Raw genomic sequence first — 56,923 nt, forward strand, 5'->3', positions numbered from 1 at the left:
ACCAACGTCGCGATACCTGGAAGCGAACTTCTTGGCCGCCAGCAGCGTCGCCGCCGTCGTTGGTGAGGCGTATATAGTCGCCACCCCGACAAACTGTCAACACCGCCGCCCAAGTTTTTTGAAGTTTTTGCGACACCCAAACCCCGCCCCTTAAAACCCCTGCGTCACCCCGCGAAAACCCGCTGCACCCGCTCCCAAAACAGGGGACAAGTGGCCCTTGGGGAAGCCTCAAATCCGCCTTGAGGCGGGAGAATCGGCGAGTGCGCATGCCAGTTGGACCATGTCGCAGAGAGGATAACGGGACCTGCTGGCCCGGCCCTCGTCAGGCCCGCCTCAGGGCTGCCCGGGCGGTCTCATGGGGCGACTAGGCCGCGAGCGGAATTGAGTTTTCCGAGGCGCTTGCTTCCGACGTCGGAACTCCTCCCTCCCACTCGTCCCAGAGTTGCATGACGAGAGCGAGATCGCTCAAGAGGCTGCTCAATTCGACGCGGGAAGCTGCAGACTGCACCCCCGCGCGGTGCAGTTCTGAAATCCGCGACAGGATGTAGTCCTGGGCCTGCGCAAGCTCCTGCTCCACTGTGGGCTGCTCGGCCGTGCTATCGGGTTCGGACGACTTCCTCCACAGGTTGCGGCTGGCGAGCACGGCTCCCCCGACCACCAGGCAGCCTGACCACAGCAGGTTCCACTCGAGCGCCGCTCCGGCAAGGAGCGCCACCAGCAGCGCGCCGATGAAGGGCTCGACATAGGAGAAGGCACCGAGCGCCTGGATGTCTCCCTTCTTCACTCCATAGTCCCAAAGGAAGATCGCCAGGCCCATGGGAAGCATGCCGAGCAAGGCGACGGCGATCCATTCCTGCATGGAGGGCTGCACCCAGTCTTCGAGCGCGAGATGGGCAAGGCCAGCCAGGATGGCGGAAGCGGCGTAGAACATCCCCATCGCCGAGGACGGGACATCGGCGAAGCTTCTCGAGACCAGCGAATAGAGCCCCCAAAGTGCCGCCGCTATGCCGATCAGGCTCAGGTAGAAGACGGCATGTCCCCCGGACTGCCCGGCCTCGCCGCCCTGCTCCACCAAAAGGAGCACGCCGCCCAGCCCGAACACTGCGCCCACGACGTGCCACCAGCGCAATCGTTCGCCGGGCAGAAGGGCCGAGCCGAGCACGATCATCAGCGGCGTCGTCCCCTGCAGGAGCGCCGCCGGCGCCGGCGGCGCGTTCTGCGTCGCGTAGTAGATGCAACTGTGATAGCCGACCAGGGCGATGACGGTCACCACCCAGACCAGCGCGGGCTGCTTGAACGCAGCCAGTGGATGGGTGCCGGTCGCCCAGCACACGAACGGCGACAGGCAGGCGGCGAACATGAAGGCGAGCGCCACCGTCTGAAGAGGCGGCAGCGCCGTCGTAAAGGTTATCAGCGTCGTCTCGGTCGCCCACAGGCAAACGCCTATGGCTCCAAGCATCGACGCAACGAGCTTCTTCGATTCCAGGGCGCTGCGCATTCCGGGCACCTTCCCGTGGCTATTTCGGCATTCAGCCCGTGACGGCGACGATTCTGTCGGTGTGGAAGCCGTTGAAGCGCGTGCGCATGGACAGGCTGTAGGCGCCCATCATGCCCACCTCGATCCAGTCGCCTTCCCGCACGTCCTCCGGCAGGTGGAAGGGTGCGCCAAGCACGTCGTTGGAATCGCAGGTCGGCCCGTAGACCTTGAACGGGACCAGCCGGCTGGAGGGCGACCCCGACTTGCGGATCACCCGCGTCGGGCGGCGCTCCTTCGGGTGTCCGAGTTCCTGCAGGGTGCCGAACACGCCGTCGTTCAGGAACACCGAGTCATGCCGTCTCACCACGACCTGGAGGACGGCGGTGCCGGCGGTCGCGACGAGGCTGCGCCCGGGCTCGCAGAGCAGGATGCAGCCGGAAGGAAGATCCAGCTTCCTCCGCCCCAGCACGATGCGCGAGAAATAGTGCTCGATCGCTTTCGGGTTGTCGCCCGGGTACGGGGCCGGGAAGCCGCCTCCGACATTGAGGACATGCAGCGGAACGCGCGCCTTGCGCGAGACGCTTCCGACCAGGTTGATCGCGTTCTCGAAGGCCGAGGGAGACAGGCACTGCGATCCCACATGGAAAGAGATGCCCGCCCTGACGCCGGCGGCCTCCACCTTCTGCAGCATACGGACGGCATCGACGGGAGCGGCGCCGAACTTGGTCGACAGCGCGTAGCGCGCATCGGTGGGCTGGGTCGCCAGGCGCACGGCGATGATCAGGTCGCTGTCGCGCTCGGCTTCGTCGAGGATCTTGTCCACCTCCGCGTCGCAGTCGACCGTGTAGAAGCGAATCTGATGGTCCTTGCTGGCCTGGCGGATCGCTGGGCGGGTTTTTGCGGGGTTGTTGAAATATTGCCCTGCCCTGCCGCCGAACATGTTGTGGATCAGCTTTATCTCGTCCAGCGAGGCAACATCGAAGTCGGTGATGCCGTCATCGAACAGAGTCTGCAGAACGGCAGGGTGCGGATTGCACTTCACCGCATAGAGCACGCGCCCCGGAAAAGTCCGAAAGCGGCGGGCCGCTGTCCGGAGTTTGTTCGGGTGGATGCAGAAGACCGGCTCCGATGGCTCGAGGTCCCGGACGACGGCATCCACGCTGGAGAAACTCTCCAGGTCCCTACCCTTCTGCCGGGCCCGGTCGATGGCCGGAAGTGCCTCCTTCACCCGATCCAGGAGTTGCGCGGGCGTAATTGGGCCCGCAGCCGCCAAAGCGCTGTTGATCACGACAAATCTCCCCGTTTTGATTGTGTTGTTATGCTGCGTCGGTCTTCAGGGACTTCAGGACGGTGAATCCCTGCCAGTTCCCAAGGAACGCGGTCATTTCAAGCGCGGGAACCGGACGTCCGAAGAAGTAGCCCTGCACCTGCTTGCACCCTTCCCCGAGAAGCAGCATTGCCTGCTCCATCGTCTCCACGCCCTCTGCCGTAGTGGTCATGCTGAGGCTCTCGCTCAGGCCGATCACCGAGCGCACGATGGCCAGCGACTTGACCTTGTCCTCGAGCGTGGTGACGAACGACTTGTCGATCTTGATCTTGTCGAAGGGGAAGGAATTCAGATAGCCGAGTGATGAATAGCCGGTACCGAAGTCGTCCATCGCGATATGGACCCCGATGCCCTTCAGCGCGGACAGGATATCAAGTGCCGCCTCGGTGTCGTTGATCAGCACGCTTTCGGTGATCTCGAGTTCCAGGCGGCCAGGCTCCAGTCCTGTATCCTCCAGAACCTGCTTCACCGTATCCACCAGTTCGCGGTGGCGGAACTGCACCGGCGACAAGTTCACGGCGACCCGCAGCCCCGGCCAGGACAATGCCTGCTGGCATGCAGTCCGCAGCACCCACTCGCCGATCGAGATGATCATGCCCGTCTCTTCGGCAAGGGGGATGAACTCGCCCGGCGATACCAGGCCGCGGCTAGGATGACGCCAGCGCAGCAGCGCCTCCACCGCGGACACCTTCTGAGCTTCCAGGTCGATCAGAGGCTGATAATGGAGTTCCAGTTCGTCCTTCAGCAGCGCCTGCCGAAGATCGTATTCCAGCGCCTTCCGTGCCTGGAGCTCCAGGTCCATCTGCGGCTCGAAGAAGCGGACGTTCCCGCGACCGCCCTGCTTGGCGCGGTAAAGCGCGATGTCTGCATTCTTCAGCAGTTTGTCCGGGTCGTCCGCATGGTCGGGGAAAGCCACGCCGATGCTGACGCCGACGTGGAGCTCGTGCCCCTCCACCTGGAAGGGCTGCTTCACGATCTCGATGATCCGGCGGCTGAGCGCTCCCGCGTCCTGAGGCTGGTTTGCGCTCGACTGAATGATGGCGAACTCGTCGCCTCCCAGTCGGGCGACCGTGTCGCCGGACTGAAGGCAGGTTTGCAGCCGAGCTGAGAACTGCCTCAGCAGAACGTCGCCCGCGCCATGACCAAGCGTGTCGTTCACTTCCTTGAAGTGATCGAGATCCAGGCAAAGAATGGCGAGGTCCGAATGACGGCGCCGATTGTCGCTCAGCGCATAGATCAGCCGCTCGCGGAACAGAAGCCGGTTCGGCAACTCGGTCAGCGCATCGTGGAGCGCCAGATGATTTGCACGGGCATGGGCCTCGACTTCTTCGGTGATGTCGGTGGCGGTACCCCTGAACCCGGACAACTGCCCCTTGCTGCTTCCGATCGGACGCCCGGCGAGCCGGCAAATCCTCATGCGGCCCTGCGCATCCTTGTAGCTGCAGCGGACATGCCGGAAGGCGACGTGGTCGTGGGCACTCGCGTGAAGGCGTTCCCATCCCTCGGCGTCGGTGTCCTTCATGAAGAACTGGTCGAGTTGCTTGCCCAGAATGCTCGCCGCCGAGATGCCGGTGACCTCGGAAAACCGGGTCGAAAGATAGACCAGCCGCATCTCGCCGTCACATTCCCAGATCCAGTCCGAGGAAGCCTCGGCCACATCGCGGAACCGGGCCTCGCTCTCTTCGAGCGTCTGGGCATAGGTTTCCACGGTCCTGGCGGACTCTTCGAGCTCCTCCGTGGAGCGGCGGACCTTTCGGATCACCTGGTGAGCAAAGAGGCCGAGCAACACCATGGCGGCAGCCAACGGCGGCAACAGCCATTTCAGGAACTGGTAGCCCGGAGTGGCTGGAGTCCAGACGATGTAGGACAAGGCCTTCCCCGACGGGTCGACCAGCGGCAGCGTGGCGCCGTCAGCCTGCTCCTCCTGTTCAACCACCTTGAGCGAATCCAGAAGGTAGTCGCTGCTGATGCTCTCCACGAACGTCTGGTCGAGGGCCTTGGCGAAGACCAGGCTGGACCGGTTCTTAGGCGGTATCGTCGAGGCATCGACCGAAGGCGGCAGGATCGCCGTGGCAGCAACAAGCAGCAGTTGATCCTTCGAGCGCAGGAAGCCGACCGCGGGCTCGCCCGTCGAGCCCGACTCAACCAGGCTGTCGAGCCCCCGCGGAATGATCGAGAAGGCATCGGCCGTCTGGGGCACTCCATCAACGACTGCGTAGACCGTCTTGCCGTCCGGTCTCAGGACGAAGGCGAGATCGTATCCCAGCCCCTCATAGATATTGGCGCCGACATTGCCGTTGGTGGAAGCCCAGCCGAAATCCAAGGTCTCGTGCAGGTTCTTGAAAACGTCTTCCCAAACCGCGTAATCCTGAAGATTACGCGCGATCTCGCGTTTCTTCACGGAAAGGGCAGTTTCGGCGAGCGCCGTGGAGGATTCGACCTCCAGCCTGTTCTGTCCATCCGCGCTGATGACGGCGAATCCTAGAACGAGCAGAATGGCCAGGATGACCATCCCCGCCATTGGCACCACAACGCGACGTGTAAACTTCTCGCCTGAAAAAGAAGCGGCTTTGAGATCCGCAGCTTCCATGCTCGCCCCCACGATAAATGTGGCGACACGATGCGTGGATCATGATGATTTAAGTCTTACCGCCATCCAGCGGAGTTATTTTACAGTTACAATCCGGTGAATCGCTGGACGCCGTTTTGCGTAATTCGCTCATTTCTCTCAAGTCATACGTATAAGACACCCTTATGCTTTCTCCCGTCTGCCGGTCAGCGGCCGCTCACCCAGCGCCCGTGCAATCGCGTTGTGTACGGAAGTTGCCGCGATCGCTGCGTGGCCGGTAGCCACCGAGATCTGATCGAGTTCGTCCACGACGTCGCCGATAGAGTAGAGCCCAGGAACGTTAGTCTGTCGATGATCGTCCGTCTTCAGGCAGCCCGCTTTATTCGCGGCCGCTCCAAGCGTGACCGCCAGGTCGGATCGGGGCGCGGCGCCCATGGCAAGATAGATCGCGTCGAAGTCCCTGCGATCGCCGTTCTGGAAATGCAGCGACACGCCCTCCCCGTCCTCGGATATTCGCGTCACTTGATCCATCACTCTATCGAAGCCCGAACTCGCAAGGGAATGGCTGTCTTCCGAGGTTAGCGGGCGGTCCGGCACGATCGAGATCTGATTTGTAAAAGTCCGCAGGAAGACCGCTTCCCTGAGAGCGCGCGACGGCTCGCCCCAAACGGCCAATCGATTCCCGATGAAGTCATGCCCGTCGCAGATCGGACAGAGCCTGACCTTGTCGCGCATGATCAGTTGCTCCGAGAAGCCGGGCACATCAGGCAGCCTGTCCTTGAGCCCCGTGGCAAGGATGACATGCCTCGCTAAGATCATTCCCTCCGACGTGAGGGCCTCGAATCCCGATGATGTCCGATGCAGCGCCCTTACGTGCCCTTTCACGAAGACGGCGCCGTGCTTGGATGCCTGGCGCCTTATCCGGTCGCACAGGTCGGGACCCGAGATGCCCTCCGGAAAGCCTGGATAGTTCCTTATGGTGCCGATCCATCGTGTGCGGCTTTCCTGCGCATCGATGACCGTCACCGAGCGCCGGAACCGGGCGAGGTAGATCGCCGCGGTTGCACCGGCCGGCCCGCCGCCCGCGATGAGGCAGTCGAGGACACGTCCGTCAGGTGCTTTTTCCGCTCCAGTTCCGGCGTGCGGCCCCACGACTTTATGTCTCCCGTTCGGCCAAAATTCGGAACCGAACACCTTTGCGGGCGAGGCGGTTCCGGCGCGCGACAATTGGCGTGGCGCAGTTCAGCCGTTCTCATTGACCGAAATGTCAACGCAGGGCGTAGAGGTAGGCGGCGATGTCGCGTGCATCCTGCTCGGAAATGCCGGTGGACGGCATGGCGGTGTGTGGATCGAGCTGCCGCGAGAAACGGATCCACCGGACCATGTTTTGCGACGTGTTCGGCACGCTCCCGCCGAGGTAGAGCCGCTCGTTGAGCGTGGAATCGAGCTTCGGCCCGACCAGCCCCTGGGCGCCTGGCACGCCCTGGATGGTGTGGCAACCGGCGCAGCCATTCGCCAGCATGATGGGTATGGCGCGCTCCCCTACCCCGCCGATCGCAATGTCGGCCTCCTGCTGCACGTGGCGAAGATGATCGAACCACCAGACGATGGCGACGATCACGACCGCCAGGGCGAGCATGGCGGCAGCAAGGCCAAGCGGATAGCGCATCTCAGGCTGAAGCGGCGGAGCCGGAGGCGACATCAATTCGACCCGCTTGCTGGCGCGCTCCTCGAGCCCGACCGGCTTCTGGGCTGGATGGATGGAATGCCGGCGCCAAAATCCGACGCCTCCCGCGAGCCCGGCAATGCCGGCCGCCCCGAGCCCGGCCACAGTCCAGAGAAGAGGTCGGTTGATCGGTGCACGCATGTTCGGCGCTCAGCGGATGCACTCGTCGAGGATCAATGAGGCGGCGCCCTGGATGACGATGACCAGCGCGAAAAGCGCCGCCACCATCATCCCGAGCATCGCGACGAAGCGCTCGGTCGAAAGCTCGCGCTCGGGCTTGAACGATGCGCCCCCGCGTTGCCAAGCCCGCCATGACAGCAATCCTCCCGCCACCGCGACGGCGAGGAAGCAGAGCGCCAGGATTGGAATGATCGGGATGCGATTTACGCACTGCCACTGAACCAGCGAATAGTTGGCCTGGGTCGAGGCGGCCCATGCCACCGGACCGGCAAGCAGCCCTGCCCAGGAGGTGCCAACCTGTACCGCGCGCATCTCAGCTAAACCTCGGCAGCCAGTAGATGAGGAAGTAGATCGGAAGCCAGGTGATCACGACGAAATCCCAGTAGAAGACGTTGTCGTCGACGTCGCCGAAGCGCCGGCCGCTGTAGCCGTGCCGCGTGAACATGAGTGCGGTGAGCACGATCGTGTCGCCCACATCGGTGATGAGGTGGGTTGTGTGCAAACCCAGCAGCACCCACAGCATCGAGCCGTAGGCGTTTGAGTCCCACCAGATATTTAAGGCCGGGAACTCGAACCAACGAACGATGAGCGGCAGGATGCCGAAGATCGACATGACCACCAGCCCGATGCGCACCTTGGGCATGTCGCAGTCGTTGGCCCAGCGCCGCAGCATGTGGTTGGGAACGGCACTTGCGAGCAGCAGCAGCGTGACGATGGTGCCCGGCCAGTGGTTCGGAACCGGCGCGCTGAGCGGGAATGCGGGATTGATGTAGGCCAGATAGAGATAGGCGCCGGCCGCGAGCACGAAGCCGGTGCCCTCGAGCGCCATGAAGCCGAGCGTTCCCCACCAGGTCGGGCTGCGCGATCCCATCCCATAAGTGGGCAGGTCGGAGAGATCGATTGCTTGGCGCTGCCTCATTACTCGTCCTCCGGCTCGCCCTTCGGCCAGAACCAGCCGATCAGTGCGATGGCAATGGGAGGCGCTCCCCAGACGACTGCCCAAGGTGTGAAGATCGACCAAAGGAACGTAGCGCCGACCGCTATTGCGGCGAACAGAGGCCAGATCGAGGGCGCAGCCGATTTCTCGCGAATGTCCGGATGCCCCTCCGCCACCGTCGAAATCACCAGCTCGCGGGCATCGACCCTTAGGCCGGCGGCGACAGGCAGTTCCGCCCGCGCGGCCCACAACGGCTCGAGGTGTGTGACGACGGGGATGCGCGCGAAATTGTAGCTCGGCGGCGGCGAGGATGTCGCCCATTCCAACGTGCCGGCGTCCCAGGGATTGTCGCCGGCGGGCTCGCCGCGTCGCGCGCTCCACACGAGATTGATAGTGAAGAGCACGAAACTGAAGAACAGGACCAGTGCGCCGCCCGTGATGAAGAGGTTGATGTTCCCCCAGCCGAGGTCGACCGGATAGGTATAGACCCGTCGCGGCATGCCCCAGAGGCCGAGGATGTGCATGGGGAAGAACGCGGCGTTGAAGCCGATGAAGGCTAGCCAGAAGTGCCAGCGCCCCATGCGCTCGCTCATCATCCTGCCAGTCAGCTTCGGATACCAGTAGTAGGCGGCGCCCATCAGCGGGAACACCGACCCGCCGATCAGCACGTAGTGGAAATGCGCGACGACGAAGTAGGTGTCGTGAACCTGCAGGTCGAGCGGCACCGAGGCTAGCATGACCCCGGTCAGCCCGCCCGCCACGAAGATGAAAAAGAAGCCGAGCACGAACAGCAGCGGCGTGCCTATCTTTGGGCGACCGCCCCAGAGAGTTGCCACCCAGCAGAAGATCTGCAGGCCGTTGGGAATGGCGATCAACATGCTGGAGGCGGTGAAGAAGCTTGCGCCGACCTTGGCAATGCCCGTCGCGAACATGTGGTGGACCCACAGGCCGAAGGACAGGATGCCGACCGCAATCACCGACAGGACCAGCGCGAGATAGCCGAAGGCTGGCCGCCGCGCGAAAGTGACGATGATGGCCGACACCATGCCCGTGGCCGGAAGGAAGATGATGTAGACCTCGGGATGGCCGAAGAACCAGAACAGGTGCTGGAATAGAAGCGCGTCGCCGCCTTCCGCCGGATTGAAGATCTGGGTGCCGACCAGCCGGTCGAGGATCAGGAAAGTCGAGGCGATCATCACCGCCGGCATGGCGAACACCACGACGAAGGACGTCACCAGCATCGCCCAGACGTAGAGTGGCATCCGGTTGAGCGACATGCCGGGGGCGCGCTGCTTGAATATGGTGACGATGGTGGCCACCGCCACCGCAAGGGACGACACCTCCGTATAGGTGATGGTCTGGGCCCAGACATCGGCGCGCTTGCCGGGCGAGAATTCCGGTCCGGACAGTGGGACATACGCGAACCAGCCGATGTCCGGCCCCATGTCGAGCAGGAACGACACCCACAGGAACAACCCGCCGGACAGATAGATCCAGTAGCTGAACGCGTTGAGCCGCGGGAAAGCGATGTTGCGCGTGCCGACCATCAGCGGCACCAGATAGATGCCCGTCGCCTGCACGATCGGCACGGCGAACAGAAACATCATCGTCATGCCGTGCACGGCGAAGAGCTGGTTGTAGAGATCGGGCCCGATCAGGCCCCTTTCCGGCCCGGAGAGTTGCAGGCGCATGGTGACCGCATTCAGACCTCCCAGGCACAGGAAGACGAATGCCGTGATCAGGTAGCGTCGTGCGATGACCTTGTGGTCGACCGCCGACAGCGCACCAATGATGCCGCGCTTGGTCTCCCAGGTGCTGGTCAGCCAGCGGTGAAGCGAGGCGTCGTCGAGCGACGTGTCGCGAATGCCCTTGCTCTTCGCAGGAAGATCGGCTGCGCTCATTTGAGGTGCTCGAGATAGGCAACGACGGCGTTCAGTTCATCGCCGCTGAGATTCATCGTCGGCATGCGCGCGCCGGGCTTGACGCTCTGGGGATCGGCGATCCAGGCAGCGAGATTGCCGCGGCTCATATGAAGGGTGCCAGCGGCGATCGTCTGTCGGCCGGCGAGGTGGGTGAGATCGGGCCCGGTGTTCGCAGCCGCCTTCGTGCCCTGGATCTTGTGGCACATGATGCACGGCCGGTTCATGAACAGGTCGTGGCCGGCGCGCTGCTCGTCGGTCTCGGGCTGCCGGGCGTTGCTCAACTGGGCATTGTACCATCCGTCGAACGCCTCCCGCGGCTCCGCCACAACCATCAGCGCCATGTGGGCGTGCTGCGCGCCGCAGAATTCGGCGCATTGGCCGCGATAGACGCCGGGCTTGTCGGCCTTGAGGGTCAGTTCGTTGTCAAAGCCGGGGATGAGATCCTTTTTGCCGTGCAGTGCTGGCACCCAGAAGGAATGGATGACGTCCGTGCTGCTCAGCACAACCCGAACCGGTTCGCCGGCCGGGATGTGGATCTCGTTCGCCGTCGTCAGAGTGCGCCTTGGCTGGTCGCTCTCATAGCGCACCTCCCACCACCACTGATGGCCGGTGAGCTTGATGGTGACCGGGTTCTGCCCGCCGATCGCGGCGATGGTGCGGTTCGAGAAGTAGCTCAGGAGCGAGAGCACGATCATCATCAGGACTGTAGCGGCGACCGCTCCGGTTACGACGCGGGTGGCCTTCCGGTCGCCGGCTTCGTCGATGTCCAGGGGCTCGGCTCTATCACCGCGCCGTTTTGACAAGCCCCAGATCAGCACGATCATGACGGCGAGCCAGATGAGCGAGCAAAGGCCCGTGAAGAACCAGATCAGCCAGGCCAGTTCGGAGGCCGCAGGCCCTTTGGGATCGAGCGCGGACTGGATCCCGGTGCAGCCGGACAAGGGAATCATGGGCAACAAGGCCGCGGCCCTATGAAGCCCCGTCGCCTTCACGGCGTGCGCCCCTGCGTGGCCGCATTCGGCATCCGGTTCTCCGCAGGCCGCGCCATCATGTCGTCGTTACGGCCCGGAGCGGCCGCCGAAGGGACGTTGCCGCCCATCGACTTCACATAGGCCGCGAGTTCCCACAGTTGGTCGTCCGGTATCAGGCGGCCGAAGGTAGGCATCCCGTTCGGCCGGCCGTCGCGGATGCTCGCATGGATGCTTTCGATCGAGTTGCCGTAAAGCCACTTCTCATCCATCAGCGCGGGCCCCATGCCGCCCCCGCCATTGGAATGGCAGCCATTGCAATTGAAGGCACTGAACAGGGTCTTGCCCTGGCTGATGTGATAGGCATTCCCCTCGAATTGAGCTGCCTTGGGATTGGAGAACTGCGGCCGGTTGCCTCCGGGCTCGAGCGCAGTGACGGGAACGGCCTGTTGGCTCTCGCCGAGGACAGGCTCTGGTCGGGTTTCGCGTTCCTCGCGCTGGCAGCCCCCCAACACCGCGAGCGCGAGCCCGATAGCGAGGGAAGCTGGCTTGCGCATCATTGCCCCGCCGTGCTCACCGGATCGGTGCGAGGCACGTGATAGGCCGCGAGGATCGCGTCGATCTCCGGACGGTGCTTTACCAGCGCCGCTTCGATCTCATCGCGAAAGGCCTCGTCCTTGCGCCGCACGCCCATCGAGATGTCATAGGCCATCGGCAGGTTCGCGCCGCCCTCGCTCGCTGGCACCGGCGTGACCCGGAGCCTGGCGCCGTCCTCCGCTGCGAAATATCCGGCGAGCGGACCCCAGACCAGCGCCACGTCGATTTCGCCGCGCGCCACCGCTTCGACGATGCGCGCCGGCGGATTGGGCATCGCATAGTCGCCGTAGACAGGATAGCCCTTGAGGTTGCCGATGATGCCGCGCTGCGCCAGGGCTGCGACCGGAGGCGGGTTGGCGCCATCATCGCCGATCAGTTGAACGCCGATCTTCATGGTGCGCAGCCGCGGATCGTCGAAAGAGGCCACCTCGGGATCCCTAGCCCGGGTCACGAACGCATAGGTGGAGCGGTAATACGGCGCCGTGGTCAGCAGCATCTCCATGCCGGCCGGCGCTCCTGCAACGAGGTCGCACAGCCCCGCCTTCAGCGTATTGCGGAAGAAACCGCGCCGCTGCGCCCACCAGACGTAAGACACGCGGGCCTCGAGTTCGCGGGCGAGGACCTCGACGATGCGGTTCTCGAATCCCTCGCCGCGTTGGTTGGAGAACGGCAGGTTGTTCGGGTCGGCGCAAACGCGCAGCTCTCGTTCGGCTGCATTCGCTGAGGAGCCGCAACAAAGCAGGCCGCCAAGCACCGCTGCGAGCACGAACTTCCGGCCACGCAACCGCGTTGATCCGAGAGCCTTGCCGGCCATGTCAGGGCAACCGGAAGACATAGAGGCTCCCCCCAGGCGTGGTGACGTCCTTCAAGTCCTTCATGGCGTTGACGAAGCCCAGCGCCGCCGTCGCGTCGCGCGGGTCGAGATCGCCGGAAACGACCGCGCCTGCCCAGCCGCCGACCCCGGCCAAGACAGCCACATACTGATGCCCGTCAGGCCCGCGATAGGTGATCGGCTGGCCGATGATGCCGGACGAGGTCTTGAACTGCCACAGAAGGTCGCCCGTCTTGGCGCTCACCGCCTTGAACCAGCCTTCCATGGTTCCGTAGAAGACCACGTCTCCTGCCGTCACCAGCGCGCCGCTCCAGACCGGAAAGTTCTCCTTCAGCTTCCAGGCCGGCTTCTGGTTGGCGAGATCCCAGGCCGTGAACTCGCCCCTGTGGCCGCCCGGGCCGGGGATCATCCTGACGTTCATGCCGACATACGGCGTGCCGGCGATGTAGTTCACCTCGGTACCTTCCTCGTCCATGCACAGGTTGTTGTGCGGGATGTAGAGAAGGCCGGTTCGCGGGGAGAAAGCCGATGGCTGCCAGTCCTTCACGCCGGCGGCGGTCGGACAGATATCGCGCACGACCTTGCCCGTCGTCGGCCGCTTCTCGGGGTTGTCGATGAGCCGCCCGGTCTTCAGGTCGACACCCTTGCTCGAGTTCACCGCGCCGAATGGCTTCGCCGAAAGGACCTCGCCGGTCGTGCGATCGAGTATGTAGACGTAGCCGTTGCGGTCGGGGCGCACGAGCACCTTGCGGGGCTTGCCCTCCCAGTTCATGTCGAGAAGGATCTGCTCGTTGATCCCGTCGTAGTCGTGCTGGTCGTGCGGCGTCCATTGATAGTACCAGTGCGCCGCACCGGTGTCCGGATTGCGCGCGAAGATGCCGGCCGTCCACTTGTTGTCGCCGGGCCTGAGATCAGGATTCCATGGTCCGGGATTGCCCGTACCATGATAGATGAGGTCGAGTTCGGGATCGTATCCGATCCAGCCCCAGACATTGCCACCGCCGATCTTCCAGGCGTCAGGCGGCCAACTGCTCACGCCGAGATCCTTGCCCTTGTCCATGTCATAGAAGGGCTTGAACTCTGGCCCGATCAGGACCTCCGCGTCCGGCCCCGTGTTGTAGGCGGTCCAGACGACATGCCCGTCATTGGCGTCGAGCGCCTTGATCCAGCCGCGAACGCCCATCTCGCCGCCGGAATTGCCGACCAGCACCTTGTCCTTCACCACAAGCGGCGCCATCGTCACGGTCTCGCCGATGTTGATGTTGCCGACCTTGGTGTTCCAGATCGCCTGGCCGGTGTTGGCGTCGACCGCGATCGTGTGGCCATCGAGCGTGTTGAAGAAGATGCGGCCGTTGGAAAAGGCCGCGCCCCGGTTCACCACGTCGCAGCAGGCGACGCCCTGGGCGGCCGGCTCGGGATTGGGCCTGTAGAACCATTTGAGCGGCGCGCTGGGTTTGGTCAGATCGAGCGCATAGAGAATGTTGGGGTACGGGGTCACGATGTACATCGTGCCGCCGATCACGAGCGGCGCGGCCTCGTGCCCCTTGTTTATGCCGGTCGAGAAGGTGAAGGCGACCTGCAGCTTGCCGACATCGCCCTCGTTGATCTCCGAAAGCTCGCTGTAGCGCGTCGAGGCGTAGTTCTTGGCCGGCATGGTCCACTGGCCGTCGTCGGGGGGAGCGGCCGCGGCTGGCGGGGTGATCGCTGGCCCTTGCTGCGCGGCGGCCGGAGACATCATCGAGACGGCGACTAGACCTGCAACGGCGACTACCTGACCGGGCCGGCTCGTTCTGCCCTTCACATCTGCTACATGGGAAGCCATCGCGGAGCGGGTGGGCGCGAGCTTCTGAGCGTTTCGCGTGCGGTCAGCCGAGCCTCGCGCGACGGGGGCAGGCAACGCCGTCAGCCCCAATGCACCGATTACACGCAAGATCGGCACGTGACCTCCCTCACATACCGGTGAGCCGGCCATGGCCGCCCCTGGTCGCGATCCTCAAGCGTGCGTGGGACGCACCACAGTATGCGCAGCCCCTGCGGGCCGCGTTCCTAAACTACAAACCTCCAATTTGTTCCATGCAGCGCCGAGATGTCAGCGATCACGAAGGCCCGACTACGCCGCGGTCATCGCATCACGGATTTCAGGACCTCAGCCAGTCCTTCGATCGTATAGGGCTTCATCAGATGGCCTGCCCCCGCCGGCAGGTTTTTAGCCCGCGAAAGGTCGTGGCCGGAGGCGAAGATCACACGCAGATCGGGCAGGCGATGAAGGGCCTCCGCGGCCAAGTCGCCGCCAGATGTTCCCGGCAGGCTGAAATCCGTCAAGAGAACGTCGACCCGATTCTCGCCAAGAAGCCGCAACGCCTCCTCCGCATCGCCGGCCTCCAGCACCGCGTGGCCCAGTTCGTCCAACATGTCTGCCGTCGCGAACCGGATCAGCGCCTCGTCCTCCACCAGCAGGACCCGCAACGGTCGGGCGCCTTCGGTGCTCGCGGCCTCAGAGTGGATGGTTTGCGCGGGCTGCGTACTACTCTCTTCCACGTGCCGCGCCTCCGCGGGCTGGGCATCTGTCCGCTGCTGCTGGTTGCCCAGGACTTGGCGGATCTTGCGGGCGAGTTCCTCGCGCGAATAGGGCTTGCTGAGAAGCTCGACGCCCTCGTCCAGACGGCCATGGTGAATGATGGCGTTCTGGGTGTAGCCGGATGTGAACAGCACGGCGATGTTCGGAAGCCTCTCCCTCGCCTTGCGGGCAAGTTCCGGGCTGCGGAGCGTGCCGGGCATGACCACGTCGGTGAACAATACGTCGATCGGTACATCGCTCTCGAGTATGATCAGGGCGCTATCCGCGTCGTTCGCCTGGAGCACTCGGTAGCCAAGGTCGGAAAGCATATCCACTGCGGTAGCGCGTACGCCCTCGTCGTCCTCCACGACCAGCACGGTCTCGGTACCGCCGACAGCCGTGCCGCCCTTGAACTCGACCGCGACATCTTCCTGTTGCCGCGCCCTGGGCAGATACATCCGCACCGTCGTGCCTTCACCCGGCTCGCTGTAAATATTCACATGGCCGCCGGACTGCTTGACGAAGCCGTAGACCATGCTGAGGCCAAGCCCGGTACCCTGCCCTTCGGGCTTGGTGGTGAAGAACGGCTCGGTGACCCGGTCCAGGATTTCCGCCGGGATGCCGCATCCGGTATCGGTCACCGCCAGCATCACATACTGCCCCGGTCTCACATCCGCATGGCCGGCTGCGTATGCGTCGTCAAGGTAACTGTTGCCGGCTTCGATTGTCAGCTTGCCATGCCCGTCCATCGCGTCGCGCGCATTGATCGCGAGGTTGAGCAACGCGTTTTCCATCTGGACGGTATCGACGAAGGTATTCCAAAGGCCGCCCGATATAACGGTGTCGACCTCGACGGCTTCACCGATGGAACGCCGCAGCATGTCGTCCATGCCGCGGACGAGACGCCCGAGATTGACGACCTTGGGCGCGAGCGGCTGACGCCGACCGAAGGCGAGCAGTTGCGAAGCGAGCTTCGAGCCGCGCGACACGCCGAGCAGCGCGTTGCGCACGCGTTCCTCGGCCCGCCCATTTCCCGCTATCTCCTTGGACAATAGCTGGAGATTTCCGCCGATCACCTGCAGCAGGTTGTTGAAGTCGTGCGCGACACCGCCGGTGAGCTTGCCGACCGCCTCCATCTTGTGCGCCTGGCGCAGTTGCATCTCGGCCTGCTCGCGCTCGGCTATCGCTTCCGCCACCCGATTCTCGAGCAGTTCGTTCAGCCGACGCTGCGCCTCTTCCAACTGCTTCCGGACGGTGATCTCGCGGGCAATCTTCGAGGCCCCGATGACCTTTCCGGTTTTGTCCGAGAGGGGCGAAACGGTGATCGAGACATCAACCTTTCGACCATCCTTGGTAAGGCGGATAGTATCGAAATGCTCGACGCGCTCGCCCTTGCGGAGCCTTCCGATGATGTCCTCTTCCTCTCGATGGAGTTCGGGCGGGATCAGCCTCAGGATCGACTGCCCGATCATCTCCTCCGGCTCGTAACCGAATAGCTTGGCGGCGCCTGAATTCCAGGACGTGATGCGGCCCTCCAGGTTCTTGCTGATGATTGCATCTTCGGATGAGGAGACAATCGCAGCAAGACGCGCGGCCTGAAGCTCCGCTTCCTTGAGATCCGTTATGTCGACGACCGAGCCGATGTAGCCACGGAAGTTGCCATCCTCGCCAAGCCAGGGAGTGGCGGATTCAAGGGCCCAGCCATAAGAACCATCCCGTCTTCGCAGGCGGTATTCCAGCGAGAACGGCTCCCCGCGTTCGTTGGCGGCGAGGAAGATCTCTTCCAACCGGCCACGATCGTCCGGGTGGGTCGTCTCGAGCCAGCCACGGCCAAGCGCCGTCTCCGGTGAATGGCCGGTGAACTCGTACCAGGAGCGGCTGATGAACGTGCAGAGGCCACCGGGATCGGTCGTCCAGATCATCACCGGCGAGTTGTCCGCCATGTTGCGGAACCGCTCCTCGCTTTCGCGCAGGGCCTCGTTCATCTGACGACGCATCCGCGCCATGTCGAGCGCGCCATTGACCCGGGCGATGAGCTCGCGTGCGGAGAAGGGTTTGACCAGATAGTCGTCCGCACCGGCCGCGATGCCTTCTACGCTGGCTTGCTCGCCGGCTCGCGCTGACAGGGCGATGACCGGTACGTCCCTGAGCGTAAGTTCGTCGCGAATGGCGCGTATGAGCCCGAAGCCGTCGAGCCTCGGCATCATGATGTCGGTGAGGATGAGATCGGGGCGGCGGGCTCGCGCCGCATCAAGCGCGGCTTGCCCGTCCGGAACGGCTTCGACCTGATGCTGAGTCCCGAGCAGACGCTGGACATAGTCGCGCATGTCCGGATTGTCGTCCGCAACAAGGATCCGGAACCGCTTCTCGCCACTGGATACCGGGATGTCCGAAGAGGAGCCGACGATCGTCCTTTCAGTCGCATTGTCCTCGGCATTCGCATTCGGAAGCCAGTGCAAGGCCTCTTCGACATAGGCGAAGGCGCGCGCCGCCGACGGCGTCAGGCTTGTGGCCTCGCGAACGCGGACAGCCGGCAGATGCTCCTTGCCAAAGGGAATGGTGATATGGAAGGTCGTGCCATGTCCCACTTCACTTTCGACGTTGATCGAGCCGCCATGCAGCTTGACCAGTTCCTGCACCAGGGCAAGGCCGATCCCGCTCCCCTCGAAAGAACGCCCCTTCGCGCCGTCCACCCGATGGAAGCGTTCAAACAGGCGCGGGAGTTCCGACTTCGGAATGCCGGTGCCGGTATCACGGACCCTCAGGACCGCCGCGTCGGGGTCAGCCCTAAGGCTGACACTGATCCCGCCATCGAAGGTGAACTTGAACGCGTTCGATACGAGATTGAGGAGGATTTTTTCCCACATCTCGTGGTCGACATAGACCGGCTCAGGCAGCGCCGGGCAGTCCACTGTGAGCTCCAGGCCAGCCTTCTCCGTGGCGGAGCGGAAATTGCTGGCGAGTTCGGCGGTGAAGGCGGAAAGGTCGGTGGGCTCATAGCTTGCCTGGGCGCGGTCGGCCTCGAGACGCGAGAAGTCCAGGAGGGAGTTGACCAGCTTGAGCAGACGCCGGCCATTACGATGCGCCGTCCGGATCAGCTCCCGGTCGGAGTTCGGGATGGCGCCCTCCGGCTTGGAAAGGACGTCCTCCATGGGACCCATCATGAGGGTCAGAGGCGTGCGGAACTCATGGCTCACATTGGAGAAGAAGACGGTCTTGGCGCGATCGATCTCGGCCAGCGCCTCGGCGCGCCTGCGTTCCTCCTCATAGGCCTGAGCATTGGCGATCGCCGCGCCGATCTGCCCGGCCGCCAAGGCGAGGAAGCTCCGATAGTCCTCGTCGAAGATACGGAAGGGATTGAGTCCGACCACGAGAACGCCGGCGCGACCAGTCTCTCCCGCGGGCAGGATCGGAATGAGCGCCGCCTGGTTCGGAGGCTTGGACCAGGGGCCGGTTGGAAGGCTGCCTCCCGTCTTGGCGCCAAGCTCGGTGACCAAGCGAGGTTCCTGATCCGAGAGCACCTCGGCGAACGGCCAGATCGACCCGTGTTCGAAGGAAACTGTCCGGGGAAATTCGGCGTGGCCTGGTTCGATGCCGGCGGTAGCCGCAACCGACACGCTTCGACCCTCCGGGTCTGCGACGTAGATCACCGCGAAGGGAATATCGTGTCTGTTTACCGCAAGCGCTGCGGCGCTCCGCTCGCAGGCCTCCCGCCAGGCGCGCGCGTCCGATGCGGCCGTTGCCAGTTCCCGCAGCAGCGCGAGCTGGCGGTCGCCGATCACGCGATGGGTGTCGTCCGTGTTGACGCAGATGATCCCGCCAGGTGTTCCGTCATCGTTCGGGATCGGCGTATAGGAGAAGGTATAGTAGGTCTCCTCGGGATAGCCGTTGCGCTCCATGATCAGGAGCTGTTCTTCCACGTAGGTGCCCTCGTGGCCGCCAAGAGCCGTGTCCAGCATCGGGCCGATGTCGTCCCAGATCTCGCTCCAGACCTCGGAGGTGGGACGCCCGAGCGCCCAGGGGTGCTTGCCGCCGATGATCGACTTGTACGGGTCGTTGTAGAAGTAGGTCAGGTCCTTGCCCCAGCCGATCCAGATCGGCTGGCGGGACAGCAGCATGATACGCACGGCGGTCTTGAGGCTCTGTGGCCATGTCTGCGGGTCGCCCAGCGGCGTCGAGCCCCAGTCATGGGCACGGATCAGCGCGCCCATTTCGCCGCCACCGGAAAGAAATCCCAGGGCCGATAGTTCCAAGCCGGGACGAGGCTGTTCTGAAGCGTGGTTCAACAGTGATCCTTCAGGCGCGCAATTTTTGCCGCAGAAACAAATGTATAAGGAGGGCGGTAGGCGACGGCAACGCTGCGAGGACCGATGCGTTGCGCCTGGCGTAACGGGAAGTCGCACCGTGCTTTTCGGCGACGCCCGCCCTCTGATCACACAACCGACGATTATGAATGTACATTAGGGTCCTGACTGCTTGTCCCTGCTAAGATGGGACCCTTGAGAGCCAATCGCAATTACATAGGACAGGCATGAACCAACAGGAAGAACTGCCGACGCTGGTCAAACGCCGCATCCAGGCGCAGGTGATCGGCCCCATCTACCAGGAACTCGTGGCCGCGATCGGCAAGGATCAGGCCGATACGATCATCGACTCTGCCATCCGCAAGGCGGCGGTCGAGGAAGGACGGAGATTTGCCGCGAAGGCTCCAGGCGGCATCACAAGCATGGCCGATTTCATCAAGCTGTACGAGTTGTGGACGCATGACGGCGCGCTGGAGATCGAGGTCCAGCAGGCGTCGGATACCGTCTTCGACTTCGACGTCACGCGCTGCAGATATGCTGAGATGTACAGGGACATGGGCCTCGGCCACATCGGCCACCTGCTGTCCTGCAACCGCGACGGAACCTTCTGTCAGGGCTATGATCCGAACATCAAGCTGGACCGCGAGCACACCATCATGGCCGGCGCGCCGCGCTGCACTTTTCGGTACAGATATGAGCGGCAGGAGCAGCCGAGGGAAACGAGCGGCCAGTCCTCCGAGGAGCCGTCGGCGAGAACCTAACTGAGATTCCGCACAGAGGCGTCGTCGGATCTCATCATCGCCTCGATCTCGCGGCGCTGGCGCTGCAGTTCCAGGAAGATGCGGTAGTCCAGCTCATATGACGCTCCCGTCCCCGGGCGCACCACGCCGTTGCTGCTCATCCTACGCGCCGCCGCGGCGAGATCGGGATGGAGCCCGGCACTGGCGGCAGCGATCATGGCGGTGCCGAGGAGCATGGGATCGGGGCTTTGGGGCTCCACGATGATGCAGTCGAGCACGTCGGAATAGAGCTCCATCAGCAACTGGCTCCTCAGGTGCCCCCCTGCCACGTGAAGCGTGGTGATCGCCCGCCCGGACTGCCGCAGCGTTTCGATAATCTTGCGCGCGCCCAGCGCGATCCCCACGCAGCTCCGCCAATAGAGCCGCCAAAGGCTGTCGAAAGAGACGTCCAGCGAGAGCCCGCTGATCACGCCGAGCGCGTGGGGATCACTGTCCGGCGCGCGCCTTCCATGGAAATCCGGCACGACATGGAGGCGCGATGCGAAGTCCGGGCCTTCGATGCATCTCAACTCGCGAACCCGAGCCGCGATGCGGGCATGCATCTCCGCGCTCGGCTCCTTCCCATGCAGGCGGATGACATGGTCGAGCAAAGCGCCGGTGGCGGATTGCCCCGCCTCGCTCATCCACAGGCCCGGGAGGGCGGAGTCCAGATAGGGTCCCCAGACGGAGGGCAGTGGCTTGGGCGTTTCCGACGCGAACATGATGCAGCTCGAGGTCCCGCCGATCAGGGCGGCGTGCCCAGTCAACTCTCCCGCAGAGAGGCCGCCCAGAACACCCAATGCGCCCGCATAAGCGTCGACCACCCCTGCCCCCACCCAGCATTCTGCGGAGAGGCCAAGCGCCGTTGCCGCGCGCTGGGTGAGGCGCCCGACCCCGGTACCAAGACGCGCTACACCGGACGAAATCCCCGCCCTTTCGGTCAGGTCCTCGAGCCCGACGGCTTCGAGAAACTCTCTGGGACACGGATCGGCTCTGTGCGGCAGGTATCCCCACTTGCAGGCGAGCGTGCTTTGCGAGCGGACGTCCGAACCGGATGCGCTGCAGGCGAGAAAGTCCGCGAGGTCGGAGATTGCGCCAGCGGCCCGCCATGTCCCGGGCAGATGGCGCTTCAGCCACATCAGCTTGGGCAGTTGCATCTCCGGCGACATGCGCCCGCCGGCATTCGCCAGCACCTCGTGCTCAAACCCCGAGCATTCGTCGGCTTCCCGCAGCGCGCGGTGATCGAACCAGGCGATCGTGTCCCAATGCGCCTCTCCATCCGGGGAAACCGGCAATTGCGCGCCGTCGCCGCCCCTGACCACGAGCGAGCAGGTCGCATCGAAGGCAATTCCTCGGACCGCTTCAGCCGCGACCCCTGCCTGGCTGCGGGCGGCTCTTACCGCCTCGCAGACACTTTCCCAGATTTGACGGGAGTCGTGCTCGCCTTCGCCGGGCCGAACCTGCCGGGTGAGGATGGGCACCTCGGCGCGGCCAAGCAACTCGCCTGATAAATCGAAGATGCCCGCCCGAGCACTGCCCGTGCCGACGTCGACGGCACAGACGAATTGCTGCATCACAAGCTCGGTTGCGCCGGCATGCGAGCCAGCATTGAGGGCAATTCGCGCATGTCGTCGAATATCGCGTCCGGCGCGAGCCCGGCTAGCTTGTCGCGGAAACCGGGCCGAGCCGCATGCAGCGCGCCAATGAAAGCGAGTACCCGCATGCCGGCGCTCCTTGCGGCCATCACGCCCGCCGGGCTGTCCTCGATGACGACGCACCTGGTCGGCTCCACGCCCATTTCGCTGGCGGCGTGTAGAAAAAGATCCGGGGAAGGCTTCCCGCGCTTGACCATGGTCGCACTGTATATGTGCGGCTCCAGCAATTCCAGAAGCCCGGTCAGTCGGAGCGAAAAGCGGATGCGGTCGGGTTGGCTAGACGAGGCGACGCATCGGCGGATGTTCAGTTCCGAAAGCGTCTCACGAATGCCCGGAACGGGTTCCAGTTCCGCCTCGAAGCGATGGAAGAGGTCGGCACGGATCTGCTCGCGATGCGCCTCGGTGATCACGAGCCCGAAATCGCCCTCGATGAACTGCGCGATGGTCGCCATGCTCTTTCCGAGAAAGCGGTCGTATGCTTCGGTCTCCGAGATCGCCACGCCGTTCTTCGCCAGCACGCCTCGCAGCACCGCGATCGAAATCGGCTCGCTGTCAACGAGCACGCCGTCGCAATCGAAAATGACGAGTCCGATAGTCATCCTACGTTCCTGTTTGGGCGGGCTCTCGGCCGGCCAGGAGCAACGAGGACGATCCGACTTCACGTCTCCCCACTCGACGCGGCGCGACGCTATATCAGCCGCGCGTCCTTCGGAACCCATTCCGGTTCCCTGCGGCAATCAGCCGGAAAGATATCGCCCGAGTACGGTCCTGGTGCCGTTGCGCCAGAGCGCGGTAAGGTGCCTTGCGAAAGCTTCCGCAAAGACCGGCGCCCTGCCGACCTCCCCGTAAATGTCTTCCATGCCGAGCCAGGCGGCGGGATCGGCTTTCGCGGATCGCGAGGTGGCGACCAGCCGGTCCCAATTGGGATCGTTGGGCGCGATCTCGGCGCCGGATTCGGTGGTGCCGTAGCAATAGCGGCACCACAGTGCCGATTCCAGCGCCAGCCCTTCGATGGAGCCGCCGTCCCTCAGCTGGTCTGCAATCGTCGGGATGATGAATTTCGGCTGGCGGTTCGAACCATCCAGGCAGAGCCGTCGGATGGTGTCGCCAATTTTCGGATTGGAGAAGCGCTGCACGATCAATTGCCGGTAGGCTTCGAGGTCGGTGTCCGGCACCGGCGGCACCGTGGGCATGATCTCGGTCAGGTGAAGTTTTTCGAGGTAACCGCGCACCAGCTCGTGCTGCATGGCCTCATGCACAAAGTGGATGTCCATCAGCCCCGCAGGGTAGGCGATCGCCGCATGGCCGCCGTTGAGAATGCGGATCTTCATCAGTTCGAAAGGCGAGACATCCTCGACGAACTGCACGCCGACCTTCTCCAGGGCCGGGCGACCGAGCGTGAACCTGTCCTCCAGCACCCATTGCTTGAACGGCTCGCAGAAGACCGGCCAGGCGTCCTCGACGCCGAACTCCTGCTTCAGGAGCTCTCGCTCGCGATCCGTGGTCGCCGGCGTGATGCGGTCAACCATGGCGTTCGGGAACGCGACATTGTCCGCGACCCATGAAGCGAAGGCAGGATCGTAGAGCTCGGCCAGGCCGCAAAGCGTGTCCATGGTCACATGCCCGTTGTGGGGGATGTTGTCGCAGCACATCACCGTAAACGGCTTCTCTTCCGCCTCCCTGCGCCGTCTCAATCCGGTGAGGATCAGGCCGAACACGGTCTTCGGGTGGTCCGGGTCGCCGGCGTCCGTGACGATGTCGGGGTCTTGAGGATTAAAGCGGCCAGTCGACGGGTCGATAAAATAGCCGCCCTCAGTGATCGTCAGCGAAATGATGCGGATGGCGGGATCCGCCAGCTTGGCGACGATAGCGTCGGTATCGCCCGGCACCAGGAAGTCGACCATAGCACCTGTGACGCGGGCAGCCGCATGGCCGGCGTCCTGTTCCACCACCGTGGTCAGCCAATCCTGTTCGGCAAGCTTCTGGCGGCCCGCCTTCTCGCCCTCCAAAACGCCTGCTCCTACGATCCCCCAATCATGGTCGCCGCCCAGGTTGAAGAGGTCGTCGAGATAGACGGCCTGATGAGAGCGATGGAAGTTGCCGACACCAAAATGCAGGATGCCGGCGCTGATCTCCGAGCGTTTGTAGGACGGCACCGCGACCGAGCCCGGCAGCTTGGCGAGATTGGAGGAAGACAGTCTTACGGTCATGGTTCGATCTCTCCTCGGTGCTGCAAATCGACCGAAGCCGCATGTGCTGCTGGAACTGCTCCCTCTGCCCTCCAATCAGGGGAACGCCCCGGTCGTTGCACTTCGTGGTTGGCCCCCGCCCCCGCGACGCGGTCACATGGCCAGCCCGCTCTCTCCGAACCGGTGGATGCGCGTAGCGTCGGGCGTCAGATAGACCGTGTCGCCGTGCTGCACGGGCACGTCGCCGGGCGTGCGCACCGTGATCGTCCCGGCCTCGTCGGTGTTGACGTGGATGAAGGTATCGGCCCCGAGATGTTCGGCCACGCCGACTATGCCTGTCCACTCCCCGGCCGTGGTCGAGACTACGATGTGCTCCGGCCGAACGCCGATGGTCGTTGCATTCAGTTTCTCCGCCGGCCGCCCATTGATCAGGTTCATTCGGGGAGAACCGATGAAGCCCGCGACAAACAGGTTGCGCGGCGAGCGGTAGAGCTCCAACGGCGTACCCACCTGCTCGACATTGCCGGCGTTGAGCACCACGATCTTGTCGGCCATGGTCATGGCCTCGACCTGGTCGTGGGTGACGTAGATCATCGTGGTCCCGAGTTGCTGGTGAAGCTCGCTGATCTCCAGGCGCATGGTGCCGCGCAACGCAGCATCGAGGTTCGACAGCGGCTCGTCGAAGAGGAAGGCCGAGGGCTGGCGCACGATGGCGCGGCCGATGGCGACGCGCTGCCGCTGCCCGCCCGAAAGCTGGCCGGGCCGACGGTCGAGATAGCTGCTCAGGTTCAGTACCCGCGCCGCATCCTGGACCTTCTTTTCGATGATATCCCGCTTCTCGCCCGCCATCTTCAGCGGAAAGGCGATGTTCTTCGCGACGGTCATATGCGGATAGAGCGCATAGGACTGGAACACCATCGCTAGCTTGCGCTTGGCCGGCGCCTCGTTGGTGACATCGCGCCCGTCAATCAGGATATTGCCGGAGGTGGTGTCCTCCAGCCCGGCGATCAGGCGCAGCAGGGTGGACTTGCCGCAACCGGAGGGGCCAACGAAGACGACGAACTCCCCGTCCTCGATTTCCAGGTTGATCTTCGGGATGATCGTTGTCGCCCCGAAGGCCTTGTGCACGTTCCTCAGCGCGATCTTGCCCATTGGATCCTCGTGAAAATGTCTATTTCACCGCACCGAAGGTCAGCCCGCGTACCAACTGGCGCTGCGAGAACCAGCCCATGATCAGGATGGGGGCGATGGCCAGAGTCGAAGCCGCCGACAGCTTGGCCCAGAACAGACCCTCCGGGCTCGAGAAGGAACTGATGAAGGCCGTCAGCGGCGCGGCGTTGGCGGTGGTCAGCCTCAGCGTCCAGAACGCCTCGTTCCATGCCAGTATGATGTTGAGCAGCATGGTCGAGGCGATCCCCGGGATCGCCATCGGCGTCAGCACGTAAATGATCTCGCCCCACAGCGAAGCGCCGTCCATGCGCGCCGCCTCGAGGATCTCGCCCGGTATCTCGCGGAAATAGGTGTAGAGCATCCACACCACGATCGGCAGGTTGATCAGCATCAGCATGACGGTGATGCCGATACGGCTGTCGAGCAGGCCGAGATTGCGGAAGATCAGGTAGATGGGAAAGAGCACCGCGACGGCCGGCATCATCTTCGTGGATAGCATCCACATCAGCACGTCCTTGGTCCGGCGGGTCGGGGAGAATGCCATCGCCCACGCTGCAGGGACGGCAATGATCAGCGCCAGCACGGTGGAGCCCACCGACAGGATCACCGAGTTCAGGAAGAAGTGGAAATAGCCGCGCTGCGCCTCGACTTCGGCGTAGCTTTCGATCGTGCCGGACGGGATCAGGCTGAAGCCCTGTATCGCCTCCGCCTCCGACTTGAACGAGGTGATGATCGTGTAGAGGATCGGGAAGAAGATCAGCAGGGCAACGATCCAGGCCGCAACGGTGGCGATGGTCCGGTGCCGTGTGGTGACTGCGCGCGCCATCTCGAGTCTCCCTAGCGATCCAGATTGCGGCCGGCATAACGCATGACGAAGAAGGCAACGATGTTGGCGAGGATCACCGCGATGATGCCGCCAGCGGAGGCCTGGCCGATTTTGAACTCGAGCAGTGCCTTCTGGTAGACGAGGAACGGCAGGTTCGTGGAGGCGTACCCCGGTCCGCCATTGGTCGTGACCAGGATCTCGGCATAGATCGACAGAAGGAAGATCGTCTGGATCAGCACGACGACGGTGATCGCCCGGGCAAGATGCGGCAGCGTCAGGTAACAGAAGCGGCTGAGCACGCCCGCCCCGTCCATCTCCGCGGCTTCCTTCTGCTCGCCGTCCAGAGACTGGAGCGAGGTGAGCAGGATCAGCGTCGCGAAGGGCAGCCACTGCCATGCCACGATCAGGATGATCGAAAACAGCGGATATTGCGCGAACCAGTCGATCGGCTGGAGCCCGAAGAAGCGCGCCATATCGGCGAATACGCCGTAGCCGGGATGCATCAGCATATTCTTCCAGACGAGCGCGGCCACTGGCGGCATCACGAAGAACGGCGAGATCACCAGGATGCGGACGAACCCCTGCCCCCACATCGGCTGATCGAGCAGCAGCGCCAGCAGGATGCCGCCGATGACGGTGATCAGAAGAACGCTGACAACGAGAAGCAGCGTATTGATGATTGAAGCGATGAAGGCCGGGTTGTTGAAGAACAGCAGGTAGTTGGAGAAGCCGACGAACCCGTCCCGGATGGGATTGAGCGGGTTGTACTGCTGGAACGAGAACCACAGCGTGAATGCCAGCGGCACGACCATCCAGACTAGGAGCAGGATGACCGAGGGCGCCATCATCAGGCGCGCCAGCGAGTTGGTTTGCTTCGTAGCCATCGCGTCACCCAGGTGATAGCCGGCCAGCAGAGCCGGGCATCGGATTACACCGGCTTAGGCCGCATCGTCCGCCTTCCGAGTATATCCGATGGGCCACACTGCCCGCATCTCGACGAATTTCCTAGAAAGAGGGCCGCCCGGACGTCCGAGCGGCGGAGGCCCTGGGAGGCCTTACTGGATGTAGCCGCCTTCGGTCATGGCCGCCGTCGCGGCTTCCTGCGCCTGCTTCAGCGCATCGTCGACGGACATCTGGCCCGCCAGAGCCGCCGAGAAGAGCTGGCCAACCGTGGTGCCAAGACCCTGGAACTCGGGAATGGCGACGAACTGCACGCCCGTGTACGGAACCGGCTTCACCGTCGGCTTGGTCGGGTCGGCTGCGTTGATGGAGTCCAGCGTCATCTTCGCGAAGGGCGCGGCCTTCTGGTACTCTGGATTATTGTAGAGCGAGGTGCGCGTTCCGGGAGGCACGTTCGCCCAGCCGTCCTTGCTCGCGACCAGATCGAGATAGGCCTTGCTCGTCGCCCAGGAGATGAATTTCTCGGCTGCGTCGGCCTTCTGCGAGCTGGCCGGAACAGCGAGCGACCAGGCCCACAGCCAGTTGCCCCGCTTGCCAAGCCCGGTATCGGGCGCCAGCGCATAGCCGACCTTGTCGGCCACGGTGGAGTCCTTGGGGTTCGACACGAACGAAGCTGCGACCGTGGCATCGATCCACATGCCGCACTTGCCCTGCTGGAACAGCGCCAGGTTTTCGTTGAAGCCGTTGGACGAGGCGCCCTGCGGGCCGGCGTCCTTCATCAGGTTCACATAGAAGTCGAGCGTGTTCTTCCATTCCGGCTGATCGAACTGCGGCTTCCACTGCTCGTCGAACCAGCGCGCGCCGAAGGAATTGGACATGGCGGTGAGAAACGCCATGTTCTCGCCCCAGCCCGCCTTGCCGCGCAGGCAGATGCCGTTGATGCCGTTGGCGCGATCGGTCATCTTGCGCGCAGCATCGGCGATGAACTCCCAGGTCGGCGCGTCCGGCATGGTGAGGCCGGCCTTCTCCATCAGGTCCTTACGGTACATGACGAAGGACGACTCGCCGTAGAAGGGCGCCGCGTAGAGCTTGCCGTCGGCCGAAAGGCCGTTGCGGATCGCCGGGATCAGGTCGTCGACGTCATAGTCGGCGCCGAGCTTGTCGAGCGGCAGCAACCAGTTCTGGCGTGCCCAGATCGGCACCTCGTAGGTGCCGATGGTCATCACGTCATACTGTCCGCCCTTGGTAGCGATGTCCGTCGTGACGCGCTCGCGCAGCACGTTCTCCTCCAGCGTCACCCACTGGAGCTGGATATCCGGGTTCTTGGAGGTGAAGTCGTCGGTCAGCTTCTGCATGCGGATCATGTCGCCATTGTTGACGGTGGCGATCGTGATCGTCTCCGCCTGCGCGGCAAATGCGAACAGGCTGACGGTAGCGCCCAGAACGAGCGTTCGCATATTCATCTGGTACTCCTCCCAAAGCCACAAAAATGAGCAAATGCCTTTACTATGGGCATTTACTCATCTGAATTCCCGTGCGTCAAGTCGGTTTCAGTGCTGCAGCGCAACAATGACGCGGCCCCTCCTTTCCCGCCGCCAGCGTGCGCTTGACCTAAGGACCTTGCGGTCCTCGACCAAGATGCTAGCCCTTTGTTCCCTGACTTGGGATATTGTAGCTATGGCGCTTGCGAGCACCTGCCCACTCTGGCAGAAATTGCCCACGCTGCGATGGAATGGTCTCAAGGAGCGACGGCGATAATGGCTGGCCGGGTAGAAGCAACGATTGGCCGACACGACGATGCCGCGCGGGCCGGCTGGCTCTATTACGTTGCCGGCAACACGCAGGACCAGATCGCGTCGAAGCTGGGTGTTTCGCGCCAGACGGCGCAGCGGCTGGTATCGCTGGCGGTCTCGGAGGGCCTGATCAAAGTAAGGCTCGACCATCCGATTGCCGAGTGCCTGCAGCTCGGCGAAAAGCTGAAATCACGCTTCGCGCTCGATCTGGTCGAGGTGGTGCCGAGCGACCCCGGCAACTCTTCCACCACCATCGGTGTTGCCGAGGCGGCCGCCACCGAGATCGAGAAGCGCCTGCGCTCGCCGCAGCCCGTCGTGATGGCGATCGGCACCGGCCGGACTCTAAAGGCGGCGATCGAGCAACTCGCCCCGATGGAATGCCCGCAGCACAAAATCATCTCGCTGACCGGCAACATCGCACCCGATGGGTCGGCCGCCTACTACAACGTCATCTTCACCATCGCCGACCTGATCAAGGCGCGCGCCTACCCCATGCCCCTGCCGGTCATCGCCTCTTCGCCGGCCGAGCGCGAGATGCTGCACAGCCAGCCCATGATCAGGCAGACCATGGCGCTGGCGGCGGAAGCCGACGTCACTTTCGTAGGCATCGGTGATCTCGGCCCCAATGCGCCGCTCTACGTGGACGGCTTCATCACCGAAGCCGAGCTAAAGGCGCTGCAGAAGGCCGGCGCTGTGGGTGAGATCGTCGGCTGGGCCTTCGACCGCGACGGCCGCATGATCGAGGGCCTGACCAACGAGCGTGTCGCGGCCGCGCCGCTGCCGTCGCGGGAGAAGTCGCTCGTCGTAGCACTTGCCATGGGTGAGACGAAGCTGCCCGCCATCCGGGCCGCGCTCAACCGCCGCCTGGTCAACGGCATCATCACCGACGAACGGACAGCGTCAGCGCTCGTGGTTGAGTAGCCTCCGATCAGAGTGCATTGTGGCCGCTTCGGCCACAGCCGCGTTTGGTAGCCGTCACTCCATATGAGCAGCGGCCGGCGCGCCCGCCGCTGCAGGTGCAAGCTTCGGCTTGCGAAGGAACAATGCCAGCGGAATTGCCGACAGCGTGACGATCATCATCAGCTTGAAGTCGTTGATGTACGAAATCATCATCGCCTGAGCGTTGACCAACTGATCGACCCGCGCCAGCGCCGTGATGTCGCCGCTGGCTGCGGCGGGCGAAAGCGTCTGAAGCGTTGGGTTGAAGGGGTTGATCGCTGCCGACAGCTCCTCGTGGTTCACCTGGATGTTCTGCGTGAGCAGCACGGTGACGATCGAGATGCCGATCGACGAGCCGATGTTGCGCACCAGGCTGAACAGGCTCGCGGCATCGGTGCGGAACCGGGGGTCGAGCGTGGCGAACGCGACGGTCGAAAGCGGCACGAACACAAGCCCCAGTCCCAGTCCCTGGATGACCCCGGACAGGATGATGAGATGGTCGTCCATCTGCGGCGAGAATGTCGTCATATCGTGCAGCGACCACGCGGTCAGGGCCAGGCCCGTAACGACCAGCAGTCGCGCATCGACCAGCCGCACGAGACGGCCAACCAGGATCATCGAGATCATCGTGCCCACGCCGCGCGGCGCCATCACCAGTCCGGTCAGGATGGTTGAATGGTTGAAGAGCCGCGACAGCATCGGCGGCAGCAAGGCAAGGCTTGCCAGCAGGATGATGCCGACCACGAAGATAAAGATCAGCCCCGTGACGAAATTCCGGTCCTTGAAGATCGCCGGGTCGATGAAGGTGTCCCTGCCGGTGAGCAGATGGATGGCGAAGATCCAGAAGCCGGTGATCGAAAGCCCCAGTTCGATCCAGATCTCCGCGGCCGAGAACCAGTCCACCTCCGCGCCGCGGTCGAGCATCAGTTGAAGCGCGCCGACGCCCAACGAGAGCATGGCGAAGCCGAAGAAGTCGAAACCGCGCAGCCTCTTCGCGGCCCTCGGCAGATAGATCGCCGATCCGAGGAAGGCGAGGATGCCGACCGGCAGGTTGATGAAGAAGACCCAGCGCCAGTTGAACGCCTCGGTCAGCCAGCCGCCGAGCGTCGGGCCGATGATCGGGCCGACCATGATGCCGGCGCCCCACATGGCCATCGCCGAGCCGTGACGCTCCGGTGGGTTGATGTCGAGCAGGAAGGTCTGGGACAGCGGCACGATCGCCGCGCCGAACAGGCCTTGCAGAACCCGAAAGCCGACCATTGATTCCAGGCTCCACGACAGTCCGCAGGCCATCGAAGCGACGGTGAAGCCGACGATCGAAGTAAGGAACAGCTCGCGCCGGCCAAAACGGTCCGAAAGCCAGCCGGTGACCGGCGTCATGATCGCAGCGGCCACGATGTAGGAGGTCAGCACCCAGTTGATAGTGTCCTGGCTGGCGCCCAGGTCACCGGTCATGTTCGGTAGCGCAACGTTGGCGATCGTCGTGTCGAGCACCTGCATGATGGTGCCGAGCATGATCGAGATCGTGATCAGGCCGCGATGCTGCACGCCGCCGGCATTGTTTGGAGCAGTCATAGCAAATCACATCCACTCGGCGCGGAGGCCCGGCGGGCACCTGCGCCGAGAGCTCATTTCCAGAGGTTTACTCGGCCGCGAAGGCGGTCCCGAACAAATCGCCGAGATGGCGTTGCACGCCGGTGTCGACCTCGACGGTCGCGCTCATTCCGGTCCGGAGCAGCAGCGAGGGATCGTCGCTCTCCAGCTTCAGCCGCACGGGAATTCGCTGGGTGACTTTCACCCAGTTGCCGGTCGCATTCTGGGCAGGCAGCAGCGAGAACTCGGATCCCGTGCCGGCGCCGATCGAGTCCACCTTCGCCTTGATGGGACGGTTAGGATAGGTGTCGAGCCAGACGTCCGCCTCCTGGCCGAGCTTCATGTTCGTCAGTTGGGTTTCCTTGAAATTGGCCTCGACCCAGGTGTCCCCGGTCTCCACCAGGCTGAAGAGAGGCGTCCCCACGGAGACCATCTGTCCCGACTTGAACGAGGCCGCCTGCGAGATGATCCCGTCGGCGGGCGCGCGGACCGTCGTCAGCCCGAGCTGCCAGGCGGCCTTGTCGCGGGCTGCCTGGGCGGCCAGAACGGAGGGATGCTGATCGGTCGGGATCTCCGGGTCGCCGCCCAGCGCGGCACGCGCGCTGGCGATCACCTGTTCGGAGGTCGCCTGCTGCTGCTGCGCCTTTTCGAGGTCATGGCGGGCCGTGTCCAGCGCCGACTGCGTGCCGATCCCCTTCTGGGTCAAGGCCGATTGCCGGTCGAGAAGCGTCTTCTGAAACGCGACCTCTTCCCTCGCAAGCTTCTGCTGCGCGATCGCCTGGCTGTAGGAGGCGCGAAGCTGCTCGACCTGGAGCCGCGCTTGCGCAAGAGCCGCGTCGGCCTGGTTGAGCGCGATGCGATAGGGCTCGGGATCGATGGCGAAGAGCACGTCGCCTGCCTTTACCATGGCGTTCTCGGCCAGATTGACTTCGACCACCCGGCCCGAAGCTTCGGACGAAATCGTCACCCGCGCCTGACGTAGATTCGCGTTGTCCGTCTCCTGAATGCGCCCGCCGGTCATCCAATGATAGCCTCCGCCTGCCGCAAGCAGGAGCGGCAGCGCCAGCATCAGCACGAAGCGCCGGAATCGACGCAGCTTCGGCTTGGGAGCCGGCGTAGCAGCATCAGCCACCGTCATATCGATCTTCTCGGCGGTCTCGTCCGCCTTGGTTCTTGCATTCATCGTCCCGCACCTTCCGGCACTCTCAATTTGTCTCTCGCGCGGCAGTTGCATCGTCCCGCCCGGGCGCTCCGCAGACGGGCTCGCCGTCTGCCAGGTTCGCCACGATCGTCTCAAGCGCGTGCACCAGCGTCTTACGCTCAGCCTCCGACAGGCCGGCAAGCGCCTCGTCGTAGATCGTCCCCGCGACTTCCTTCACCTTTCCGAAGGCACCGCGGGCCTTCTCGGTCGCGAACACCATCCGCACGCGCCGGTCTTCGCTGGAGGCCCGGCGCTCGATCCAGCCGCCTTCCTCCATCCGGTCCAGCAGTCGCGAGACGCTGATCGGCTCGATTTCGAGCAGTTCCGCCAGCCGCTTCTGCGCCACGCCCTCGTCCTTGATCAGCCGGACGAGCAGCCGCCATTGCGCAGAGGAAAGACCGTAGTCAGCCGCGCGCAGTTCGAAGCGTTTCTGCATCAGGCGCGCCGCGTGATGGATCAGGATGCCAAGTGGGATTGTACCGCCGCTTTTCATGAGCAGCATATATTATAAGCATGCTTACTAGACAAGAATGCACCCGCTGATTCAGCCATGCATGAAGGGCATGGCAGCCATCGCGCAGATGCGTGGCTTAATTGCGTGGGGGTACGAGGCTTTCGATTAGGCCGCGAGGACCAGCTTCTCACCTGATCCGGCGTCGAACAGTTGGATGTCGGCGGGGTCGGCCTGGAGGGTGAGCACGCTTCCGGGTTGGGGCTCGATCCTCGAGCGGAAGACGCAACGTACATCGCGATCCGCAACACGGCCGAAGACGTGGGTTTCGGGGCCGGTCGGCTCCACGACCTCCACGGTCAGGCGCAGCCTACCATCATCCGAAAGCTGATATTTCTCGGGCCGGATACCGACCTCCACGGCTGTTCCCTCCTGGGCTGCCACATCCGCGGCGGCCAGCATCGTGCCGTCGGCCAGTTCCACCGCCGTCTGACCCGAGCGGCGGCGGAGCGTGCCCGGCAAAAAGCTCATGGCCGGCGAGCCGATGAAACTCGCCACGAACAGATTGGCGGGATGATCATAGAGCTCAAGCGGTTTTCCGATCTGCTCGATACGGCCGGCGTTCATCACCACGATGCGGTCGGCCATGGTCATCGCCTCGATCTGGTCGTGGGTGACGTAAACGATCGTGGTGCCGAGCTTCTGGTGCAGCGCCTTGATCTCGGTGCGCATCTGCACGCGCAGCTTGGCGTCGAGGTTGGACAGCGGCTCATCGAACAGGAAGACCTTCGGATCGCGCACGATCGCGCGCCCCATGGCAACGCGCTGCCGCTGCCCGCCCGAAAGCTGCCCCGGCGTCCGCGAAAGGTAAGGGGAAAGATTGAGGATGCCTGCCGCCCGGGTCAACGCGCTCTCGGTGGCCTGCTCCGGCTCTCCGCGGACCCGCGGGCCGAAGGTGATGTTGTTCCTGACAGTCATGTGCGGGAACAGCGCATAGGACTGGAACACCATCGAGATGTTGCGCTTCTGCGGCGGGACGTCGTTTGCGCGTTCGCCGCCGATCAGCAGGTCGCCGTCCGATATCTCCTCGAGGCCGGCGATCATTCGCAGCAGCGTCGATTTTCCGCAACCCGAAGGTCCGACGAGCACGATGAACTCGCCATCGGCGATGTCGAGGGACAGGTCCTCGACCACCTTCACGCTGCCGAACCGCTTGGCGATGTTGCGCAGGCTCAGATCGGCCACCGGCCACCCCCGTTTTCATTTTTCTGAGGGTAAGGCTGCCAGTGGTCAGGCTCAATGGCAACTGGCTTCTAACATTCCGCTTGAAAAGGCTTCCTAGATGCAAAATTGTGTCGGCGGGGCAAGACCGGCGCTTTTACTGCGCGACAGGGCTGCGAACCCAAGAGGGAGAGAGATATGTCGTTCAACTGGTTGAAGACGGCGTTCGTAGGAAGCGTCGCCGCTATTGCGCTGGCAGGCAACGCCTATGCCGACACCGTCCGTGTTACTGTGGCCGAATATAGTTCGAAGACCGGTCCTTATTTCGAGAAGGTCGCCTCCGAATTCGAAGCTGCCAATCCCGGCTCCGACATTCAGATCGAAGTGGTGCCTTGGGATGTGCTGCAGCAGAAGCTGACGACCGATATCTCTGGCGGCGCCAATGCTGATCTCGCCATCATCGGCACGCGCTGGCTGATCGACTATGTCCAGCAGGGCGTAGCGGCGCCGCTCGATGAGTACATGAACGACGAGTTCAAGGGCCGCTTCATCGAGACCTTCCTGTCGCCATCGGTGATGGACGGCAAGACCTACGGCCTGCCGATCGCGGCTTCGGCCCGCGCCATGTACTACAACAAGGAGTTGTTCGAGAAAGCCGGCATCACCCAGCCGCCTGCCAACTGGGACGAACTGAAGGCGGCCGCGCAGAAGATCAAGGCCTTGGGCGGCGACGTCTACGGCTTCGGCCTCCAAGGCAAGGAGATCGAGACCGACGTCTATTTCTACTACGCGTTCTGGTCCCAGGGCGGCAATCTGATCGACAAGGACGGGACGTCCGGCCTCGACAGCGAGGCTGCTTACAAGGCGGCCGAACTCTACAAGTCGCTGATCGACGAGGGCCTGACCGAGCCGGGCGTCACCTCGCTCAATCGCGAGGACGTGCAGAACCTGTTCAAGCAGGGCCGCGTCGGCATGATGATCACGGCGCCCTTCCTCGCGGCGCAGATCAAGGAGGAAGCTCCGAACCTGAAGTACGGCGTGGCGGCCATTCCCGCCGGCCCGAACGGCGACCGCGGCACCTATGGCGTCACCGACTCGATCATCATGTTCGAGAACTCCCAGAACAAGGAGACCGCCTGGAAATTCCTCGACTATCTCTTCACCACCGACAAGCGTGAGGAGTTCACCGCCGGCGAAGGCTTCCTGCCCGTCAACAAGGAAGAGGCGACTCGCCCGGTCTTTGCCGAGAATGCCGACCTGAAGGCGTTTACCGACCTCCTGCCGAACGCCCGTTTCGCGCCGGTCATTCCCGGCTGGGAGGAAATCGCCGCGGTGACGTCGAACGCGATACAGAAGATCTATCTCGGCCAGGGCGAGATCAAGCCGACCCTGGACGCCGCCGCGGCCGAGATCGACGGCATCATCGCCAAGAACAAGTAGCAGGCTTCCCGCTAGACGGTCGGGCCCTGTCGGCCCGGCCGGTTCCCCTTCCCCGGACCCGCGCGGTCCGGGGACTATCGAGGACTGACCACGATGGCGACGAATACGGCATGAATCGCTCGTTCCTGACCAATCCCTACGTGCTGGTCGCTCCCGGATTCTTCCTCGCCGCCTTCATCATCCTTTGGCCGCTTCTCCAACTTGGCCAGATCTCGCTCAGCGAAGTGAACCGCTTCGGCCAGCTCAAGGGGTTCGCCGGGCTGGAGAACTACGTGGCCGTCTTCACCGACCCGCAGTTCCTGAGCGCGCTTGCCCGCACCGGCATATGGACCTTCGGCATCGTGGCGGGAACCATCATCCTTTCCGTTCCGGTGGCCCTGGTCCTCAATGAAGACTTCTACGGGCGCGGGCTGGCGCGCATCATCGTCATGCTGCCCTGGGCGGTCTCGCTCACTATGACCGCGATCGTCTGGCGCTGGGCGCTCAACGGCGAGAGCGGCATGCTCAACTCAGCGCTGCGCGGCCTGGGGCTGATCGACCAGAACGTCCAGTGGCTGGCACAGGCGGCAACCGCCTTCCCCGTCCAGATCGTCATCGGCATCCTGGTCTCGATCCCGTTCACGGTGACGATCTTCCTCGGCGGGCTATCTTCGATCCCCGACGACCTTTACGAGGCAGCGAAGCTCGAAGGCGCGAGCAACTGGCAGATGTTCTCGCGCATCACCCTGCCCCTGCTCGGCCCCTTCCTCAACATCGCCGTCGTGATGAACACCATCAACGTGTTCAATTCCTTCCCGATCATCTGGGCGACCACCCAGGGAGGTCCCGCCAACTCGACCGACATCCTCGTCACCTATCTCTACAAGCTCGGGTTCAACTTCGGGAAGCTTGGGGAGGCATCCGCGCTGTCGCTGATGATGTTCGCCCTGCTGCTGCTGTTCACGATCATCTACGTGCGGCTCGCCATGCGGGGAGAACGTGCATGAAGCCGGGCAGGAGGATGTCGCCCAAGGCGCGGCGCACGATCCTGTGCTGGCTGGTGCTGTCGCCGCTCGTCGTGGCGGTGCTGTTCCCGTTCGCGGTCATGTTCATCACCGCGATCAAGCCGCCGACCGAGGTCCTGCGCCCGACCTGGTGGCCGAGCGAGGTGCGGCTCGAGAACTTCGTGACGATGTGGAAGGCCACCAACTTTGGCACGGCACTGATGAACTCAATCTACGTCGCCGTCCTTTCCACGCTGATATCGCTGATCGTGTCCATCCCCGCCGCCTACGCGATGAGCCGGCTGCGCTTTACCGGACGCGGCTACTTCCAGCAGTTCCTTCTCGTCAGCCAGATGCTGTCGCCGATCGTGCTGGTGATCGGGCTCTTCCGCCTCGTGGTCGCGCTAAAACTCCTAGACAACGTGAATTCGGTGGTCGCGGTCTACGCCGCCTTCAACATCGCCTTCTCGGTCTGGATGCTGCAGAGCTATTTCTCGACCATCCCGCGCGATCTGGAGGAAGCGGCATGGATGGAGGGAGCTTCGTCCTGGCAGGCGCTGGTGCGGGTGTTCCTGCCGCTGGCGCTGCCGGCCATGGTGGTGACCGCCATCTTCTCCTTCATCAACGCCTGGAACGAGTTCGTCATCGCGCTGACCATGCTGAGGCGGCAGGAGAGCTACACCTTGCCGATCCAGGTGTTTTCGCTAGTGGCCGGCCGCTACACGGTCGAGTGGCACCATGTGATGGCCGCGGCTTTCGTGGCGACCATCCCCGTCGCGGTAGTGTTCGCCTGGCTGCAGCGCTATCTCGTGCGAGGACTGGCACTCGGGGCCGTCAAGTAGGCACAGACGTCCCTCGGTAACTCGGGATAACGGCTCGGCTTGACGTTCAGAAAGCCGAGGGCAAGGTGGAAGCCTTCGAGCGGCGCGGGCGCGGATATCCGCGGCTTCTTCTTCGACCGTTCCGCCCGACACCCTCCTCTCATAGTCTCTTTCCCTACTCCGGGAGCTCTCCCGTCAGACCCTGGCCAGCGCAACGCGAGCAGAATTGCTCCCGGATAGTTTTGCGCTCTTGGACTTCCCCAATTTGCTTGAAGACCCTATTCGATGGGTCGCCGGATCGAACGGGGAACGATTCCCCCCGCAGCAGGTCTTTGGTCCCATTTGCGCACTACAGACGGTGATTGATGCGAGACGCGAAACGTCCCCTGTCCGTTCTACGAGCATTTCTCGATAGCGAAGCATCCGGCGGGCTTATCCTCATGGCTGCCGCGGCGCTTGCATTGATCGTGGCCAACTCGCCCCTGTCGGACACGTATTTCCAGTCTCTGCACGCCTATGTCGGTCCGCTCTCGGTCCAGCACTGGATCAACGATGCGCTCATGGCGGTGTTCTTCCTGCTCGTCGGCCTCGAGATCAAGCGGGAGATGATCGACGGGCAGTTGTCGAGTTGGAGCCGGCGCATGCTGCCCGGCATCGCCGCGCTCGGCGGCATGATCGTGCCGGCGCTGATCTTCATCGCGTTCAACTGGGGCGACCCGGAGAAAATGCGCGGCTGGGCGATTCCATCCGCCACCGACATCGCCTTTGCCCTAGGCGTACTGTCGCTGCTCGGCTCGCGTGTCCCGACCTCGCTGAAGGTTTTTCTCGCTGCGCTTGCGATCATCGATGACCTTGGCGCCGTCGTCATCATCGCGATCTTCTACACGGGCGACCTGTCCATGTTCGATCTTGGCGCCGCGGCAATCGTCTTGGCCGCGCTCGTCTCCATGAACAAGTTCGGGGTGCTGCGGATCTGGCCATATCTGCTGCTCGGTGCCGTGCTCTGGTTCTTCGTCCTCCGCTCCGGCGTCCACGCCACGATCGCGGGCGTTCTGCTTGCCCTGACCATCCCGCTAAGCCCTTCGCGCGGCCGGCCGGACGACTTGGCCGGTTCTCCGTTGCATAGGCTGGAGCATGGTCTGCATGGTTGGGTTGCCTTCGGCATCATCCCGATCTTCGGTTTTGCGAACGCCGGCGTCTCCTTCAAAGGACTCACCCTGGCGGCCCTGTTCGACCCGCTCACGCTCGGCGTGGCGCTCGGCCTGCTGGCCGGCAAGCTGGTGGGCGTCTTCGGCACTTCCTACGCCGTCATACGCACCGGCCTTGCCGACGTACCGATGGGCGCAGGCATGTTGCAAATGGTGGGCGTATCGCTCCTTTGCGGCATCGGTTTCACCATGAGCCTGTTCATCGGGCTGCTCGCCTTCGCCAACGACGCCCTCCTCCAGGAGGAGGTGAAGATCGGCATCCTCCTCGGCTCGACGCTCGCCGGCTTGGCTGGGTGGACGCTGCTGCGCTTTGCGCCGCGACAGATACCGGCGCCAAAGGCCGCCCGTCTGTCGCAGACCGCGGGACGGTGAGCGACCGCGGTCCGGAGAGGACAGGCCGCTCCGCGAACCATTAAGCCGATGAGTTAATCTGCACGTCTGCAGAAACGCCGCGGATGGCATTACCGAACGCGCGCATCCGGGATAGAATGCGGCCATGGCGCCTCATTGGCGCAACAAGGGCCGCTCCGTATGGACGGAAACCTGCTGGCACGCCGCAGTCTCCCGACGCTGATCATTCTCATTGCGACAGCATTGGGCCTGTATCTCTGCTACGCGCTTGCGCTTCCCTTTCTCGAGCCGATCACCTGGAGCATTGTCCTCATGGTGATCCTGTGGCGCACGCAGACTTGGTTCGAGGCGCGCCTGGGGCGGAACCTGTCGGCGGCGGTCACGCTGCTCGTCGGCGCGATAGTGATCGTCGTGCCGATCGTGTTCATCCTTCACCTGGTCTTCACCGAGGCGGCCAGCGGCGCTGGCTATGTAGCCAGCAGCCTCCGCAGCGCCGAATGGCGCAGTGCGCTCGAGGACTATCCCCGGGTCTCTGCCGGGCTGGCATGGGTGGAGCGGAGCCTCGATCCCGCCGGGCTGGTCGGCAGCGTCGCGAGTTGGCTGACGGCGAACGGCACACGCTTCGTCATAGGCTCGTTCAACCAGGTGCTGATGCTGCTGCTCACCTTCTATTTCCTCTTCTACCTGCTACGGGATCGCGCGGCGGTCATCAAATTCTGCCTGGACTATTCGCCGCTGACCGAGACTGAGACGCGCGAGATCGGTCGACGCTTTGTGGACACGGTCCATGCGACGATCTTCGGCAATCTGATCCTGGCGGTGATGAAGGGCGTGCTCGGCGGTCTCGTCTTTTGGTGGCTCGGTCTTTCTCCGCCGATCCTGTGGGGCGCGGTGATGGGCGTCGTTTCGATCGTCCCGGTCATTGGCGCCTTCATCGTCTGGATACCGGCGGCACTCTTTCTCGCACTTCAAGGGAACTGGCTCGGAGCCATCATTCTCATGATCGTGGGCAGTTTGATCGCCGGGGCCATAGACAATTTCCTCTATCCTGTACTGGTGGGCACCCGGATGGAGTTGCACGCCCTACCCACACTGGTAGGTGCAATCGGCGGCCTCTTCGTATTCGGGGCATCAGGTCTGGTCCTCGGCCCGGCTATCATCGCGGTCACTCTGACCCTGATCGGAATGCTCAAGCGACGCTTCGGCACGGCTTCGGCGAGGATCCGGAACGCCGAAAAAGCGGCCGGCGGTCAGTCGGTTTGAAAGGGGTGCGGCGGCGGATCGCCCGGGCCGTTCTGAGTACGAATCAGGCTGGGAGCGATGGCCAGCGCAGCGATGAATATGACGGCCAGAGCGGTGGCGAGCAGGAGCATCCGGTTGCCCATCTGGGCTCTCCTTCATAAACCGAACCGAAGCCGCGGCGCGAATGTTCCGGGGGCCTGCCGGAGGGGGCCCCCTCACCCCTCTTGCGAACCTGTCGCCTCCAGCATCCCACTTCGGCGTGAGCGGGTGATGAACAGCGAAGCTGCCGCTATCGGCCGATAGCCCTGGGCATCGACCCCGACGTCGCGCTGGCGCGGCAGCGGTTTCAGCCGGCCATGGGAGTGCCCGTGAAGGTTGAAGGCGCCCTTGGCCATCCTGTTCCAGGTGCGGAAGGGATAATGGCAAAGCACCAGAAACCGCCCCTCGACCTCCAGTTCGGCATAGTGCTGCACGCTTGCCCAATGGCGGGATGTGACGGTCGCCTGTCCGTCATTGTTGCCTATGATCAACTGTTTTCGGCCGTTGAGCCGAGCCAGGAGCCCGTCGATCGCCTCGGCAGTCCCACGCGCGAAGTCGCCGAGATGCCAGACCTCGTCTTCTGGTCCGACCGTCGCGTTCCAGTTCGCGATCAGACCTTCGTCATGCTCCTCAAGCGAGCCGTACGGACGACGATCGATGCCTAGCACTCGGCGATCGGAGAAATGTGTGTCACTGGTGAAGAACAGCATCGGTCCTCTCGCAGGATTGGCTTTGAGAACAAATATGCTTGCAAGGCCGTTATCCCGCATGGGTTCCGTCAGCAGCCGGAGTTGCCAGTGTCAATGACCTCACCGATCCCGATCGACGCGCGCGAAAATGGCCGCCCAACGCCGCCGCCATTCGAAAACACCTATGCGGCGCTGCCGGACCGCTTCTTCTCCCGGCCGGACCCGAACCCCGTCTCATCGCCCTGGCTCATCCGGCTCAATCGGCAGCTTGCCGATGAACTCGGCCTGGATCCCGAATTTCTGGAGAGCCCGGAAGGCGTTGCCATGCTGGCCGGCAACCGCTTCCCGGACAATACGCAGCCGATCGCGCAAGCCTATGCCGGCCACCAGTTCGGCAACCTCGTGCCGCAACTGGGCGACGGGCGCGCCCTGCTCATCGGCGAGGTGATCGACAGGAGCGGCAGGCGGCGGGACATCCAGTTGAAGGGCTCCGGCCCCACCCGATTCTCCCGCGGCGGCGACGGCCGTGCGGCAGTCGGCCCGGTGCTGCGCGAATATATCGTCAGCGAGGCCATGGCCGCCATGGGCATTCCCACCACCCGCAGCCTGGCCGCGGTTCTCACCGGCGACCCGGTGTTCCGGGAGAGGCGCCTGCCGGGCGCGGTGCTGACGCGGGTTGCGGCGAGCCATATCCGCATCGGAACATTCCAGTATTTCGCCATTCGCGGCGACACCGACGGTGTGAAGATGCTCGCCGACTACGCGATCGACCGGCATTATCCCTCCGTTCGCGAGCAGGCCAACCCCTATATCAGCCTGCTGCGCTCGGTCATTCAGGCGCAGGCCGAACTGATTGCCCGCTGGATGCTCATCGGCTTCATCCACGGTGTGATGAACACCGACAACATGTCGATCTCGGGCGAGACCATCGACTACGGACCTTGCGCCTTCATGGACGCCTATCACCCGGCCACGGTGTTCAGTTCGATCGATCAGTTCGGGCGATATGGATACGCGAACCAGCCGCGCATCGCCGTCTGGAACCTGGCGCGGCTTGCCGAGACGCTGTTGCCGCTGTTCAGCGAGAAGGAAGACGAGGCCATCGCCCAGGCCGAAGAGGCGCTAAGGCAGTTCCAGTCCTGGTATGAGGCGGCCCTTCATGCCGGCTTGAGTCGAAAGCTTGCGCTATTCCGCGAAGAGGAAGGCGATCTCGGACTGATCAGCGATCTCCTTGAGACCATGTCCCGGAACGAGGCGGATTTTACCCTCACCTTCAGACGTCTTGCCGACGATCTCGACGCGCCAGAGGGCTATGGCGCTACACGAACTTTGTTCCGCGACCCGGCGGCGTTCGACGCCTGGGCAGTCCGCTGGCACGAGCGGCTCTCCCGAGAGCCCGAGTATGATGCGGATCGGCGACAGGCGATGAATGCCGTCAATCCAAAATACATTCCGCGCAACCACAGGATCGAGGCGGTGATCAACGCGGCTGTCGACTCGGCCGACTTCGCGCCGTTCGAGGAACTGCTGACCGTGGTCACAAAACCCTTCGACGAACAGCCGGAAATGTCGCGTTACGCCGATCCGCCGCTGGAGTCGGAGCGCGTGCTACAAACTTTTTGCGGGACTTAGCCGAGCGCTCCCAGAGCTCAGCGGGACGCCCCTGGAATCCACTTGTCGTAGTCGGAGACCAGAAGGTGGGCCGGCGGTTCGTCTTCCTCGATGGTCGAGAAGCGGCCGATCGGCTCAGCGAAGATGTTGTCGGTGAGATCGTCGTTCACGGTGGACACTTCGCCGATCAGCACGTCCGCACCCTCTCCCCAGAACGCGTGCCAGACCCCCGGCAGCAGCGTGACGCTCTCACCCGGATCGAGCTTCAGGAGCCCGCCAGCCGGAAGCTTGCGGATCACGCCGTCGGTCGGCACCACGACCTCGGCCTCACGGTCGATGCCGCCGTCCGGCGCCGGCATGAACAGTTCGATGACCAGCTTGCCGCCGCCGCGATTGATGATGTCCTCCGCCTTCACGTTGTGGCGGTGCATCGGCGAAAGCTGGTCCTTGCGCGAGATCATGATCTTCTCGGCGTAGAGCATGCCCTTGCCGCGGGCGAGGTCCTCGTTGCGGCCGTTCCGGACCGTAAAGAGGAACAGGCCAAGCTCATCGAACTTGCCCTGGCCGTAGTCGGTGATGTCCCAGCCAAGCCGCGCGCCGACAATGCCTTCCGGTTTGCGCGCCTTCAACTCCTGCGGAGTCCAGTAGGCGAAGGGCGGCATGATGTATCCGAAGGACCGGATGAAGGCGTCGGCCTCCCGGATGATCTCGTTGATACGCGAGCGCTTCATGTCCTGTCTCCCGTGATGAGCTTGACCGGATCAAATGCCCCCGTTCGGGTCAGCCCGCAAGTGCCGCAGATGCCAACAACTGTCCAGGTTTGGCACAGGTGTCAGACCTGACCCCGGCGTTTGGTAAATTTTTCGTTTCAATGTTTGAAGTGGGATTCGCGAGCGGTTAGATTAGACGCGAATCAGTCGATTGCAGGACGAATGTCACGCGGTCTACGGGGTCCGGCAGTAGCCTTCGGGGGGCTTAGCCAGCCAATTCGCGTTTGAGAGTTTTTCGTGCGTCTGTTCCTGGGCGTACGAGCGTTCTTCGTAAAGCATATGCATTTTCCTGTCCGTTCGCTGGTAGCTCCAGGGTCCGGGCAGTTGGACGGATTCGGGCTGTCGTACGAGACATGGCGGGTAACGGCACACAGATCGGAGTTCCGGCGGGTGCAGGGCGACTGGGGTCGTCGGCCGACCTCACGGCATTCCTCATGGCGCTATGCGGCCAGGTCGGCGCGGACTATTACATGCTCGTCGCGGTCATCAACGACACCGAGCGCAGCGATCTCCGCATCATCGCCTCGAACTGGGTCTACGACGCGGTCCAGATTGCAGGTCCGCAGCTGATCGCCGCCCTGGTCAAGTCCGAGCACACGGTTCCGCCCGGGCGCCAGCCTCGCGCAATCATCACCCACGACGCTCCGCCCCTGCCCGGAGTGCTCAGCGGCGAGGACGCCCGGCTGTTGGACGTGCTCGGCCACGGCGAAGTCTATCCGCTTCGCGTGCATGTCGGGCGCCAGAAGCTCTATGTCCTCTTCTCGACGGAGGTGCCGGGGCAGCTTGCGGCGGAAGACCTCATGCGCGCCCAGATGCGCTGCTGCTACGCCCTATCCCTGATCCCTGACCTGATTGCAGAGACCGCGCAGCAGGACCCGCTCTCCGACCGCGAGCGCGAGTGCCTTTATTGGGTTTCCGAAGGCAAGACCACCGAGGACGTGGCCCTCATCCTTGGCGTCTCGGCCAACACCGTGAACGGATACGTCACCCACGCCATGCAGAAATTCGGCGCTCCCAACCGGGCCATGGCCGTGGCAACCGCGATCAGGAGCGGGATCATCTGATGCGAGGCCAAGCGGCAGCACTCAAGACAGCGCTTCCGGCGGAAGGCAGGGCGCCCGCATCCGCAGCCCAGCGGACCGACGAAGTCAAACCGAAGATCACCATCCCTGAGGCGGTACGTCGCTGCCGCTGCATGGCTGGCGATCTCAACGCCTCCGAGTTCAGTCTCTTCACCATGAGTGTGGCGCTTGAACGTACCAGGCCAGTGCCGTGGTTCGACAGCCAGCACCCCGGCGTATCCGAAGCGACCCGGCTGATCGCGGGACCCGATGGCGAACACCTGCTGCACCATGCGCGGACATCCACCCTACCCTGCTGGTGGGACGATGTGCAGGGAAGTCTTTCACTCGAGATGCTGGCAAAGCCCGACATGGGCCGACGCCTTGATGGTTTCGCGCTGGGCCTCTCGGGCATCGCCTTTCCCGTTTTCGGCGCAGCAGGACGCGGCGGCCTGGTCGTCTTCCTCGGCCGTGAGATCGCAATCGACGAGGAGCTCTGCCTCGACATCCACACCCGCTGCTTCGCGCTGTTCGAGTCGCTGTCGAAGCTCGGCACGAATGAGTTGGACAAGATGCCGGTCGTATCGAAGCGCGAGCTCGAATGCCTGAAGCTGACGGCCAATGGCATGACCAGCGAGCAGATCGCTGCGGCCCTCAAGCTCTCGGTGCACACCGCCAACCAGTACCTCACCAACTCCACTCAGAAGCTCAACGCGGCCAACCGCGTTCATGCGGTGGCCAAGGCGCTGAAGCTCGGGTTAATAGGCTGAGCTCAGCCCTGACAGATTGGTCGGTTGGGTCCTCTTGATCCGCGCATCCTCGATCGCGCTCATCAGGAATGCGGTGTTCTTCTCGGGATCAGGGTCGGGCGCATCGAACGCCACATAGTTCACCTCTACCGAGGCCTCATCGGCCCTGAGCGTCAGGGTGAAATACACAGTGGCGCCACGGGGCCTGAGTTCGAGGTCGAGTTCGATGCTCGGCACTTCCGACCAGCCGACACGCGCCTGCCCGCCGTTTCCCAGCCGCACAGTGCGCGGCATGAAGTAGAGCTCCGCCGCCGAATCCACGAGGTCGGAGACGCACGCGAAGTGCTCCAGCCGTATGAAGGCGATGTAATCGGCGACCTCCACCATCCTCAGTTCCGCGACGATGTCGCGGATGGCATTGGCCACGATAACCTCACGGGACGACGCGTGCGACTGCCTGATCATGGGTTCTTTTTCTTTTGAGGCTGCTTGCTGTACACGATACGGACTAGTTCTGCGACGGCTTGGTAGAATTCTTGCGGTATTACGCTATCAACCGAAACTTGCTTGTACATGGAGCGTGCAAGGGCGACGTCTTCGAATATTGGGATGTTGTGCTTTGCAGCGATCTCGCGGATGCGCAACGCGACGAGATCCTGGCCCTTTGCAAGAACCACCGGGGCCGAATTCTCTTCGCGCACGTAACGCAATGCGATCGAGTAGTGCGTCGGGTTGGCGATCACGAGCGTTGCACGTGGCACCGCCGTCATCATGCGCCGACGGGCCCTGTCGCGGGCGAGCGAGCGCAGCCGCGACTTGACGATCGGATCGCCTTCCGACTGTTTCAGTTCGTCCTTGACCTCCTGGCGCGTCATGCGCAGGTCCTGCATCCAGTGGAAGCGCGACCAGACCAAGTCGACGGCGGCTATCCCGCCCATCACGAAGACCACGACTAGGAGAATGTCGATGGTCATCTCGCGGATCACCAGACCGAACGCGGCGGGCGCCGTGATCATGCCGCTAAGCAGTCTCGTGACCTCGTCGTTGAAAACCAGGAACAGAACCACCAGGACGAACACCAGCTTGCCCACGGACTTCGCGAACTCCACGAAGCCCTGGATGCCGAACAGGCGCTTCCAACCCGAACTCAGTGATATGCGCGAGAGCTGAGGGCGGATCCGCTCGCCGACGAACTGCGGCATGTTCTGGATCACTGAGGCAAGGATGCCGGCCCCCATCAGCAGCAGCACTAAGGCGACCAGCATCTTTCCGATCTCGATAAGGACGACCTGATAGAGAGTAGCGACGTCCGCTGCCGTATCTAGCGGCCAGTCCTCCGGCTTCTCGAGGAAGATCGACAGGAACATGCCCATCTCGCCCGCGCGCTCCCGGGCCATGAAGACGGCAAAAACGAGAATGGCGATGAACGAGGTGAGGATCGGCGTTTCTTTCGAGACCGGCAGCTTGCCCTTCTCGATAGTGTCGCGGATCTTCTTCTCGGTCGCTTCTTCGGTTTTGCTTTCCTTGTCGACGGACTCGGCCATGACCGATCAATCAGTTCCGCCTCAGGCCGCCGCGTTTTGCTTGGAAGGGAGTTCGAACAGGCCGTCCCGCGCCATGCGGATCGCGGTTGACGAGACCTGCCTGCGCGCCCTGGTGATCTCCACCGCCTGAATGCCTTCCACGCCCTGCGCAAGCTCCGCCTCGACCATGCGCCGTGTGCGCGCGCCGATTGCGGAAAGGACCGCTTCCACCAATTCGGCCGAAGCATTGCGCAGGCAGAGCGTGACGAGTTCGGTCGACAGACCGTCGAACAGCAAGACGCGAGCCTTCTGCGGGAGCTGCGGAACATCCTCGAAGGAGAACAGTCTGGCGCGGATGGCATCGAGGTCGCGAGCGCCGGCCTCCTGAAGGTCCTGCAGGACCTCGTCCAGCTTGTCCTTTTCGAGCTCGTTGAGCACGCTCGCCACCCGGCTCTGGCCGACCGAAATGTCCTTTGTGTTGGCCTCCCCGAGAAGGCGGTTTCGCAACTGGCTCTCCAGGATCTTCATCGCGGGGTCCGGGACATTGGCGATGGACATCATGCGCTTGACCACTTCGCCGCGCAGCGACTTCTCCATTTCCAGCAGTGTATTGGCTGCCGTGGCCGGCTCCACCTTGGAAAGGATGACGGCGCATGTCTGCGGATGCTCCCCCGAAAGGAAGCCGCCTAGCCTGGCCGGCTCGAGCTTTTCCAGTTCCGTCCAGATCGGCGGCGCCTGATTGGCGAGGCCCGCCTGACCACGGCCCATGATCGCATTGACCTCCTCCGGAGACAGCGTCTCGTTGAGCAGGTCGTCCATCTGGTCACCCGAATCGAGCTGGCCGGCGCCCACCGTGAACTCTTCTTCGAACTCGGCGACGATCCGCTCGAGCTCACTCTGCGGGATGGTCTTGAGCAGCCGCGCGCCTTCGATCAGGTTCTTCAGCTCTTCCTGCTTGAAAAACTTCAGCAGACGGCTCGCGGAAGGCTTGCCCATTGCGACGAGGATCGCCGCAGCTTTCTGCGGACGGGTCAGGTTGAGCAAATCCAAGGTCAAGCTCTCCGCATCGTCGCGCTCGAGGCACCCTGCCTCATGCAGGCCCTGCCGAGGTGATGATCTCCGTCAGCCGGATGCCGAAGCGCGACGGATCGTTCTCGAGGACGGTGATCTCGCCGCGCGCGATCTTGCGGCCGTTGACCACGACGTCGACCGGTTCACCGATGCGGCGGTCAAGGGAAACGGTGGAGCCCTTCTGCAAGGCCAGAAGCTCGGACACGGCCATCTCGGCGCTGCCAAGGACAATCTGGACCTCGACCGGGATGTTCAGGATAACCCCCGAATTGGGTGCTCCCTGCTGCGCCGCGGCCGGATGCGGGGTGGCCGGCTCATCCTTGAGCGCCCCCCGAAGCTCCTCGATCGCGCGGTTGAGCTGATCCTCGCCAGCGCCCTGGAGCGCCCCGCCGGTCTGACTCATCGAAATCCCCCTTCCAGCATTCGCATCAGCGCTCCACCAGGCCGTCGATAAGGTCCTGCCGTGCGTCGAAGCTGTTCTTCACGCGAACGGTGTAGTTCTGGCCGAGCTTGCCGAATTCACATACGAACAGAGTCTTGTGCCGGGCTGACAATTTCACTTGCGACTGCGCGCCTTCGCGCAATTCAAGGACCTGTCCGACCTGAAGGCAAGCAAGATCGGCGAGCGCCATCCGGGCGAGCGGCATGGTGGCCTGGAGCCCGATCGAGGAGCGCATGACTTCTTCGCCGAAGCGCGCGCCCCACTCCGTGTCCTTTCCATCGCCACGACTTGGCGCGGCGTCGCCGCGATGCTTGAGCAGAACGCGTTGGGGCATGAACAGCGACAGCCGCCCGATGCTCGGACCGCAGGCGACGCTCAGGTCGATCCGCGCGGCCGGCCCGTCGCGCATCACCTTTTCCGCGAGTTGCGTGCCGGCGAGGGGCGCCTGCATTGGGAAGTGGAAGTCGAAGGAGCGGGTCCCCGAACCGTTGACCGCCTTCGCCAGTTCCTGGAAGGCTATCGCCGTCACTTCCAGTTCGGTCGGAGAAAGCGAACGCTCGATCGGCTCGACCGGCAGTTCGGGATCGCCGCCGAAGAATGCCGCAACCAGGATCGCGATAGCCCTCGAGTCTGCCGTCACCACCAGCGCATCCGGCGAGCTTGGCGAGGAGATGACCGCCATCGCGCCGTTCTCCTCCCGCCCGGGGCGGGCCTCGGCCAATCGCGCCAGCTCGACGGCGTTGACGTCGATACGTACCGGCGTAGCCAGTGCGCGGTCAAAACTGTCCCGGATCGGTCCTAGGGCGCGTTCGGCAAGCGCCCGCGCGGCCAGGATGACGTGGTCCGGCTCGCCGGTGTCGCCAACGAGGCGCTCGACGATGTAGGCGCGCATCTCGGCGGGGTTGAGGGAACCTGTCATATCGGAGCTAGGCCCGGTGGCGCTCTGTCATCGTTTACGCCGCCTTCCTGGATTCGCCAAGTGAAGCATTGAGGGTGCTCTCCTCGACGGCGTCGATCGACGGCCGGTCGTAGGAGGAGATCGTCTTTCTGCCAAACTCGATCGCGACCTGCGGCAGCGAGCCGTTCATATAGGCGAGCAGCGTCTGCTTCACGATGATGTAGAGGCGGTTGTTCTTGTCCCGAACGATCTTGATCTTGGTCGCGATCGGCCCGACCACTGCATAGGACAGGAAAATCCCGAGAAAGGTGCCGACGAGCGCCGCGCCGATGAGCGCTCCGAGGATTTCCGGTGATTGGTCGAGCGCGCCCATCGCCTTCACCACACCGAGCACCGCCGCGACGATGCCCAGCGCCGGCAGGCCGTCGCCGACCTGAGAGAGAGCATGATAGGGCTTGAGCTTGTCGGAACGGATCGTCTGGATCTCCTCGTCCATCAGCGCTTCGATCTCGTGCGATCGGGCATTGCCGATGATGATCAGGCGGCAGTAATCGCAGATGAAATGCGTGAGCTCGTGGTGCTTCAGGACCGCTGGGAAGGCTTGGAAGATGGGCGACTCTTCGGGGTTGTCGATATGGGCCTCGACCTCGCTGCGGGATTTGGTGCGCAGCTCGCGCATGAGGCTGTGCAGCACGCCGAGTGTCTCGAGGTAGTCCCTCTCCTTAGGCACGGCCTGCTTGAAGGCTTCCAGCATCGCCCTGCCGGTATCCTTGACCGTGGCCATCGGGTTCGCCACCAGGAAACAGCCCACGGCAGCGCCGCCGATGATGACAAGCTCCCACGGCTGCATGAGCACCTGGATGTGCCCGCCCATCGCCATGAACCCGCCAAGTACGCAGCCGAGCGTCACCACCAGTCCGATAAGAATGCCCACGCGCAGTCCCCGCAGAGAAATTCCAGCTTCGGAGGGGTAGCTCTCCTTCCTTGTGTGAGGCTTGATTGAAGACGAAGCACAGCAGGTTTCGCTAGCAGCCGACTCGATTCAGCTTCGCGCAAGGAACTTCGCCTATCCTGCGGTAGAATCGCTCGGAGTAGGCCCGTGCTCAACACCTATTTCAACTACCAGATGATCGCCAAGGACGTCGGGAAGGCGCTGGCGCGCACCGAGAAGGAGCCTTCTGTCAAGCGCGAGACCGAATACTATCTCGCCAACATCTCGAAGGTAAAAACCATCGAGGAGTTCGTGAAGGACACCCGGCTTTTCAACTATGCCATGAAGGCCCACGGCCTGGGCGATATGAGCTATGCCAAGGCCTTCATGGTCAAGGCCATGAAGGAAGGTGTCGACGACAAGAACAGCTTCGCGAACAAGCTCACGGACAAGCGCTATCAGGAATTCGTCAAGACCTTCGACTTCAAGGCCTTTGGCGAAGCAGCGACGATCCGCACGCGTGCCCAGCAGGGCACCGTCGACATGTACATGCGTCAGACGCTTGAGGAGAATGCGGGCAAGCAGGGCGAAGGAGTGCGGCTCGCCCTCTATTTCGAGCGCAAGGCCAAGGGGCTGACGAACTTCTACCAGATCCTTGGCGATCCGGCACTGAGCCGGGTCGTCAGGACGGCTCTGGGCCTCCCGGATACCTTTGCCAGTGTGGATATCGATGCCCAGGCAAAGCTTTTCGAGAAGAAGCTCGACATCAAGGACTTCTCCGATCCGAAGAAGCTCTCGTCATTCCTGCAGCGCTTCACCAGCCTTTGGGACCTGAGCAACCCTACGCAAATGCCGCAGGGCTCTATGTCCGTCCTGTTCGCGCGACCTGCGGAATACGGGGTCTCCCCCAACCTCCTCCTCTCCATCCAGAGCATGAGGCGATAGCAGCAGCATGGTCCAATCTAGCCGGAAATCGCACTAGCATGCAGGACAGTCTCTACGTTTCCCTTTCGGCGCACGTCGCGCTCGAGAAGCGGCTGAACACTATCGCGGACAACGTCGCCAATGCCGGCACGATCGGCTTCCGCGCGACCGGTGTCCGCTTCGAGGACGTGGTCAGCGGCACCGGCCAAAGCGCCGTGTCATTCAGTTCTTCGGGCGACAACTACCTGTCGACCCAGACCGGCGCGTTGCGCGAGACCGGCAATCCGTTCGACTTCGCCATACAGGGCGACGCCTGGTTCGCCATTGAGACGCCTGCCGGTACGGTGATGACCCGTGATGGCCGCTTCACCATGCTCGACACGGGCGACCTCGTCACGCACCAGGGCTTCCCGGTCCTCGACGCCGGCGGCGCGCCGATCCAGCTCGATCCGCAGAACGGTGAGCCGGACGCGGGCGCCGACGGCTCTCTGAGGCAGAATGGACAACTGGTCGGGGCAATCGGCCTGTTCCACTTCGATCCCGGCGAGAATTTTGTGCGCTACGGCAACTCCGGTATCGTTCCGGCTGGCGATCCAGAGCCCGTGGTGGACCGCAACGACATCGGCGTCGCGCAGGGCTTTGTGGAGGAATCCAACGTCAATCCGGTGCTCGAGATGACGCGCCTCATCATGGTGCAGCGCGCCTTCGAGAACACCGCCGCAGCCATCCGCACCACCGATCGGAGCCTTGGCGAGGCCATCTCCACGCTGGGCGGGAAGTAGCGGCGCATGTTGGGCATCGTCAGGGGGGCCGTAGGCGCTTGTGCAAGACTGAGCGGAGATGCCCGCTCACTGGGTGAGGGGGTAACTTCCCTGAGCCGCGAATATCTCATCCCAGTCCGAATGGCTCCTGCAGAAAGCGGTTCGCCGCGATGACCATAGCCCTTCGCGCGGATCCCGCTCGCCACGATCAACTCGACCTGCTCGAGCGCAGTTGGCTCCGCTTTACCGACGACCGCACGCTCATCCGACATGGCGGCCGGGTGATCGAGGTATCCCCGACCCATTACCGCGTGAGCGGATTGTCTGCGGTGGCGAGGCTTGGCGACGTCGTTGAGTTGCGCGGGCATGGACCGGGAAGACGAGGCGAAATCGTCCAGATCCGCGAGCAAGACGTCGTGGTCGCTCCCTTCGACAGGACCTCGGACGCCGGCATCGACGATCTGGTTTTCGTCGACGGCCCCCTGAGCCTAACGCCGCACGCGAGTTGGCGCGGCCGCGTGATCGACGCGCTCGGACGCGCCGTCGATGGGGCCTCCGAGGTAGTCCAGGGAGATTCCCGCCTCGCCGCGCAATCCGTCCCGCCCACCGCCCTTGCCCGGCAGCGGGTCGACACCGGCTTCCGAACAGGCGTTCGCGTCATCGACATCTTCACGCCGATCTGCTTCGGCCAGCGTCTCGGCATCTTCGCAGGCTCGGGCGTCGGCAAATCAACGCTGCTCGCCATGCTTGCCTCGGCCGATGCCTTCGACACGGTCGTCGTGTCGCTAGTGGGCGAACGCGGCCGCGAAGTTCGCGAGTTCCTCGAGGACACGCTGGGCGAACGCGGCATGCGCAAGACCGTCGCCGTGGTGGCGACCAGCGACGAGAGCGCGATGATGCGGCGGCGCGCTCCGGATACCGCCATGCGCGTGGCGGAGCATTTTCGCGATCTCGGTCAGCGTGTGCTCCTAGTGCTGGATTCGATAACACGCTTCGCCCACGCCCTTCGCGAGGTCGCGATTGGGACCGGCGAACCGCCCATCTCGCGCGGCTATCCGCCCTCCGTGTTCACCGAGTTGCCAAAACTGCTCGAGCGCGCCGGGCCGGGGGCCGACGGCGCCGGCTCGATCACCGCGATCATCTCGGTTCTGGTCGACGGCGATGACCACAATGACCCGGTCTCCGACGCGGTTCGCGGCATTCTCGACGGCCACGTGGTGCTCGAGCGCGGCATCGCCGAGCAGGGGCGGTTTCCAGCCGTCAATCCGCTCTCCTCGATTTCGCGCCTGGCGCCGAAAGCCTGGAGCGACGACCAGCGCGCTTTGGTTGGCAAGCTCAAGGCCATGATCGCCCGCTTCGAGGACACCCGCGACATCAGGCTGCTCGGCGCCTACCAGGCCGGCTCCGACCCGGAACTCGACCTTGCCGTACGGCAGGTGCCGCTGATCTACGAGGCGCTCAGGCAATCTCCGGGCGACAGGCCTTCGGCCGATCCGTTCGCCGATCTCGCCAGACATCTGAAGACCAGGGAACGGCCAAATGCCTAGCCAAACTGCACCAGCGAAGGGCGATGCAACGGCCACTCGGAAGGCGTCGCACCAAAGGCGGAGCCTTGCCGGCCTGTTTCGCCGCGACAAGCCGAGCGGAACATCGCGAGCGACAAGAGCACGGCGAAGCGACCTGATCATCGCCGCGATTGGTTTGGCGCTCGGTTTCGGCTGCGCCGCCTTCCCGTGGTACATCTTCTTGCATCAGGACAAGTTCGGCATCCAGCCCCTGAGCTTCTCCGGCAATCCCAAGCAGAATGGGCCCATTCCGCTCGGGTCCGATGGAGAACTGCCGGGCATTTCGCCGAACGAGATTCCACCGATGAAGCTTGATCTGTTCGCGACAGGCACCGTTGCCCCATACGACGACGAAGACGGCGTGGCACAGGCGATCGACGATCAACCCTTCCCGGGTCCGGAGATCGACTACCGACTGGTCTATGCGGGCAATGGACGGGCCATGATCGCCGATGACAGCGGTCTTTGGGTCGTCCAGCGCGGTTCGATTCTTCCCGACAACAGCAAGGTCGCCTCGATCGAGCAGCGAGGGAAGCAGTGGGTGCTCGTGACCTCGAAAGACAAGGTGATCGAGCTCTCGACGCAGTAATTTTCCCGCACCTTCCGGTGCAACTTCCCTTCCGCTATTCTGGCAGGACGACGAGAAGGGAATTGCTCATCTGAGGAAGACGAGAATGCCGGACGAGGTCGTCAATGTCCGCTACATGGTCAATGACGTCGAGGCTGCTCTTTCCTGGTACATAGAGCATCTTGGATTCTCGCTGATGACCAAATACCCGCCCGCCTTCGCGGACGTGCGGCGTGGATCGTTGAGGCTGTTGCTGAGCGCAGCCACGAGTTCGGCCGGACGGCCGATGCCGGACGGCGAGCGTCCCGGACCCGGCGGATGGAACCGCATCCAGCTTATGGTGGAAGATCTGGCAGCGGAGGTTGCCAGGCTTCGTGCCGCCGGCCTTGCCTTCCGCAATGACATCGTCACGGGACCCGGCGGCTCACAGATCCTGCTCATGGATCCCTCGGGGAATCTCGTCGAGCTCTTCCAGCCGGCGAGGTGATCGCGCCGTCGCGGTTAGGTGAAAGCAACCGGCATGGGCCTTCTGCAATCCTGACCGCCGAGCCCACAAGCCCCGCGCAAGACTGACTGCATAGAAACGGGACGAACGCCCGGAATGCGGACAAGTCTCGACCATGCAGCCCGTCAATCTCTTCATGCTCGCCACCAGGCAGGCGGAATGGCTCTCCGCCCGGCAGACCTCCGTCGCCGGCAACATCGCCAATGCCAACACCCCGGGCTACAAGGCGGTAGACGTGGAGCCGTTCGAGAAGGTGTTGTCACGCTCGGTATCCACCCTGGCGGCGACCCACGCGACCCACTTCGGCGCCAAAGCCGGTGAGGTCTCCTTCCGGAACCGCGAAGACGACCGCACGACCGCTACGCTGCCGTCGAAAAACACGGTGGTGCTCGAGCAGGAACTGATCAAGGCCGGCGAGGTGCGGCGCTCATTCGAGATGAACACCGCCATCGTGAAGGCCTTCCACCGCATGATGCTGATGAGCGTGAAGGGCTGACACGATGGATCCGCTTTCCACTGCCCTAAAGATCGCTGCGTCCGGGCTGGCAGCCCAGTCCGACCGGCTGCGCGTCGTCTCCGAAAACCTTGCCAATGCCCAGTCGACCGGCAATACGCCCGGCGCAGACCCCTATCGGCGCAAGACGATCACCTTCGCCGCCGAGGTCGACCGCGCCACCGGCGGCACAATGGTCGACGTGATGAAGATCGACCGCGACAACTCGGACTTCCCTGTCGAGTTCATGCCCGGGCACGAGGCAGCGGACGCGAACGGCTACGTGAAGGTGCCCAACGTCAACGCCCTGATCGAAATGGCCGACATGACCGAGGCGAACCGCTCCTACGAGGCCAATCTCCAGGTCGTCAAACAGGCGCGGGACCTGATCTCAATGACAATCGATCTGATGAGGCAGCAGTCATGATCACCGGAATAGGCGCTCTCAATCCGCTGGCTCCGACCGGCGGGACCACCGAACCGGGATCCCCGGCCGGCGGCGCGACGGGCGGCGCCGGCGTCTCCTTTGCCGAGATGGTCGCCGACACCGCCGGCAAGACGGTCGACAGGCTGAAGGAGGCCGAGCATCTCTCGATGCAGGCCCTCCAGGGCAAGGGTGACATGCGCCAGGTCGTCGATGCGGTCATGAGCGCCGAGCAGTCCTTCCAGGCGGCGGTCGCCATCCGCGACAAGATCGTGACCGCCTATCTCGAAGTCAGCCGCATGGCGATCTAGGAGAACCACAGATGCGAGCCCTCTCCATCGCCGCGACCGGCATGAATGCCCAGCAGACCAATCTCGAGGTCATTGCCAACAACATCGCCAACATCAACACGACCGGCTTCAAGCGCGCGCGGGCCGAGTTCACCGATCTGCTCTACCAGGTCGACCGGATGCAGGGCGTGCCGAGCCGTGCCGATGCGAGCATCGTGCCGGAAGGCGTCAATATCGGCCTCGGCGTCAAGACGGCGGCCGTTCGCAACCTGCATGTGCAGGGCAATCTGGTCAGCACCGGCAACAAGTTCGACCTGGCGCTGACCGGGAAAGGCTGGTTCCAGATCGAAGGCGCGGACGGCGAAACCCTCTATACCCGCGCCGGGTCCTTCAACACCAATGCCACCGGGCAACTGGTTACGCTGGACGGCTACACCGTGGTGCCTGGAATCACCGTTCCGCCGGAGGCGGTGGACGTAGTGGTCAACAAGAACGGCGAGGTCTTTGCCCGCATCGAGGGGCAGATCGACCTTCAGAACCTCGGCCAGTTGGCGCTCGCAAACTTCGCGAACGAGGCCGGCCTCTCCGCTCTTGGCGACAACCTGTTCCGCGAGACGGCCGCGTCCGGACCCGCGACGGTGGGCATGCCGGGCGAGCCTGGCTTCGCGACCATCGAACAGGGCTATCTGGAGTCCTCCAACGTCGATCCGGTCAAGGAGATCACCGAACTGATCTCCGCCCAGCGCGCCTATGAGATGAACTCCAAGGTCATCCAGGCGGCGGACGAGATGGCCGCCGTGGTTTCCAAGAACATAAGGTAAGGCGATGCGGGGTCGGAGGCGAAAGCTCCTGGCGATGGCGGCAACTCTGTCAGCGGCACTCGGCTGCGCGCCGGCGCTGGCGGGGCAAGCCGTCCTCGTGCCTAACCGCGTCATCTACCCGGGCGAGACCATCGTCGCGAACGCCCTCAGGGAACTGATCCTGGCCGAAGGCAAAGTGGCGCCCGAGAACGTCGTGATCGAGCTTTCGGGCCTAGAAGGCAAGATTGCCAAGCGCACGCTGCTTCCGGGCCGCTATGTCCGGCCGAATGCATTGCGCGAAGCCTATGTCGTGGAGAAAGGCGTGGCCGTCGAAATGATCTTCGCCGCCGGCGGACTCACCATCTCGGCGACGGCGGTGACGCTTGAGCCGGGCTCTGCCGGTGACATGGTCAAGCTGCGCAACGTCGACAGCGGCAAGATCGTGTCCGGGACGGTGATGGGCGACGGAACCGTGAGGGTCGGCGGCTGATGCGCCGGATTCTCGCCTCGCTTCTCGCTTTCGCCCTGGCGGTGCCAGCGGCACTCGCCGATGACAACCGCATGGTTGTGCGCGGCGGGGGTAAGGGCGACGGCACCGACTACACCGTGCTGAGCGGCGGCCGCGACCTCGTGCCGGCGCGCATCAAGGAT

At 63.5% G+C, this 56,923-nt stretch carries 54 protein-coding genes (1 of these 54 cut by a window edge); 21 read left to right on the plus strand and 33 right to left on the minus strand.

Features of this window, described 5'->3' with window-relative positions:
* Positions 1-364 precede the first annotated feature (364 nt).
* From HUI96_RS16830 to HUI96_RS16890, 13 genes are all read right to left on the minus strand, one after another.
* Positions 365-1,498: a DMT family transporter gene (locus HUI96_RS16830; RefSeq protein WP_188255849.1), complete on the minus strand. Its 1,134-nt coding sequence runs from the start codon at positions 1,496-1,498 to the stop codon at positions 365-367.
* Positions 1,499-1,529: 31 nt separating this feature from the next.
* Complete coding sequence (locus HUI96_RS16835; RefSeq protein ID WP_188255850.1) at positions 1,530-2,765, minus strand: type III PLP-dependent enzyme; 1,236 nt, start codon at positions 2,763-2,765, stop codon at positions 1,530-1,532.
* 28 nt (positions 2,766-2,793) lie between these two features.
* Complete coding sequence (locus HUI96_RS16840) at positions 2,794-5,325, minus strand: bifunctional diguanylate cyclase/phosphodiesterase (protein ID WP_237684179.1); 2,532 nt, start codon at positions 5,323-5,325, stop codon at positions 2,794-2,796.
* A 231-nt stretch (positions 5,326-5,556) separates the two neighbouring features.
* Positions 5,557-6,525: an FAD-dependent oxidoreductase gene (locus HUI96_RS16845; RefSeq protein ID WP_188255852.1), complete on the minus strand. Its 969-nt coding sequence runs from the start codon at positions 6,523-6,525 to the stop codon at positions 5,557-5,559.
* A 115-nt stretch (positions 6,526-6,640) separates the two neighbouring features.
* A complete protein-coding gene (locus HUI96_RS16850) occupies positions 6,641-7,240 on the minus strand; it encodes a c-type cytochrome (RefSeq protein ID WP_237684181.1) in 600 nt (199 codons plus the stop codon).
* 9 nt (positions 7,241-7,249) lie between these two features.
* Positions 7,250-7,591, minus strand: coding sequence for a hypothetical protein (locus HUI96_RS16855; RefSeq protein WP_188255853.1), 342 nt, complete (start codon positions 7,589-7,591; stop codon positions 7,250-7,252).
* Between the two features lies 1 nt (position 7,592).
* A complete protein-coding gene (locus HUI96_RS16860; protein WP_188255854.1) occupies positions 7,593-8,198 on the minus strand; it encodes a cytochrome c oxidase subunit 3 in 606 nt (201 codons plus the stop codon).
* On the minus strand, positions 8,198-10,117 hold the full coding sequence (gene ctaD, locus HUI96_RS16865) for a cytochrome c oxidase subunit I (RefSeq protein ID WP_188255855.1): 1,920 nt from the start codon (positions 10,115-10,117) through the stop codon (positions 8,198-8,200). Before ctaD ends, HUI96_RS16860 begins: the two co-directional genes overlap by 1 nt.
* Entirely contained in the window at positions 10,114-11,088 is a 975-nt protein-coding gene (gene coxB, locus HUI96_RS16870) for a cytochrome c oxidase subunit II (RefSeq protein WP_188255856.1), read from the minus strand. The genes ctaD and coxB overlap by 4 nt, the downstream gene beginning before the upstream one ends.
* Before the next feature lie 38 nt (positions 11,089-11,126).
* The gene (locus tag HUI96_RS16875; protein ID WP_425299227.1) at positions 11,127-11,666 is read right to left on the minus strand and encodes a c-type cytochrome; all 540 of its coding nucleotides are present in this window, start codon (positions 11,664-11,666) and stop codon (positions 11,127-11,129) included.
* Positions 11,663-12,538 (minus strand): substrate-binding domain-containing protein, encoded by an 876-nt coding sequence (locus HUI96_RS16880; protein ID WP_237684182.1) that lies wholly within the window; start codon positions 12,536-12,538, stop codon positions 11,663-11,665. Before HUI96_RS16880 ends, HUI96_RS16875 begins: the two co-directional genes overlap by 4 nt.
* Positions 12,519-14,273 carry a methanol/ethanol family PQQ-dependent dehydrogenase gene (locus tag HUI96_RS16885; RefSeq protein ID WP_210320220.1) on the minus strand — a complete coding sequence of 585 codons (1,755 nt, stop codon included), beginning with the start codon at positions 14,271-14,273 and terminating at the stop codon, positions 12,519-12,521. The genes HUI96_RS16880 and HUI96_RS16885 overlap by 20 nt, the downstream gene beginning before the upstream one ends.
* A gap of 383 nt (positions 14,274-14,656) precedes the next feature.
* Positions 14,657-19,378: a response regulator gene (locus HUI96_RS16890; protein WP_210320212.1), complete on the minus strand. Its 4,722-nt coding sequence runs from the start codon at positions 19,376-19,378 to the stop codon at positions 14,657-14,659.
* Positions 19,379-19,623: 245 nt separating this feature from the next.
* Here HUI96_RS16890 and HUI96_RS16895 point away from each other — a divergent pair, with 245 nt between their 5' ends.
* Positions 19,624-20,157, plus strand: a complete 534-nt coding sequence (locus HUI96_RS16895; RefSeq protein WP_188255857.1) for an L-2-amino-thiazoline-4-carboxylic acid hydrolase — start codon at positions 19,624-19,626, stop codon at positions 20,155-20,157.
* On the opposite strand, the gene HUI96_RS16900 is transcribed toward HUI96_RS16895, so the two are convergent.
* The 7 genes from HUI96_RS16900 to HUI96_RS16930 all read right to left on the minus strand — a co-directional run bounded on the left by HUI96_RS16900 (position 20,154) and on the right by HUI96_RS16930 (position 28,378).
* Positions 20,154-21,749, minus strand: a complete 1,596-nt coding sequence (locus tag HUI96_RS16900) for an FGGY-family carbohydrate kinase (RefSeq protein ID WP_188255858.1) — start codon at positions 21,747-21,749, stop codon at positions 20,154-20,156. The two genes, HUI96_RS16895 and HUI96_RS16900, sit on opposite strands and share 4 nt — an antisense overlap.
* A complete protein-coding gene (locus HUI96_RS16905; RefSeq protein WP_188255859.1) occupies positions 21,749-22,429 on the minus strand; it encodes an HAD family hydrolase in 681 nt (226 codons plus the stop codon). Before HUI96_RS16905 ends, HUI96_RS16900 begins: the two co-directional genes overlap by 1 nt.
* 138 nt (positions 22,430-22,567) lie before the next feature.
* Positions 22,568-24,040 (minus strand): mannitol dehydrogenase family protein, encoded by a 1,473-nt coding sequence (locus HUI96_RS16910; protein WP_188255860.1) that lies wholly within the window; start codon positions 24,038-24,040, stop codon positions 22,568-22,570.
* Positions 24,041-24,172: 132 nt separating this feature from the next.
* Positions 24,173-25,171, minus strand: coding sequence for an ABC transporter ATP-binding protein (locus HUI96_RS16915; RefSeq protein ID WP_188255861.1), 999 nt, complete (start codon positions 25,169-25,171; stop codon positions 24,173-24,175).
* Between the two features lie 19 nt (positions 25,172-25,190).
* The gene (locus HUI96_RS16920; RefSeq protein WP_188255862.1) at positions 25,191-26,015 is read right to left on the minus strand and encodes a carbohydrate ABC transporter permease; all 825 of its coding nucleotides are present in this window, start codon (positions 26,013-26,015) and stop codon (positions 25,191-25,193) included.
* A gap of 11 nt (positions 26,016-26,026) precedes the next feature.
* The gene (locus HUI96_RS16925; protein ID WP_188255863.1) at positions 26,027-26,899 is read right to left on the minus strand and encodes a carbohydrate ABC transporter permease; all 873 of its coding nucleotides are present in this window, start codon (positions 26,897-26,899) and stop codon (positions 26,027-26,029) included.
* 171 nt (positions 26,900-27,070) lie between these two features.
* Positions 27,071-28,378, minus strand: a complete 1,308-nt coding sequence (locus HUI96_RS16930) for an ABC transporter substrate-binding protein (RefSeq protein ID WP_188255864.1) — start codon at positions 28,376-28,378, stop codon at positions 27,071-27,073.
* Positions 28,379-28,672: 294 nt separating this feature from the next.
* Between HUI96_RS16930 and HUI96_RS16935 the strand changes: the two genes are divergently transcribed.
* Positions 28,673-29,629: a sugar-binding transcriptional regulator gene (locus HUI96_RS16935; RefSeq protein ID WP_188255865.1), complete on the plus strand. Its 957-nt coding sequence runs from the start codon at positions 28,673-28,675 to the stop codon at positions 29,627-29,629.
* Between the two features lie 54 nt (positions 29,630-29,683).
* Here the strand turns inward: HUI96_RS16935 and HUI96_RS16940 are convergent, their stop codons facing one another.
* From HUI96_RS16940 to HUI96_RS16955, 4 genes are all read right to left on the minus strand, one after another.
* Entirely contained in the window at positions 29,684-31,222 is a 1,539-nt protein-coding gene (locus tag HUI96_RS16940; RefSeq protein WP_188255866.1) for a DHA2 family efflux MFS transporter permease subunit, read from the minus strand.
* Between the two features lie 67 nt (positions 31,223-31,289).
* Positions 31,290-32,423 (minus strand): HlyD family secretion protein, encoded by a 1,134-nt coding sequence (locus tag HUI96_RS16945; RefSeq protein WP_188255867.1) that lies wholly within the window; start codon positions 32,421-32,423, stop codon positions 31,290-31,292.
* Between the two features lie 22 nt (positions 32,424-32,445).
* Entirely contained in the window at positions 32,446-32,934 is a 489-nt protein-coding gene (locus HUI96_RS16950) for a MarR family winged helix-turn-helix transcriptional regulator (protein ID WP_425299232.1), read from the minus strand.
* Positions 32,935-33,060: 126 nt separating this feature from the next.
* Positions 33,061-34,137 carry a sn-glycerol-3-phosphate ABC transporter ATP-binding protein UgpC gene (locus tag HUI96_RS16955; RefSeq protein ID WP_188255869.1) on the minus strand — a complete coding sequence of 359 codons (1,077 nt, stop codon included), beginning with the start codon at positions 34,135-34,137 and terminating at the stop codon, positions 33,061-33,063.
* 174 nt (positions 34,138-34,311) lie between these two features.
* On the opposite strand from HUI96_RS16955, the gene HUI96_RS16960 reads away from it, so the two are divergent.
* From HUI96_RS16960 to HUI96_RS16980, 5 genes are all read left to right on the plus strand, one after another.
* The gene (locus tag HUI96_RS16960) at positions 34,312-35,553 is read left to right on the plus strand and encodes an ABC transporter substrate-binding protein (RefSeq protein WP_188255870.1); all 1,242 of its coding nucleotides are present in this window, start codon (positions 34,312-34,314) and stop codon (positions 35,551-35,553) included.
* Between the two features lie 110 nt (positions 35,554-35,663).
* Complete coding sequence (locus HUI96_RS16965; protein ID WP_188255871.1) at positions 35,664-36,539, plus strand: carbohydrate ABC transporter permease; 876 nt, start codon at positions 35,664-35,666, stop codon at positions 36,537-36,539.
* A gap of 14 nt (positions 36,540-36,553) precedes the next feature.
* The gene (locus tag HUI96_RS16970; protein WP_188256110.1) at positions 36,554-37,378 is read left to right on the plus strand and encodes a carbohydrate ABC transporter permease; all 825 of its coding nucleotides are present in this window, start codon (positions 36,554-36,556) and stop codon (positions 37,376-37,378) included.
* A gap of 344 nt (positions 37,379-37,722) precedes the next feature.
* Positions 37,723-38,937, plus strand: a complete 1,215-nt coding sequence (gene nhaA / locus HUI96_RS16975) for a Na+/H+ antiporter NhaA (RefSeq protein ID WP_188255872.1) — start codon at positions 37,723-37,725, stop codon at positions 38,935-38,937.
* A 159-nt stretch (positions 38,938-39,096) separates the two neighbouring features.
* On the plus strand, positions 39,097-40,179 hold the full coding sequence (locus HUI96_RS16980) for an AI-2E family transporter (RefSeq protein ID WP_188255873.1): 1,083 nt from the start codon (positions 39,097-39,099) through the stop codon (positions 40,177-40,179).
* Here HUI96_RS16980 and HUI96_RS29910 read toward each other — a convergent pair.
* Entirely contained in the window at positions 40,167-40,301 is a 135-nt protein-coding gene (locus HUI96_RS29910) for a hypothetical protein (RefSeq protein ID WP_273033188.1), read from the minus strand. The genes HUI96_RS16980 and HUI96_RS29910 overlap by 13 nt on opposite strands.
* A gap of 72 nt (positions 40,302-40,373) precedes the next feature.
* Entirely contained in the window at positions 40,374-40,907 is a 534-nt protein-coding gene (locus tag HUI96_RS16985) for a metallophosphoesterase family protein (RefSeq protein ID WP_188255874.1), read from the minus strand.
* A gap of 93 nt (positions 40,908-41,000) precedes the next feature.
* Here HUI96_RS16985 and HUI96_RS16990 point away from each other — a divergent pair, with 93 nt between their 5' ends.
* Positions 41,001-42,518 (plus strand): protein adenylyltransferase SelO, encoded by a 1,518-nt coding sequence (locus tag HUI96_RS16990; RefSeq protein ID WP_188255875.1) that lies wholly within the window; start codon positions 41,001-41,003, stop codon positions 42,516-42,518.
* A gap of 17 nt (positions 42,519-42,535) precedes the next feature.
* On the opposite strand, the gene HUI96_RS16995 is transcribed toward HUI96_RS16990, so the two are convergent.
* Positions 42,536-43,228, minus strand: a complete 693-nt coding sequence (locus tag HUI96_RS16995) for a D-lyxose/D-mannose family sugar isomerase (RefSeq protein ID WP_188255876.1) — start codon at positions 43,226-43,228, stop codon at positions 42,536-42,538.
* A gap of 392 nt (positions 43,229-43,620) precedes the next feature.
* Between HUI96_RS16995 and HUI96_RS17000 the strand changes: the two genes are divergently transcribed.
* Both HUI96_RS17000 and HUI96_RS17005 read left to right on the plus strand, forming a co-directional pair.
* The gene (locus HUI96_RS17000) at positions 43,621-44,331 is read left to right on the plus strand and encodes a helix-turn-helix transcriptional regulator (RefSeq protein WP_188255877.1); all 711 of its coding nucleotides are present in this window, start codon (positions 43,621-43,623) and stop codon (positions 44,329-44,331) included.
* Positions 44,331-45,098 (plus strand): helix-turn-helix transcriptional regulator, encoded by a 768-nt coding sequence (locus HUI96_RS17005; RefSeq protein WP_237684183.1) that lies wholly within the window; start codon positions 44,331-44,333, stop codon positions 45,096-45,098. The genes HUI96_RS17000 and HUI96_RS17005 overlap by 1 nt, the downstream gene beginning before the upstream one ends.
* On the opposite strand, the gene HUI96_RS17010 is transcribed toward HUI96_RS17005, so the two are convergent.
* The 6 genes from HUI96_RS17010 to motA are packed head-to-tail and all read right to left on the minus strand — an operon-like array spanning position 45,087 to position 49,945.
* Positions 45,087-45,542: a hypothetical protein gene (locus tag HUI96_RS17010; protein ID WP_188255878.1), complete on the minus strand. Its 456-nt coding sequence runs from the start codon at positions 45,540-45,542 to the stop codon at positions 45,087-45,089. The genes HUI96_RS17005 and HUI96_RS17010 overlap by 12 nt on opposite strands.
* A complete protein-coding gene (gene flhB, locus HUI96_RS17015) occupies positions 45,539-46,621 on the minus strand; it encodes a flagellar biosynthesis protein FlhB (RefSeq protein ID WP_188255879.1) in 1,083 nt (360 codons plus the stop codon). The genes HUI96_RS17010 and flhB overlap by 4 nt, the downstream gene beginning before the upstream one ends.
* A 21-nt stretch (positions 46,622-46,642) precedes the next feature.
* Positions 46,643-47,656, minus strand: coding sequence for a FliG C-terminal domain-containing protein (locus tag HUI96_RS17020; RefSeq protein ID WP_425299228.1), 1,014 nt, complete (start codon positions 47,654-47,656; stop codon positions 46,643-46,645).
* 34 nt (positions 47,657-47,690) lie between these two features.
* On the minus strand, positions 47,691-48,074 hold the full coding sequence (gene fliN / locus HUI96_RS17025) for a flagellar motor switch protein FliN (RefSeq protein ID WP_188255881.1): 384 nt from the start codon (positions 48,072-48,074) through the stop codon (positions 47,691-47,693).
* Positions 48,075-48,099: 25 nt separating this feature from the next.
* A complete protein-coding gene (locus tag HUI96_RS17030; protein WP_188255882.1) occupies positions 48,100-49,032 on the minus strand; it encodes a FliM/FliN family flagellar motor switch protein in 933 nt (310 codons plus the stop codon).
* Between the two features lie 34 nt (positions 49,033-49,066).
* The gene (gene motA / locus HUI96_RS17035) at positions 49,067-49,945 is read right to left on the minus strand and encodes a flagellar motor stator protein MotA (RefSeq protein WP_188255883.1); all 879 of its coding nucleotides are present in this window, start codon (positions 49,943-49,945) and stop codon (positions 49,067-49,069) included.
* A gap of 165 nt (positions 49,946-50,110) precedes the next feature.
* Between motA and HUI96_RS17040 the strand changes: the two genes are divergently transcribed.
* The 11 genes from HUI96_RS17040 to HUI96_RS17090 form a co-directional block, all read left to right on the plus strand.
* Positions 50,111-50,887, plus strand: coding sequence for a DUF1217 domain-containing protein (locus HUI96_RS17040; protein ID WP_188255884.1), 777 nt, complete (start codon positions 50,111-50,113; stop codon positions 50,885-50,887).
* Positions 50,888-50,925: 38 nt separating this feature from the next.
* Positions 50,926-51,648, plus strand: a complete 723-nt coding sequence (flgF, locus tag HUI96_RS17045; protein ID WP_188255885.1) for a flagellar basal-body rod protein FlgF — start codon at positions 50,926-50,928, stop codon at positions 51,646-51,648.
* A 149-nt stretch (positions 51,649-51,797) separates the two neighbouring features.
* A complete protein-coding gene (fliI, locus tag HUI96_RS17050) occupies positions 51,798-53,174 on the plus strand; it encodes a flagellar protein export ATPase FliI (protein WP_188255886.1) in 1,377 nt (458 codons plus the stop codon).
* Entirely contained in the window at positions 53,167-53,781 is a 615-nt protein-coding gene (locus tag HUI96_RS17055; RefSeq protein WP_188255887.1) for a hypothetical protein, read from the plus strand. Before fliI ends, HUI96_RS17055 begins: the two co-directional genes overlap by 8 nt.
* 85 nt (positions 53,782-53,866) lie before the next feature.
* Positions 53,867-54,247 (plus strand): VOC family protein, encoded by a 381-nt coding sequence (locus tag HUI96_RS17060; protein ID WP_188255888.1) that lies wholly within the window; start codon positions 53,867-53,869, stop codon positions 54,245-54,247.
* Positions 54,248-54,380: 133 nt separating this feature from the next.
* Complete coding sequence (flgB, locus tag HUI96_RS17065) at positions 54,381-54,761, plus strand: flagellar basal body rod protein FlgB (RefSeq protein WP_188255889.1); 381 nt, start codon at positions 54,381-54,383, stop codon at positions 54,759-54,761.
* A gap of 4 nt (positions 54,762-54,765) precedes the next feature.
* Positions 54,766-55,185 carry a flagellar basal body rod protein FlgC gene (gene flgC / locus HUI96_RS17070; RefSeq protein WP_188255890.1) on the plus strand — a complete coding sequence of 140 codons (420 nt, stop codon included), beginning with the start codon at positions 54,766-54,768 and terminating at the stop codon, positions 55,183-55,185.
* A complete protein-coding gene (locus HUI96_RS17075) occupies positions 55,182-55,493 on the plus strand; it encodes a flagellar hook-basal body complex protein FliE (protein WP_188255891.1) in 312 nt (103 codons plus the stop codon). Before flgC ends, HUI96_RS17075 begins: the two co-directional genes overlap by 4 nt.
* A gap of 11 nt (positions 55,494-55,504) precedes the next feature.
* Positions 55,505-56,293 (plus strand): flagellar basal-body rod protein FlgG, encoded by a 789-nt coding sequence (gene flgG / locus HUI96_RS17080; protein WP_188255892.1) that lies wholly within the window; start codon positions 55,505-55,507, stop codon positions 56,291-56,293.
* Positions 56,294-56,327: 34 nt separating this feature from the next.
* Positions 56,328-56,762 (plus strand): flagellar basal body P-ring formation chaperone FlgA, encoded by a 435-nt coding sequence (gene flgA / locus HUI96_RS17085; protein ID WP_237684184.1) that lies wholly within the window; start codon positions 56,328-56,330, stop codon positions 56,760-56,762.
* Positions 56,762-56,923 carry the beginning of a flagellar basal body P-ring protein FlgI gene (locus HUI96_RS17090; protein WP_188255894.1) on the plus strand. It continues 1,023 nt past the right edge of the window, so 162 of the gene's 1,185 nt are visible here — the first part of the coding sequence; the start codon lies at positions 56,762-56,764; its stop codon lies off the right edge, out of view. The genes flgA and HUI96_RS17090 overlap by 1 nt, the downstream gene beginning before the upstream one ends.

It is taken from the genome of Pseudaminobacter soli (ex Zhang et al. 2022) (genome assembly GCF_014595955.1).
In the GTDB taxonomy this organism is placed as follows: domain Bacteria; phylum Pseudomonadota; class Alphaproteobacteria; order Rhizobiales; family Rhizobiaceae; genus Kumtagia; species Kumtagia pseudosoli.

Coding starts and splice junctions, on each gene's coding strand:
- HUI96_RS16830 (WP_188255849.1), bottom strand. CDS start 1,498: ATGCGCAGCGCCCTGGAATCGAAGAAGCTCGTTGCGTCGATGCTTGGA.
- HUI96_RS16840 (WP_237684179.1), bottom strand. CDS start 5,325: ATGGCGGGGATGGTCATCCTGGCCATTCTGCTCGTTCTAGGATTCGCC.
- HUI96_RS16850 (WP_237684181.1), bottom strand. CDS start 7,240: ATGCGTGCACCGATCAACCGACCTCTTCTCTGGACTGTGGCCGGGCTC.
- HUI96_RS16855 (WP_188255853.1), bottom strand. CDS start 7,591: ATGCGCGCGGTACAGGTTGGCACCTCCTGGGCAGGGCTGCTTGCCGGT.
- HUI96_RS16860 (WP_188255854.1), bottom strand. CDS start 8,198: ATGAGGCAGCGCCAAGCAATCGATCTCTCCGACCTGCCCACTTATGGG.
- ctaD (WP_188255855.1), bottom strand. CDS start 10,117: ATGAGCGCAGCCGATCTTCCTGCGAAGAGCAAGGGCATTCGCGACACG.
- coxB (WP_188255856.1), bottom strand. CDS start 11,088: ATGATTCCCTTGTCCGGCTGCACCGGGATCCAGTCCGCGCTCGATCCC.
- HUI96_RS16875 (WP_425299227.1), bottom strand. CDS start 11,666: ATGATGCGCAAGCCAGCTTCCCTCGCTATCGGGCTCGCGCTCGCGGTG.
- HUI96_RS16880 (WP_237684182.1), bottom strand. CDS start 12,538: ATGTCTTCCGGTTGCCCTGACATGGCCGGCAAGGCTCTCGGATCAACG.
- HUI96_RS16885 (WP_210320220.1), bottom strand. CDS start 14,273: ATGATGTCTCCGGCCGCCGCGCAGCAAGGGCCAGCGATCACCCCGCCA.
- HUI96_RS16895 (WP_188255857.1), top strand. CDS start 19,624: ATGAACCAACAGGAAGAACTGCCGACGCTGGTCAAACGCCGCATCCAG.
- HUI96_RS16900 (WP_188255858.1), bottom strand. CDS start 21,749: ATGCAGCAATTCGTCTGTGCCGTCGACGTCGGCACGGGCAGTGCTCGG.
- HUI96_RS16905 (WP_188255859.1), bottom strand. CDS start 22,429: ATGACTATCGGACTCGTCATTTTCGATTGCGACGGCGTGCTCGTTGAC.
- HUI96_RS16910 (WP_188255860.1), bottom strand. CDS start 24,040: ATGACCGTAAGACTGTCTTCCTCCAATCTCGCCAAGCTGCCGGGCTCG.
- HUI96_RS16915 (WP_188255861.1), bottom strand. CDS start 25,171: ATGGGCAAGATCGCGCTGAGGAACGTGCACAAGGCCTTCGGGGCGACA.
- HUI96_RS16920 (WP_188255862.1), bottom strand. CDS start 26,015: ATGGCGCGCGCAGTCACCACACGGCACCGGACCATCGCCACCGTTGCG.
- HUI96_RS16925 (WP_188255863.1), bottom strand. CDS start 26,899: ATGGCTACGAAGCAAACCAACTCGCTGGCGCGCCTGATGATGGCGCCC.
- HUI96_RS16930 (WP_188255864.1), bottom strand. CDS start 28,378: ATGAATATGCGAACGCTCGTTCTGGGCGCTACCGTCAGCCTGTTCGCA.
- HUI96_RS16935 (WP_188255865.1), top strand. CDS start 28,673: ATGGCTGGCCGGGTAGAAGCAACGATTGGCCGACACGACGATGCCGCG.
- HUI96_RS16940 (WP_188255866.1), bottom strand. CDS start 31,222: ATGACTGCTCCAAACAATGCCGGCGGCGTGCAGCATCGCGGCCTGATC.
- HUI96_RS16945 (WP_188255867.1), bottom strand. CDS start 32,423: ATGAATGCAAGAACCAAGGCGGACGAGACCGCCGAGAAGATCGATATG.
- HUI96_RS16950 (WP_425299232.1), bottom strand. CDS start 32,934: ATGAAAAGCGGCGGTACAATCCCACTTGGCATCCTGATCCATCACGCG.
- HUI96_RS16960 (WP_188255870.1), top strand. CDS start 34,312: ATGTCGTTCAACTGGTTGAAGACGGCGTTCGTAGGAAGCGTCGCCGCT.
- HUI96_RS16965 (WP_188255871.1), top strand. CDS start 35,664: ATGAATCGCTCGTTCCTGACCAATCCCTACGTGCTGGTCGCTCCCGGA.
- HUI96_RS16970 (WP_188256110.1), top strand. CDS start 36,554: ATGTCGCCCAAGGCGCGGCGCACGATCCTGTGCTGGCTGGTGCTGTCG.
- nhaA (WP_188255872.1), top strand. CDS start 37,723: ATGCGAGACGCGAAACGTCCCCTGTCCGTTCTACGAGCATTTCTCGAT.
- HUI96_RS16980 (WP_188255873.1), top strand. CDS start 39,097: ATGGACGGAAACCTGCTGGCACGCCGCAGTCTCCCGACGCTGATCATT.
- HUI96_RS29910 (WP_273033188.1), bottom strand. CDS start 40,301: ATGGGCAACCGGATGCTCCTGCTCGCCACCGCTCTGGCCGTCATATTC.
- HUI96_RS16985 (WP_188255874.1), bottom strand. CDS start 40,907: ATGCTGTTCTTCACCAGTGACACACATTTCTCCGATCGCCGAGTGCTA.
- HUI96_RS16990 (WP_188255875.1), top strand. CDS start 41,001: ATGACCTCACCGATCCCGATCGACGCGCGCGAAAATGGCCGCCCAACG.
- HUI96_RS16995 (WP_188255876.1), bottom strand. CDS start 43,228: ATGAAGCGCTCGCGTATCAACGAGATCATCCGGGAGGCCGACGCCTTC.
- HUI96_RS17000 (WP_188255877.1), top strand. CDS start 43,621: ATGGCGGGTAACGGCACACAGATCGGAGTTCCGGCGGGTGCAGGGCGA.
- HUI96_RS17005 (WP_237684183.1), top strand. CDS start 44,331: ATGCGAGGCCAAGCGGCAGCACTCAAGACAGCGCTTCCGGCGGAAGGC.
- HUI96_RS17010 (WP_188255878.1), bottom strand. CDS start 45,542: ATGATCAGGCAGTCGCACGCGTCGTCCCGTGAGGTTATCGTGGCCAAT.
- flhB (WP_188255879.1), bottom strand. CDS start 46,621: ATGGCCGAGTCCGTCGACAAGGAAAGCAAAACCGAAGAAGCGACCGAG.
- fliN (WP_188255881.1), bottom strand. CDS start 48,074: ATGAGTCAGACCGGCGGGGCGCTCCAGGGCGCTGGCGAGGATCAGCTC.
- HUI96_RS17030 (WP_188255882.1), bottom strand. CDS start 49,032: ATGACAGGTTCCCTCAACCCCGCCGAGATGCGCGCCTACATCGTCGAG.
- flgF (WP_188255885.1), top strand. CDS start 50,926: ATGCAGGACAGTCTCTACGTTTCCCTTTCGGCGCACGTCGCGCTCGAG.
- fliI (WP_188255886.1), top strand. CDS start 51,798: ATGACCATAGCCCTTCGCGCGGATCCCGCTCGCCACGATCAACTCGAC.
- HUI96_RS17055 (WP_188255887.1), top strand. CDS start 53,167: ATGCCTAGCCAAACTGCACCAGCGAAGGGCGATGCAACGGCCACTCGG.
- HUI96_RS17060 (WP_188255888.1), top strand. CDS start 53,867: ATGCCGGACGAGGTCGTCAATGTCCGCTACATGGTCAATGACGTCGAG.
- flgB (WP_188255889.1), top strand. CDS start 54,381: ATGCAGCCCGTCAATCTCTTCATGCTCGCCACCAGGCAGGCGGAATGG.
- flgC (WP_188255890.1), top strand. CDS start 54,766: ATGGATCCGCTTTCCACTGCCCTAAAGATCGCTGCGTCCGGGCTGGCA.
- HUI96_RS17075 (WP_188255891.1), top strand. CDS start 55,182: ATGATCACCGGAATAGGCGCTCTCAATCCGCTGGCTCCGACCGGCGGG.
- flgG (WP_188255892.1), top strand. CDS start 55,505: ATGCGAGCCCTCTCCATCGCCGCGACCGGCATGAATGCCCAGCAGACC.
- flgA (WP_237684184.1), top strand. CDS start 56,328: ATGGCGGCAACTCTGTCAGCGGCACTCGGCTGCGCGCCGGCGCTGGCG.